The following is a 57,671-nucleotide window of genomic DNA, read 5'->3' as shown; positions in this document are numbered from 1 at the left end:
TTTGGCGGTATTAATTTTTCCACGGGCAAAAAAAGCTCAAACTTTCTTCAAAGCATCGTTATATCTTCCAACGGTAGCTTCCGGGGTAACCATCGCATTAGTATGGTTCTGGATTTATGATCCAACCACTGCTGGACTTTTTAATATGTTCCTAGGACTTTTTGGTATCGATAACATCATGTGGCTCGGGCAGAGTAGTACAGCATTATTTTCTATCATGCTAATGTCTTATCTGACAGGACATGGCGCCGGTATTATTCTTTACCTCGCAGCACTTGGAGGGATTCCGAAATCTCTTTATGAGGCGGCAGATATCGACCATGCGTCTGAGTGGTCGAAATTCAGAAACATCACTTGGCCATTACTGAAGCCGACGACTTTATATCTTTTAGTAACAGGCATCATTATGAGTTTCCAGGTGTTCATGAGTATTTACCTTATGACTCAAGGTGGTCCAAACTTCGCGACTACCACCATTGCCTATTTAATTTACACACACGCATTTGAATATTATAAATTCGGTTTGGCTGCGGCAGAATCATTTGTGCTTGGTGCCGTGATTATTGTGGCTTCTGTCATTCAATTCAAAGTGATGTCATCTGATGTGGAATTTTAGGAAAGGAGGAAACACCTTTTGGAAACGACAACGGTAAGTAATCAAAACTATGCAGAAATTGCCTTGAAAAAAGAAAAAAGCAAGAAATCGTAAAAAGAAGATTTATAGTGTGATCAGTTACAGCATTTTGATTCTATGGGTAATTATCACCATCATTCCTTTATACTGGATGTTAATATCCTCCTTCCGGGATACCACCGTCAGTGTCTCATTTAAACCTGAATGGTTCCCTTCAAAAGTAACACTTGCGACGTATGTGCGATTTTTGACAGAAACCGATGCACTGCGTTGGTTATTTAATAGTATTTTCGTATCATCTGTTTTAACGTTATCAAATGTTGTTTTCTCTTCTCTAGCAGGATATGCATTTGCCAAACTGCGATTTCCGGGAAGAAACACTATTTTCTGGTTACTGCTTGGTACGATGATGATACCAGCACAGGTAACATTGATTCCGGTTTACATCATGATCGTAAATGTATTCGGGCTAGTAGATACATATTTAGCCATTATGCTCCCGATGTTTACAGTAGTGGGCAACATCTTTTTGATGAAACAATATATGTCTACACTTCCTACCACTCTTATTCAAGCCGCCCGTATCGACGGATGCAGTGAGATTGGTATTTTCAGAAAGATTATATTGCCAATATCTAAGCCGGGTGTGGCTGTATTAGCAATCTTCACGTTTGTGTCTACTTGGAATGAATTCTTTTGGCCGTTCCTTGTTACGCAATCCAGTTCCATGAGAACGATACAAGTTGGATTGGCTAGTTTTAAATTCCAAGATGCAACAGATTATGGGGCAATGATGGCAGGCTCCATGCTTGCTGCACTGCCAATGTTCATATTGTTCTTTGCATTACAGCGTTACTTCTTACAAGGAATTACAATAGGTGCAGTGAAAGGATAGGTGGAAGAAATGGCAAGTATCATTATGGAAAACATCACAAAAACCTTCGTGGACGAAAAGCGTGGCGGAACTTTCACTGCTGTAAATGATGCCAGCTTTGAGATAAAAGATAAAGAGTTCCTTGTTTTTGTAGGACCATCCGGATGTGGAAAAACGACTTCCCTCCGCATGATTGCAGGACTTGAAAGACAAACTTCAGGAAACATCTACATTGGAGATAAAGTAGTAAACAATATGCACCCAAAAGATAGAGATATCGCCATGGTGTTCCAGGACTATGCGCTTTATCCGCATATGACCATTGAACAGAACTTGGAATTTGGATTAAAAAATATGAAAACATCTAAAGAAGAAATAAAAAAGAAGGTTCAATATGCTTCCAGAATACTTGGGCTTGATGAGATGTTGGATAGAAAACCAAAAGAATTGAGCGGAGGGCAACGACAACGTGTGGCTGTAGGTAGAGCGATTGTCCGTGACCCGAAAGTGTTCCTTTTTGATGAACCTTTATCCAACTTGGATGCCAAATTGCGTGTACAAATGCGAATTGAGTTGGCAGAGTTGCATCAGAGATTAGGGGCGACCATCGTTTACGTTACCCATGATCAGGTGGAAGCAATGACACTTGGGGAACGAATTGTTGTCATGAATAAAGGGGAAGTCCAACAGATCGCTTCACCGAGAGAACTGTACCGCAACCCAGCAAACATGTTTGTGGCTGGATTCATCGGCTCACCGCCAATGAACTTTTTCGATGCAGTACTTGAAACGGCATCTACCTTACGAATTGGCGATATTATCTTCACTATTCCAGAAGGACTTGTAAAACAATATTCAGATTATGTTGGCAAAAAGGTTATCTTAGGTTTACGACCGGAAGATATTTACGATGAAGAGTTTGCGTTCACCGTTCCAACCAACAATAAAGCGGCCATAAAAGTAAAGGCGATGGAACATCTAGGTGGGGAAAACCTTGTCTACTTCTCGATTGGTGATCGCTTGATTACCGCGAAAGTACATGGTGAGAGTTTTGTCCGTCCTGGGGAAGCGAAAAACTATGTATTCAACCTAGATAAAATGCATCTGTTCGATCCTGAAACAGAGAAAAGAATATTTTAATAGACTTTAACAATAGCAATAAAGAACAGATATTAAAGGAGAGAGTGTAATGGATGGATTAACACAAATTATAAGAGTCACAGGGAGAGAATATTACAAACATATAGTTTCTATGGTCATGATCAGCCTTATAATGGTGACAGTACTTAGTCCATCCTTCTTTCTTATTAAACTGCCTTTTTCTATTGTATACGTCATGATTGTAATGGGACCTTTATTTGTGGGGGCTGCCTGGGCGGTTCAACAGTTACTGCTTGATAGAAGCACATCTGTCGTTAAGAGTTTCTTTCAAGGAGTAAAGAAATACTTTCTTCCAAGCATCGGGTATAGCTTATTTTTATCCTTTTTCGTCATCATCATAGCTGCTTCTTGGTGGCATTTTAATCAAGTGGGTGGAACGTTCGCCTTTGCATTAGCGTGCTTTCAGACTTATTTCTGCGGCATGGTTTTCTTAAGTCAAATCTATACGGTTCCTTTATTGGTGAAGTTTGAGTATTCATTGAAGGATAGTATCTTCACCAGTGTAAAACTATTGGTGAAAAATCCTTTATATACCATTCTATCATTCTTCCAAATCTTATCGGTTTTTGCTTTATTAATATTAACTGTCGTGGGCCTTTTCATTATTTTTCCTGCCCTTGCGACACTTTTCAATAATATCGTGACAAGTACGGTTATTGCTACCGAAGAGAATATCGATAGCTTGGAGACGGCAAATATTTAGGAGGAAAACATGGCCAAAGTCTTATATGGAATTGATTGTTTTGTAGAAGAAAATTCAGGTGTGTGGAGCGGGAAAAGAATTGCGCTTGTGACGAATCAAACAGGGATCACTTCTGATTTCCGCTCTACTATAGATGTGTTGAATGAGATAGAAGGAATAACCCTTCATAAACTATTTGCATGTGAACATGGTGTAAGAGGGGATGTTCAGGCGGGTGTGCATGTAGAAGATTTTATTGATGAAAAGACAGCGTTGCCTGTTTTTAGCTTATATGGTCCATCCAAAAAGGTATCTACAGAGTTGTTAGAAGATGTAGATGCCATTTTTTTTGATATTCAAGATGTTGGAGTAAGATTTTATACATATTTAGCGACAGTTAAGTACATTATGGAGGCTTGTCAGCAGACTGGAACGAAATTTGTGGTAATGGACCGTCCCAATCCCATCGCACCGCTTACGTCAGGGAATATTCTGGAGTCTGAGTATATTTCTTTTGTCGGTCCCTATTCCCTGCCAATATGCCTTGGTTTGACAATTGGGGAATATGCAAGGCTGATTCAAAAGGAATTATACCCAGAGGTTGAGCTGCATGTGTATGAAGTGAAGAATTGGAATCGGTGCATGTGGGGCGACCAATGGCAGCAGAATTGGATCCCGCCATCCCCAAACATCCCGCACTTTTCTACCACTTTGTATTATCCCGTTACATGTTTTATCGAAGGAACGAACCTTTCAGAAGGAAGAGGCACGACCAAACCGTTCGAGTGGATTGGTGCGCCATGGTTTAAGCCGGAAGAAATGATTAAGCATTTTTCAGATAAGAATGTATATGGTGTGGAACTTATTCCCGCTTATTTTACACCAAACATGAGCAAGCATGCTGGTGAACTATGTAAGGGAGTTCAACTGTTGATCACGGATCGCGGTGCTTTAGAGATTTCCAAAGTAGCATACGAACTCTTGCACTCTATCTTTTCCGTTCATGAAGAAGCAGAGTGGTTAGAACCATTTAAAGAAGGGATGCATCCTTTTGCCGACCTATTATGGGGAACGAAAAAAATCCGGATGGCAATTGACTCCCGTTTGCCGTATGCAGTGGTAGCAGAAAGCTGGGCCAAAGGATTAGAAGACTGGAAGAAACGAATAGATTCCATATTACTTTATAAATGATAGAGGAGGACTTGGAATGAAAACAATTCATGAGATGACATTGCATGAAAAAGTTGGTCAATTGTTTGTTGCGGGTTTTCACGGTACTGCCCCTTCTGAAGAGATAGTGAAATTAATAAAAGACTATCAAATTAGCGGAGTTATTTATTTTGCACGAAATGTGGAAGATCCTAAACAGGTTCATGCGCTTTCAAAAGAATTGCAAAAAGCTGCCAAGGATGCGGGAGCAGCTCCATTGTTCATTTCGATTGATCAGGAGGGAGGAATGGTTGCCCGTATAACAGATGGGGTGACGTTAAGCCCAGGGAACATGGCACTTGGCGCAGGTAGAAGTGAGGAGCTGGTGTACGAGTTAGGTGAAGTGGTAGGGAAGGAACTTCGATTACTTGGAATCAATATGAATTATGCCCCGTGCATCGATGTGAACAACAATCCTTTGAATCCTGTCATCGGCGTTCGTTCGTATGGCGAGAGCGAAGAGTTTGTTGCGAAGATGGGGGTACAAGCGGTGAAGGGATTGCAGGATGCCAATGTCTCTGCAGTTGTGAAACATTTTCCGGGTCACGGGGATACGAGTGTGGACTCTCATTTAGACCTTCCTGTGGTTCCTCATGATATAAAGAGATTAAAAGAGTTGGAACTGGTTCCTTTTTATGAAGCGTTTAAGCATGGAGTGGATGCTGTCATGGTCGCCCATGTCGCCTTTCCTTCCATAGATCCAGAGAAAGTTCCTTCGACTTTATCTCGTAAGGTTGTAACGGAATTACTCCGTGGTGAAATGGGCTATGAGGGTGTGGTTGTGACCGATTGCATGGAAATGAATGCAATTATTGATTATTTTGGAATAGAAGAAGCTGCTATCCTGGCCATCGAAGCAGGAATCGATCAAGTCCTGATCAGCCATACGTTTGAGCGTCAGACACGAGCAATTGAAGCGGTTATAAAAGCAGTGGAATTGGGCCGCATCTCATTGGAGCACATTGACGCCGCGGTCGAGAGGGTTCTTACATTGAAGGAAGCACGTAATCTTCAAGAAGGTCTTCTTGATTGGGATGATTGTGAAAGTGAAATTGGCACTGCAAGCAATGTTGAACTTGCGCAAAAAGCCAGTGAAGCGAGCATAACACTTGTAAGGGAAAGTGTTGGACTACTTCCACTTGCATCTAAAGACAAAATTCTGCTGATATCTGTAGATCCTTATGTCACCTCAGGAGCAGATGATACTTTATATCCAGAGGTCACCATTGGTAGCTTCTTAGAGGGGAAATTGCCAAAACTAACAGAAGTCATCAGTTCTGTCACTCCAGAGGAAGAAGATATAGAAAAGCTACTTCTTTTAGCTTCAGTTGTGGATAAAATAATGGTTGCGACATATCAAGCGGTTCAGCACGATTCACAAGCGGATCTTGTTAGAAGACTTGTTAAGAAATATGGGGATAAGGTAGGCGTTATCGCGTTAAGAAGTCCGTATGATGTGGATAAGTTCCCAGAGGTATCCACTTATATCCTTACTTATGAGAGCAGGAAGCTGGCCCTTAAGTCTGTTAGTAAATTCCTTTTGGGAGAAATAGAAGCAAAAGGGAAGCTGCCTATCACACTTGGAACAGCTCAGGTAAATTAACCATGATTCAGAAACTATTAAACGTTACAAGTAAACCGGAGCGGATTGGACTTGGCATTATGTCTGGAACGTCTGTAGATGGCGTGGATGTGGCGATTATTTCTGTAAAAGGCAGCGGGGAAGAGCTGAGTTATCAACAACTTGCCTTTGATACGGTGGATATTCCTCAAGCGTTGAGACGGGAGATTTTTAAACAGTTCAGCCCTACCGAGAGCTCTGTGGATAAACTGTGCAGTCTTAATTTTGAGCTTGGACAGTTATTTGCTTTAGCCGCTCGCTCCGTTGTGGAAAAAGCAGGGTTGAGCATGGCGGATATTGACTTCGTTGGGTCCCATGGGCAAACGATCTATCATATACCTGTGGATCAGCATGATGGGGGCTTAGTAAAATCGACCATGCAGATTGGAGAAGCATCTGTGCTTGCAGAGATGTTTCAATGCCCTGTTGTTTCTGATTTCAGAGTTCGCGATATGGCGGCCGGTGGGGAAGGTGCACCATTGGTTCCTTATGTGGATTATTTACTTTTTCGGTCTGATACGGAGAGTATTGCCTTGCAGAACATTGGGGGAATCGGTAATGTAACATACTTACCTAAAGATGGGTCTGCTTCTGATGTGATTGCCTTTGATACGGGGCCGGGGAATATGATTATGGATGAGGCTATGAATATTCTAACGGATGGTCAATTTCTTTATGATAAAAATGGAGAGCTGGCTGCTAAAGGAACAGTTAATGATGCTATCTTGAAAGAGCTGATGGCTCATTCGTATTTTGCGTTGCCTGTACCTAAAAGTACGGGCAGGGAGTTGTTTGGGGCTACTTTTACGAGAAAACTAGTTGATAGAATGCTTGGGAAGGGACTTTCTTCTGAAGACATTTTGGCAACGGTGACAATGTTTACAGCAATGACAATTGTAGATCAATTAGGCCGATTTCTCCCTGGTGGAGGTGGAGTTGACACGCTTGTGGTTAGTGGCGGAGGAGCTTATAATGCTACCCTTCTTGGTTACTTAAGGGAGTTAGGTGGTTTTGCGGTAAAAACGCAGGAGGATCTTGGGTTTTCAAGCGAGTCTAAAGAGGCGGTGGCTTTTGCATTATTGGCAAATGAGACGTTGTTCGGTGTGCCAAATAATGTACCTAGTGCTACTGGTGCGGCTAAGCAGGTGGTGCTTGGGAAGTTGACGATTTGAAAAAGTGTGGTGGTCTCTTTTCGTCATGAAGACCTCCCTAGCGTGAAAATTGGAAGGGAGATGTCTTCATACTTTCCGATGACAGAAATCCTTTGTTCAATGAAGTTTTGTCATCGTTGAAGCTTTCCGATGACAGAACTCCCTCGTTGCTTGAAGTTTTGTCATCGTTGAAGCTCTCCGATGACAGAAATCTTTTGTTCAATGAAGTTTTGTCATCGTTGAAGCTTTCCGATGACAGAAATCCTTTGTTCAATGAAGTTTTGTCATCGTTGAAGCTTTCCGATGACAGAAATCCTTGGTTCATTGGAGTTTTGTCATCGTTGAAGCTTTCCGATGACAAAAATCCTTGGTTCATTGGAGTTTTGTCATCGTTGCCCCTCTCCAATGACAGAACTTCCTCATTCACTATAGTTTTGTCATCCGGTGACAGTTCCCAAACCTATTCGCTACCTTCTAATTGACCCTCCAACCCCTCTAACAAAAAGTCAGCAATATGAACGGCCCTCAGCACCCCGCTCAACCCTTCTCGCTCAATCCCAAGCTTCATCTGCAACAAGCATCCTGGATTCGCAGTCACAATAGTCGTCGCCATACTTTCGGCTACCTTCTCCATTTTATGATCAAGAATTTGCATCGACATTTCAGACTCGACGATGTTGTAGATTCCCGCCGATCCACAGCAACGGTCAGCATCTTTCATCTCATAAAAGTCTGCACCAACCACCGACTGCAATAACATCCTTGGCTGAAGAAAGGTGCCTTGTACATTGCGCAGGTGGCAGGAGTCCTGGTAGGTAACTCGTTGCGGTCGCACCGACAAATTTTTCTCATGAAACTTCAATTCCACCAAAATGGCGGACATATCCTTGATTTTCTCTTTAAAAGAAACCGCCCTCTTAAACCACTCGTGATCATCTTTCAGCAGATGGTCGTAGTCAACAAGAAAGGCTCCACACCCACCTGCATTGGTGATGATATAGTCAACTTCCAAGTCTTCAAACGCAGTAATATTCCTTTTTGCAAGCTCCTTGCCCCTATCCTTTTCCCCGCTATGGCCGTGAAGCGCTCCACAACAATTTTGCTCCTTTGGTATGACAATTTCACAGCCAGCATGCTGAAGTAGTTTCATTGTGGCATCGTTTGTCTTAAGGAACATGGTATCCATCAGACAACCGGAAAAGAAAGCTACTCGTTTTTTCTGTGTTTGAAGTGCTGGTAGATGTGTAGGACGATTTTTCATTTCCTTCATAGTAGGAACCCTTGGCAGTACACGTTCCATGCTTGCCATACTGTCAGGTAACAACCGCAGCAAACCGGTATGATGAACAGCGTTTTGAATTCCTGACCGTTGGTAGATTCCGAGAAAGTTTGTCAAAACACGCATGCGACTTTGATGAGGGAACAGCCCGTCAAACGCAGTCTTCCTCAATACCCTTACCGGAAGCGAATGCTTCTTATTCTGATTGATGATGTCCCGCGCCTCCTCGAGCAGGTGGCCATACTTTACGCCTGAAGGACAAACAGGTTCACATGCCCTGCACCCTAAACACAGATCAAGGGTGCGTTCCACATCTTCATCTGGTTCGATGACGCCGTCTACTACGGCTTTCATCAGAGCGATTCGGCCGCGTGGAGAATGGGATTCTTTGAAACCAGACTCTACATAGGTCGGACAGGAAGGAAGGCAGAATCCGCAGCGCATACAGTTCAGCAATTCATCCTCATCCATGCGGGTTTTAAATTCGTCTTGAATGGCTTGTTTTTCTTTTACGGAAGTCATCTGGCAACCACCACCCGTTTTCTAGATTCCTTCGCAAAAACCTTGCCGGGATTCATAATGTTGTTTGGATCAAATGCCAGTTTAATAGCCTTCATGGCTGCAATTCCTTCTGCCCCAAGCTTCCACTCGAGGTAAGGTGCCTTCATCATTCCAACACCATGCTCGCCGGTGATGGTTCCGCCAAGCTCAATTGCCTTTGCAAAAATGTCTTCAAATGCCGCCTCCACCCGTTCCATTTCTTCGTGGTCCCGGGCGTCTGTCGCTACTGTAGGGTGAAGATTCCCGTCCCCTGCATGACCGAATGTACAGATCTTCACTTGGTGCTTAAGGGCAATTTCATTAATAGCTTTTACCATCGCGGCGACTTCCGAGCGTGGGACCGTTGCATCCTCGAGTATGGTCGTCGGCTTTAGTCTTGCGAGTGCAGATAAAGCGGAGCGGCGGGCGGTGCGTAATGCTTCTGCTTCCAGTTCAGATTGTGCCACCTGCACGGAAACAGCCTTTTCTGCCAGACAAATCTCCTGTATCTTTTGCATATCCCTTGCCACCACTTCAAGCGGACCGTCCTGTTCGATGAGAAGAACTGCCTGAACGTCTGTAGGGAGACCGATTTTAGCGAAATCTTCCACAACCTCAAGGGTCGGCTGATCCAAAAATTCAAGTGTAGCAGGGATGATCTTATTGGATATGATGGTGGAAACAGTTTTGGCTGCCGCCTCGATATCTTGATAGTGGGCAAGCATCGTTTGTTTCGTTTCCGGCATGGGCACTAGTTTCATTGTTGCTTCTGTGATGATGCAAAGCGTTCCTTCTGAACCGACAAACAGTCTTGTAAGGTCATAACCTGCAACATCCTTCGCAAGCTTGCCGCCCGTCCGGATGATATCCCCATTCGGCATAACGGCTTCTAATGCAAGCACATAGTTTCGCGTTACACCGTACTTCAATCCGCGCAATCCACCTGAATTCTCGTTAATGTTGCCGCCGATGGTGGAAATTTTCATGGAGCTAGGATCTGGCGGATAAAATAACCCTTTCGCTTCAACAGCTTGAATCATATCAAGGGTAACAAGACCAGGCTGAACGGTGACAGTCAAGTTCTCTTCATCCAACTCAAGTAGTTTGTTCATGTGGGTAAAAAGGAGAACGATACCGCCTTCTGTTGGGCAGGTTCCTGCGCAAAGATTGGTGCCAGATCCCCTAGGGACGAGCGGGATTTTGTGTTCGTTGCATAGTTTTACGATTTGAGAGACTTCTTCTGTGTTGCGGGGAACGATGATAGCATCCGGCATAGATTGATAGTTTGGAGTGGCATCATAAGAATAGACAAGCTTTTCGGCATTGCTGTCCAGATAATTTTCGGATCCTACAATATGGATGAATTGCTTTTTTAAACGGTCACTTATCATAAAAAAAACCCTCCCAGTCTATATAACATCTTATCTTTATTTTAATAGAAGGGAGGGGGGAACTCTATGTATATTTATCTAAAGTAATAGCTGGTTATCTAGTGCTTTTTTGTAGAATCATCCAAAAGCATGCAGGCTAGGTAAAGAGTAGTCAAATCATGCGGTTTTTTCAGTTCTAAACCAGTTAACATCTCCACTTTACGTAAGCGGTAATACAAAGTATTGATATGGATATGCATGGCTTTGGCAGTCTCTTTCAAGGATAAGTGGTAGGTAAAATAGACCTGGGTTGTCTCAAGTAAATCCTTCTCGGATATGACGGGAGATAGGAGACGCTGAGCAAACTCTTTCTTCACCTCGATAGGGATTGCTTGCAAAATCATTTCAAGGCGAAGATCTTCTTCAAATATAATTGGCACATCCATCGAACAGGCATTCAGCGCTCTTTCAGCCTCCAAATAGGAATCTTTTAACGAAGAATAGTTGCATGCTTTCCCAATCCCCATAAAAATAGGTGCACCGACATAGCTTTGAAGTTGAGATTGGATATTTTTCAGCAACTTAAGGAGGAGTTCTCTGCTCAAGGTATTATTGCTTGCCAGAAGTAATATCAGTCTGTTCTGTCCCCATTGCACCAACATGTCTTCCTTCTTCAGCTCCACATCCATTTCGGAAAAATACCATCTCTTTGTTTTCATGAACGTTTCACTTGTCTGAAACTCTATTAAAATAACTTGTCGATTCACTTCCATGTTTATTCCTAGCACTTCCGCACGTTTTTTAATGGAAGTGGATGGCCCATCTTCCAATAACCAATCAAACACAAATGTTTCAAGCGATCTTGCTTCCCATTCAAATTGGTCCTGATAATGGCTTTCTTGAATTAATAGCTCTGTCATTTTTTTGATCAATTCCCCGTATGGAAGCACTTTTTCTGGTGTTCCTGTAATACCGATCACGCCAACAACTTTTTGTTGATGGAAGAGGGGAAGGGTGATGCCGGCTTTTACACCGGATAGAGTCGTTTCATCCTGTTTAGAGATTATGCGAATTTGTTTTTCCGAAGCTGCAAGATAAGCCCCTTCATGAAAATTCCCAAGTCTATCAGGGTCTGTACTTGCAACGATGATACCGGATGTATCAACGATAATTAAATCTTCTTCTATAAAATTTTTCACTTCTCTTATGATCTTTTTGGCAAGGGATGTTCGCAGCAAAGGGAGACCTCCTATAAAAAAAGCGGCCTATGAAGAAGGGCCGCTTTCTAGTCGTTATAGTTAACTTACCATAAGTATAGGTAGGCTTCTACTGCTGTTTCAACAATTCTGCTTCACTGCCTGCCTTCTCATGATACCGAATAACAGAAGGCGTCAGTTTTAGAAGCAAATACTCTGGGTCGTCTGGACTTTTAATCCATTCAGATAATTTCTCATCCCAGAATTTCTTTTTTAGATCTGCACTGTCTTCAAAGCTTGCTTGTGCCTCAATTTCAGCGTAAGGCTCCTTCCAACTTGTGCCCTCCATGCCTAGAAGGATATGTACATGTGGGTTCGCTTTTATGTCTTCAATTTTATGAGTGTGCTCGTTTGTTGCACAGTACAATACCAAATCTTCATTGAAGAAAAGCATGAAACGGGAGTATGGGCGGTCCCCTCTTATTGTTGCGAGCGTTCCGATCTTATGGTTACTGAACATCGAAGTGATCTTGCTTTTTAAGTCGGTAGTCATTTTTATCTTCTACACCTTTCATTAAAAAAGTACTCCCAGTTAATGTGGCATGTTTGACGAATTTTTAAACACTTTTGTCGGCAGGTTTCTACGATAAAAAGAATTGGTCAGGGATATGATAATGGTAAAAGTAGAAAGAGGGTGTCCGCGTGTATAAATTTTTCCTTATCATGATTGCTATTGGTTTTCCTTTGTCTGTCCTCGGGTCGCTTCTTCATTGGCCGGTTGTAATGATGTTCATCATATACAGTTTGACGATCGTTGCGCTTGCAAGCTATATGGGGAGGGCGACAGAGAGTATTGCGGTACATACGGGTCCTAGGGTGGGCGGCTTGATCAATGCGACATTCGGAAATGCCGTGGAGTTGATCATTGCATTTTTTGCACTAAAAGCAGGGCTTATAACAGTGGTGCTTGCTTCGTTAACGGGATCCGTTCTTGGAAATCTGTTATTGGTTATGGGGCTTTCGTTTTTTGTAGGAGGATTAAAATTCAAACGCCAAAAGTTTAATGTGTTTGATGCTAGGCATAATTCGGGTTTGTTAGTTTTTGCTGTTCTTGTTGCGTTTGTTATTCCGGAAATTTTTGCACAGGAGATGGGCCCAAGTGATACGTTTGCCCTTAGTGTGGGAATTTCGTTAATCCTGATTTTACTCTATTTGGCGGCACTATTCTTCAAATTAGTGACTCATCGTGGGGTGTATCAATCGTCTGAAACGGAGGGAGCGGCAGAAGAACACGAAACAGCGGAGTGGGGGAAGAAAAAAGCTATCCTGATTCTTTTGTTGGCAACACTTGCGGTAGCGTATGTTTCAGAAAGCCTCGTTCATACATTTGAAGAAGTGGGTGAGGCATTTGGTTGGTCGGAATTGTTTATCGGGGTTATCATCGTGGCAATTGTAGGGAACGCAGCAGAACATGCTTCGGCCATTATTATGGCATACAAAAATAAGATGGACATTGCAGTAGAAATTGCAGTAGGGTCAACGTTGCAAATTGCGATGTTTGTGGCGCCGATACTAGTGCTGATTTCCATCTTTTTTGAAAAGCAAATGGCACTGGTGTTCACGGTACCAGAGCTGATTTCAATGGTAACTGCGGTGCTGCTTGCGATTGTTATTTCCAACGACGGGGAAACGAACTGGTTTGAAGGGGCGACAATCCTTGCAGCCTATTTAATTATGGGGATCGGATTCTTTCTTTTATAGAGTGATTGAGGTTTTGGCATGAACTCGGGGTGTTTTGGCACGAACTCGGCTCATTTCGGCACGAACTTTTGAAATTACACAAAAAAGACTCTGTGCGGTAGGCTGCACAGAGTCCCAAAGCATGTAGGGCTAACTCATCACTTCTAAGTACCAAGGGGTTAAAGCTTTGAACTAAGGAATAAAAAGCTTTATATGTGCACTGTGTAGGTGTAAATCACTCCTTCACTCTAGGGTGTTTATCCGCTTTTTTCCCCTCCTTCGTTTTAGGTATTTATAGTATATAAACACAATCTTATAAATATTCTGATTTATTTAATCTTTTTTTCTTTTTCATATTTTGATGATTCACGCTTACAATGGTAAAGTAGGACAAGTGACAGTAAAATGTAGAGGAGTTATCAGATTGTTTATTAGGTCTTTATTTTATTTAATAGGACTTTTTGTCTTATCCTTCGGGATCAGTTTAACGATAAAATCAAATATGGGGGCCGGAGCGTGGGATGCACTTAACGTGGGACTTTCCACTACATTTGGATTGACCGTAGGGAGCTGGGTGTTCATTGTCGGGATCATCTTGATTGTGATTAATGCTTGGTTACATAAAAGTAAACCCGATTATCTGGCGGTCATTACGATTTTCCTTGTCGGGGTGTTTATCGACTTCTGGTTGATACAGGTGTTAGGCGCATGGATTCCAGTGGGGATGTTTTTCCGTTTTGTTGTCCTTTTAGCCGGAATGGTTATTATGGCGATTGGAATTTCCGCATACCTGCAAGCTAAGTTTCCGGTTATTCCAATTGACAACTTGATGCTTGGGATTCAAAATCGTTTCAAGGTGAAGATGATGACGGCTAAAACAATCGGGGAAGTATTTGCCCTTATTTTTGCTCTTATCTTCAAGGGTCCGATCGGCGTTGGTACGTTTATTATTACGTTTGGGATCGGTCCATTAATTCAGATTTTCTACCCGCGTTTGGAAAACTTATATAAGAAACTGCGACACGAGAGCTGAGGTTAGTTTTCGTGTTTTTTCTTTTGGTAAAAAGTTTCACCTTTCATGGATAATCTGAAATCGCTTCGAAAAAGATAACAGTACATAGATTTCAAGACGATTGAAAGGAGTAATACACATCATGCGCATACTTCAAATTATGTTGGCAGTCTTTATTGCATTTGGTTTTACCATGAGTAGTGTCCAAGCTGAAGAAACAAAAGTAAAAGCTGATAATAAAAAACTGGAGGTACCTAATTCCGTTCTAGACATCTCCAAGGATAACACGTATCCAAACCCGTCACAGGATGTGCCATACCTGCAGCCAAGTGAGCTGTCTCAAGAACTGATTGACTCTTCCAATGTAAAAATTGAAAACCCTAAACTGATCAAGATTTTAAATGAGTCTAACATTTCGCCTTCACCAGTGGCTATCGGCTATCGTGCCACCATCTACCTTGGACAGTGGCCACTGTCATACGAATCCACAGAAACAAGCGTAAACTGGGAATACCAAAAAATCAACACCAATTACACAGATAACCGCGGTGGTAAAGTGCCGCAACAGCTTCACTATCGTCAAGAAGCACAAAAAAGTGTCAAAGGCGGTTTGACTTCCAAAGTGGAGGCGGCTGATGATGTAAAAGAAATGATGATGTTAAAAGCGATGGATAAAACGAAGCTTCCTTTATCCTTCCAGACCATTGTGGGAGCGGGAACGAAAAAGGATCAGGTATATAACATTCCTGTGAAAAAACTAGGCTACCTGTATGCATACTCCCCTGCTGTTAGTGAAAAAGGGAAAATCACTTATGGAGAAGTGTACCTAGTGTTAAAAGGAAAAGAGATGAAAATTGTTGTAAAGAACGTCACCTCACAAGGAATCGGGGCGTGGATTCCGGTTCAGGACCATGTTAGCTTCATTTTTGCAGCGTCCGATCGCCCGAGATAGTATTTTTGCGTTACGCCAGCCTAATTCGATGGGCTGGTTTTTTCCTGTTAAAAGTTGTGATTATTTTACCAGTTTCGATTCTTTTATAAGCTGGGTAATAGAAGGTTACAGAACTTCCACTACCTTGTCGAACGAAAAGCAGCCGCAGACCGAAACTTTTTCCGCCTTCAAGCGTCTTAAAAAGTGAGAATAAAGAGGAGGTCATCAACACGATGATGCACCTGGTATTATTGGTCTTAGGTTTATTTGTTTTGTTAGTTATTGTTCGTACAATGGTCACAGTTGAATTGAGGCAAAAGCCATCTTATATAGAAAACGAAGATAAACACCATGCTATTTTGCTGCTTTGGGGTGTAGGAATCATTTTTTTACTTTTGTTCATTCCATATCAAGCATGGCAATTAACAGGAAGCTCGCGTGAATGGGACGGTGCGTTAGTCTTAGGCTCAAGCTTGATGGGAATTGTATTGATAAGTTTAGGGTTCTATTGCGCACTGAAGGGCAAAAGACTTAAAGCGAGAGTGCCAACCACTTGAATTTCGACCTAAAAGAAAGCCTGGGAGTTGGTGCCCCAGGCTTTTGCTTATTTGGTCAATTTTGTTTCGCGCACGGTAAAATCCGTGGTTGGATAGTACGCATTTTTCACTAATATGTTAGGTCCAAGACAGGCAACCGCTGGACAGTGACAGTCAAGTTCTTTTGCAATGGAGGTATCTTTCCATTTTTCATAGGCCGTTGGCAGGTCTGTGGTTTGAATGTTTCCAAGAGGAGGCGTATCGCCAAAGTCTGTAACGATGATGTCGCCGTTGAAAATATTCACATTCAAGCGAGAGCGGCCGTCCGGGTCATTTCGAACTGTCACATTTTTTGCCTCATAGACTCGTTTCAGTAATTCACGATCTTCCGGATTATCACTGCAAGGATAGAACGGAAGCGTGCCAAATAACATCCATGTATCTTCATCACGCATATCAAGTAGACGATGTATCGCCTCACGCATTTCATTAAGCGTTAGAACTTCCATACCGCTAGCGAAATCGCTTGGGTACATAGGGTGCACCTCATGCCTTTGGCAGTTCATCTCCTCCACAATTTGCTTATGGATATGCTCGATATGCGGAAGTGTCCGTTTATTCAGCATCGTTTCTGCTGACACAATAACACCTGCGGCAGTCAGCGCCTTTGAATTTTCAATCATACGCTCAAAATACTTTGCACGCTGATCATACGTCGGTTTACGGTCCATCATCGCAAATCCGCCTTCCACAAAGTCATCCATCGTACCCCAGTTATGAGAAATATGTAACACATCTAGGTAAGGAATGATTTTCTCGTATCTGGCTAAATCTAACGTTAAGTTCGAATTAATTTGCGTACGCACACCGCGTTCATGCGCATATTTTAACAGTGGCACGACATACTCGTTCACCGACTTCATGCTCATCATCGGCTCGCCGCCCGTGATGCTGATCGAACGAAGTCGTGGAATTTCTTCCAGGCGTTGAATAAGCAATTCTATCGGCAAAGCCTTAGGGTCTTTTGGCTGCAAAGTATAACCGACCGCACAGTGTTCACAGCGCATATTACAAAGCGTTGTCGTTGTAAACTCAACGTTTGTCAGTTCCATTTGGCCGTATTCTTTTACATCTAAATAAGCTTCCCATGGATCATAGGAAGGGGTAATTGGTGGTAGTATGGTTGTCTTCATCGTAAACTCCTTTATCTAAAAAACCTTACCCATCATTGTATCATGATTCAAGGGATTGCAGACCGGGAAATTTCATGTGAAGGTTGCCTGGAGTGCTACAGTGCGGTAGTATAAAGAAAAACTTACAGGAATAACAGAAAGGTGCGATTATCATGGGTAAAGCAACAGAAAACAAAGATTCCCAAGTCGATTACTTGAAAAATAGATTGAATATGTTTTTGGAGGTTGTGGATTCCTTGGATCCAGAATCAACGGATGTTGAAGACATTGACCGCCTGATTCAGATGCTCGATGATTTAGAAGGGAAGTATAATCAGTTTAAGAAAGATTGGGAATAAGGATAAGGCAAGGCTAAAGACTTGATAGCCATACTAAATGGATGTCCCCACCTCTTTAAAGAAGGTTTAAAGACCTTCTAAAATAGAATAAGTATTGCGAGAAGTCTTTATAAAGGGTATAAAGACTTCTTTGCGTTTAAAAAGGGTTAGGAGAGGTCTTGATGACGTGTATGAAGACCGTTTGGAGCATCATAACGGTTTGAAAGTGTCTTCATAAAGGTTATGAAGACTCTTTGGACTGGAAAAAGTCTGTGAAAGTGTCTTCACAGCGGGTATGAAGACATTTTCAAGTAGAAAAAACGCCCGAAGAGGTCTTCAATCTTTTCAAGTAACGCGACCATCCCGAGAGGATTCTCCTATTTCTTAACCATCCTATAAACCTCTAACAACTCCTCTACAGACACCCCATCAATTTTCATGCCGGAAATGTCACATTCGTTAATCTCCACGTCATTCATCTTACAATTCTTAAACCGCGTCCCCATCAACTCACAGCGCTCAAAGCTTACCGGTGCACCTTCAACAGAGGTATCGCTAAATGCCATACCACTCATTTCCACATGCTTCACCCTGCTTCCGGAAAGATTCAAATCAGCAATCAACGTATCTTGAAAATTGATGTTCTGGAATTTTGAACGGCTTAAATTTATGTTGTTGAAATGAGCTCCAGCTAATGTGCTATTATTGAATGCACTGTTTGCTAAATTCGCCTGATAAAAGGTCGCACCTTCCAAGTTGCAGGATTCAAATTCATTTTCCACAGCGGTCGTATAAGTCTTAATCCGCTTGATGTAACACACCTCATCCTCTGTTTCAAATGTACGCTCAAAGCCCATCTTTTCATAAAAATGAAGATTGCCTTTTTGTCTAGAGGAAGTTTCTAAATCCCAAGTTGTCACAGAGGGATGTGCCTTTTCCACTAACCTAATTACTTCAGAACCGAATCCTTTACCTTGATGAGCAGGGTCAATAAAGATTCGATCAATCCGACCGTAACGGCTTACTGTTAGCGTTAAAATAATCCCACCGATAAGTTGCTCTCCCACTAGAACTTTGTAGTAAGTAAGCTCTTCTATCATGTAACGAGTAGTTTGCACGGAATCGTAGCCAGGCGGTTGTATATTATAGTCCACAATATGTGAGTCCAACGAGCCAAGCCAGTGAAGAGCTTCCTCATCAAAAGTTCTTTTCATCAAAGCAGTCAATTGATCTGCATCTTCTAGTCTTACTGGTAAAAGTGTAATTTGTGCCATATTAGTTTCTCCCATCTCTCTGGTCTCTATTTTTCACTTTACCACAAAAATCCAACTGGCATTAGGGTTTTGGTGGAATCGGTTACAAAGTGCTTTATCCTTCTAATTAGAACAAGTATAATGAGGGATGTATAAAAGAAACGTAGATAACTTTTCAACTGGGGATAGGAGAGGGAGTTAAAGATGAATAAATTATATGAGAGCATGTATGACTTGATCGTAGAAACCTCTACAAAGCTGCCTAAAGATGTGCGTCGTGCGATTGCGAAAGCAAAGCTTGGCGAAAGTGCCGGTACACGTGCAGCGATGTCACTTGCGACAATCACGAATAACATTACAATGGCAGATGAAAATGTGTCTCCAATTTGCCAAGACACAGGACTGCCTACATTTAAAATAAAAACACCTGTTGGCGTAAACCAACTCGAAATAAAAAAGGTAATTAAAGAAGCGATTGTTCAGGCAACAAAGGATGGGAAGTTGCGCCCGAATTCTGTGGACTCTTTAACTGGTGCAAACAGCGGGGACAACCTAGGCGATGGAGTTCCTGTCATTAAATTTGAACAATGGGAAAAAGATTATATTGATGCTCGTCTTATTTTAAAAGGAGGCGGCTGTGAGAACAAGAATATCCAGTACAGCTTGCCATGTGAGCTTGAAGGACTTGGTCGTGCGGGCCGTGACCTTGATGGTATCCGTAAATGTGTGATGCATTCTGTGTACCAGGCACAAGGACAAGGCTGTAGCGCCGGCGTTATAGGGGTTGGAATTGGTGGCGACCGTACTTCCGGTTATGAACTTGCGAAAGAACAACTTTTCCGTAGCCTTGATGATGAAAACACAGTACCTGAGTTGAAAGAACTTGAAGAGTATGTGATGGAAAATGCCAATAAACTCGGTATCGGAACAATGGGCTTTGGCGGCGAAACGACATTGCTTGGCTGTAAGGTTGGGGTTGCGCACCGTATCCCAGCAAGTTTCTTCGTATCAGTTGCTTACAATTGCTGGGCGTATCGTCGTCTAGGAGTGAAAATCAGTCCGGAAACTGGTGAAATCAATGAGTGGTTGTATCAAGAAGGGGAAATGATTGACTTCTCCAAAGAGTTGGCAGAGCAAGAAGAAGTGGCAGCAACTTCTGAAGCTAGTGAAATCGTTCTGGAAGCGCCGATTACGGAAGAGAAAATTCGTTCTTTAAAAGTGGGAGACGTGGTGCGCATCAATGGAAGAATGTACACTGGCCGTGACGCGATCCATAAACACTTAAGCGACAATGATGCACCAGTTGATCTAGACGGTCAAATCATTTATCACTGTGGTCCAGTTATGCTTAAAGATGACGAAGGAAACTGGCATGTAAAAGCAGCTGGCCCAACGACAAGTATTCGCGAGGAGCCTTACCAAGGAGATATCATGAAGCGCTTTGGTATCCGCGCTGTCATGGGTAAAGGCGGAATGGGTGCGAAAACGTTAAAGGCGTTAGAAGAGCATGGTGGCGTTTACTTAAATGCAATCGGCGGAGCGGCACAATATTATGCGGACTGTATCAAAGGTGTGGACGGTGTAGACCTGATGCAGTTTGGTATTCCAGAAGCAATGTGGCACTTGAATGTGGAGGGCTTTACAGCCGTAGTAACAATGGATTCCCATGGAAACAGCTTGCATGCGGATGTGGAGAAGTCTTCTTTAGAGAAGCTTACGCAGTTTAAGGATAGAGTGTTTAACTGATTTTTGTAGGATTGGCGGTTCGGTGACCATACTGGTTGCCGAGCCTTTTTTTGATTCTAGAGCGGGAATGGATGGAAGGTTGTGTCATTATTTCCCGGTAAATGTCGATTGGCATGTATTGCGGCAGTTTCGGACAGTATTTGGCTTCCTTTCGCTTGTATTTAGAGGATTTCCGCTTGTATTGGCCTGCACTTGGACAGTATTTCCTAATTTTTCGACAGTAAGTTAAATGCAGCCCCCAAATTGGAAAACAATACACCGTATCAAACCCTAATACCAAACGAAACATAATAGTAGCTAGTAATCATGGAAGGGAGGAAACATCATCATCATGCGAAAATTACTTCATATCCTAACCATAACTGTTGTTGCGCTTTTTGTTATTCCGCATTTAAGCCATGCGAACAACTATTCCACAACAACCCTGCACTGGGGATTCAAAAAGAGCCAAAACCACGAGCCTCCTGATGCAGGACATAAATACAATGAACTTTTAAGAAAACATAATGCTTTTTACGTTGGAGATACAAACAAAAAAGAAATATATCTTACCTTTGATAATGGCTATGAAAATGGATATACCGAAAAAGTATTGGACGTACTTAAAGAGAAAAAAGTACCTGCCGCTTTTTTCGTAACAGGGTATTACCTGAAAGATCAGCCTGAACTAGTCAAACGTATGGTCAATGAAGGACATATTGTTGGCAATCACAGCTGGCATCATCCTGATATGACGCAAGTAAACGATGTTCGCTTTAAAAAAGAACTCGACATGATCAAAGAAGAGTACAAGAACATTACAGGGCTAGATAACATGACATACCTGAGACCGCCTAGAGGAACGTTCAGTGACCGGACCTTGGCGCTTGCCAATCAGATGGGCTATCAGCATGTGTTTTGGTCCTTGGCATATGTTGATTGGTACACGGACCAGCAAAAAGGCTGGAGATATTCCTATGACAACATCATGGCGCAAATACATCCTGGAGCGATACTTTTACTGCACACGGTCTCCAAGGACAATGCAGAAGCAATGGAAAAGGTCATTGACGACCTTCGTAAACAAGGCTATGAATTCAAAAGTCTGGATGAAATTGCTGCAAAACATACTATTCCCAATCCCATATTGCTTATTCAAGAAAACTGACTCCTTTGCACTTTTGCAATGGAGTTTTTTCGTGTACTCTACTCCGCATATCAATTTTCAACTTCCCTTGTTTGGCAACACACCAGAAAGCCGTTATAATTGGGAAAGTATATTAAAGGACGGTGGGGAAATTGGTTAAAATAAAGATAAATGGACCATACAATTTTGACAGAGTGTTGCAACGGCTTTCCATTGATCCGCTAATGGCCATCCATTCAACAGAGCGTTTTGTAAAAGTCCCGATGTACCAAGAAGAATCACCGATTGTTGTAAAGGTACAGGCGACTGGTACGAAGCAGAACCCGAGCTTTGAATTATCCAGTAGTGCGATGGTAACCGAAAAGGAAATCCAGCACCTCAAGGCTATTTTCCAATGGGACAAACCGCTTCAAGAAATCAGTAACCATTTTGCCAAAACAGATCTCGCCACTATTTTCCAAGAGCACGAAGGGACGCCGCTCGTACTCGATTTTGATTTGTATCACTGCTTAATGAAATGCATTATCCATCAGCAGGTCAATATGAAATTTGCGCACACTTTGACACAACGGTTTGTTCATACATTCGGTTTTGAAAAAGAGGGAGTTTGGTTCTACCCGAAGCCTGAAGATGTTGCAACGCTTGACTACGAGCAAATCACAGAACTAAAAATGAGCCGCAGAAAAGCGGAATATATTATAGACACCTCCAAACTGATTGCAAGTGGAGAATTGCCACTATACAGCTTGGACAACATGTCAGATGAAGAGATTTTGAAAAAACTTATTAAAGTAAGAGGAATTGGCCCTTGGACTGTTCAAAACCTGCTTCTATTTGGACTCGGCAGGCCGAATCTATTTCCTATCGCAGATATTGGCATCCAAAATGCCTTGAAAAAACTAAAAGGACTCGACCAAAAGCCTACTGTTTTGCAGATGCAGGAGTGGGCGAAGGACTGGGAACCATATTTAAGCTATGCATCCCTTTATCTTTGGAGAAGCATCGAACCGCAAGTTGAGGAGTTAGTGAAATGAAAACGAAGAAACCATATAATAAGCAACAACAATCCAATGTCGATATGAAAGTGGGACAGACTTTTCCGCTTACGATTAAGCGTCTGGGAATTAATGGAGAAGGTGTGGGTTATTTTAAAAAGCAAGTTGTATTTGTCCCGGGTGCACTGCCAGAAGAAGTGGTTGTAGCGGAAGTGACAGATGTGAAAAACAAGTTTGCGGAAGCTAAAATTAAAAAGATCCGCAGCAAATCCCCACATCGAACCACACCGCCATGTCCGATTTATGAGCAATGCGGAGGCTGTCAGCTGCAACATCTGAAATACGATCAACAGCTGACCTTAAAGCGAGACATTGTCATTCAGTCATTGGAGCGTCACACGAAATTGAATGTTAGCAAACTAGACATCAAACCGACCATCGGCATGGAAGACCCGTGGTATTACCGAAATAAGAGTCAATTCCAGGTTGGCAAGCAAAAGGAGAAAGTGATCGCAGGCCTTTATGGTGCCAACTCGCACAAGTTGATTGATATCGATAATTGTATCGTCCAGCACAGTGCCACAACGGAAGTGACGAACACTGTCAAAAAGATTCTGCAGGACTTTAATATTCCTGTTCAAAATGAGAAAAAAGGGCAACCCTCTGTTCGCACCATCATGACAAGAGTAGGGTTTTCCACAGGGGAAATTCAGGTTGTTCTGATTACGACAGATGAAAAACTGCCTCGCAAACAGTTAGTAGTAGAAGAAATCCAAAAAAGTCTTCCAAAAGTGAAGAGCATCATGCAAAACGTAAACGGTAAAAAAACTTCCCTTATTTTCGGGGAAGAAACGATTCATTTGAGCGGAGAAAAAGTGATTCAAGAAACACTTGGAGATGTATCTTTTGAGCTGAGCGCACGCGCATTCTTCCAGCTCAACCCTGTCCAGACTGTAAAATTGTATGATTTGGTGAAAGAAGCGGCACAATTGACAGGAAAAGAAAAAGTCGTTGATGCATATTGTGGAGTCGGAACCATCGGACTTTGGCTCGCAGAAGGCGCCGGAGAGGTTCGCGGTATGGACACCATTGCAGAATCCATTGATGATGCGAAGGAAAACGCCAAACGCCATGGTTATACCAACATGAAATATGTTGCAGGTAAAGCGGAGAAATGGCTGCCAAGATGGGTAAAAGAAGGCTGGAGACCAGATACAATAGTTGTGGATCCACCACGTACAGGCCTGGACGAAACATTCATGAAGACCGTTCTTGACGTAGAGCCGAAGAATTTCGTCTACGTATCCTGTAATCCATCCACACTTGCCAAAGATATTCAGTTCCTTAGCAAAAAGTATAAAGTGGACTGGATCCAACCTGTGGATATGTTCCCTCAAACCGCTCATGTGGAGTGCTGTGCACTACTAACTTATGAGGGAAAATAAATAAAAGATGTAATAGTGAGTTAAGGGCCTTTCTAAGCAATTGAAAGGCTCTTTTGTTATAAAAAATTTAGACCAGAAGATTATATCTGTAAAGACATTTATCAAATTCTATAAGTGAAAAATGGGAGATTTTAGTGAACATGAGGTGAAAACTCATGCAAACTTTAAATAAATCGTGTACTATTAATCTATAAAAATAACTGTGGCGAGGTATTGACATGATAATGAAAAAGGAAATTACAGTAGGCGATGTTGATCTGAAATGGGATCTGGAAACTGGACAAGTCCTCTTTGATGGTGGAGACGTGGTATTCTTTTGGGTCTCCGCTATGAAAACATTTTTTGATACCATCAGGGAGATTTCGGGTATAGAAGCAACGAATCTGGTACTAGAAACCACAGGTTACCGTCAAGGAATAATCGTTGGCGAAGGATTTCGTGATTTAAAGAATATTAACATGAGCAACGTGGTTCAATGGATAAGAAACACGTATGCACCTGCCGGATGGGGAAAAGTTGAAATCATAAAAATGAATGAAGAGGAAAATACCTTTACCTTACATATACAAGATGACTGGGAATATAAGATGAACAGTCTGGATCATCACAAATTTACTGGCATCTTTGTGCCTTGTCACTATGCCGGAGTGTTTGCAGGGCTATTTGGGAGAAATTACTGGTATAAAATCATTCAGCACCAGAATGACCAAAATGTAAATACCATTGTGGAATACTATCCTTCCGATGTAAATGTAGAACACAATATACATGAGCTTTCTAGGAGGAAGGAAGCGGAGCAGATTTCCCAGCTTGAGAGAATGGTGGAAGAGAAAACAAAAATGCTGCAGGCACTCGTCAAGGAACTTTCTTCCCCGATGATTCCGGTACTCGATGGAATCGTGGTAGTACCATTAATTGGCACATTCGATGAAGACCGTGCAGAGGATCTGATTGAAAATACACTCACTAGATTGGGCGAATTCCAAACACAGTATCTGCTGCTGGATCTTACCGCCTTTAACAACGATATATCTGAATATACGGCAGATCTCATTGATAAATTGGGTTCCGCCGCAAAGCTCCTCGGCACAGAAGTTATCCTGGTGGGCATTTCTGCAAAACTTGCTATGGTCATCTCTAAAACCATGACCAATCTTAGGAAATATGAATGCCTGCAAACACTCCAGCATGGCATCTACTACGCCCTTGGCAAAAGCGGGCGTCGGGTCGTATAAACTACGCATTATTGAAGCTTATCAGGGACGATAGGCTTTTTTATTTTTGATACTGCTCTACAAGGGAATAAACACTGGCAATGTGAATACAGGGAAGTCTATAAAAAACAATTTAGGAGTATGGATAATTTCAAAATTGGTATAGTGCTATTCGTAGCAGAAGAGTCCTTTTCAGGGGGGATATATCGTCTGTTAATAAAATTTTAAAAGCGCACAATCTCTCCATTGAAATAATAGGGGTTCGTGATATCGAAGAGGCAATTAAGTGGATAAAAAAGGTTAATGGTGATGGATGGAGAAAAAATAATTCCACTAGGCAAGTGGAGAGCCTGCTACGCTCCTTACCCCATTTTCCATTGGAAAAAGACCACCGGCGAGCCGCTCTCATGGTATGCACACTACCGCTTCACATTCACATCCACCGGAGGCGCGCTCACAATTTCATAGGTGGCAGAGGCGAGCTCGACTTTTCCGTTACTCTGTTCGATTTCCTCCAGAATCCCGGTGAAAAGCGCATCTTTCATGATTCGGCGCTTTTTGTATTCCACCACATAACGGAGGGTGAACTGGACCCAGTTATCATTTACGGCTAACGTAACCATGGGTTTTGTTGTGGCATCCTCAATGACGAACTTCCGGTTCATCCTCTCCCAGTATTCCCCGGCATCTAGACTGTACTCTTCTGTTTTTTCCATGGCCATGTTGTAGATTAATTTCCTGGCATACGTATAATCACTCCCAAATCTAACGGGAATCGTAAGCTCATCCCATAAAAATGGGAAATCCGTGGAATAATTATACACGGGCTGGGTGTAAACGAAGCTGTTGGCAATTTTCACGATCCGGCCATTGTATAAGTCGCCATTTACCCATTGGCCGGCCTCCATCACCGTCGTTCGAAGGACCCCGATATCAATGACATCCCCGGTGACCCCACCGAGTTGCACCCGATCCCCTGTCTTGAACATACCGCCAACCAGGATGGTCAGCCATCCGGCAATACTTGCAATCACTTCTCGCAGAGAAAAGGCGATTCCTGCACTGGCCACCCCGAGAACCACCGTGATGCCACCAAGCATATCGCTGTAAAGAATTCCAAGGAAAATGACAGCGAGGATATACCCGAATATATTCATTGTCTTTCTCGTTTTATACCAGTTGCTGTGGTCCTTCACATAGCGCTGAACACTTTTTCTCAGCCCGGTAATGATAAAGGTGATTATGAGAATTCCCAGTAATGCAATCAGGAACTTGGTTATGGTCGTATTCGACAAGGTGTTATCCAGAAGTTCATTCATATGTCGTCTCCTCTAAAAGTCTTTATGTAAAACTAGTACCCGAGAGAAGAGGACGCAAACCAATTTGATGGGCCAGAAACTGAAGTAGCAAAAAAGGGGCGGATCGGGGACAGGAGAAAAAATAGCGCAACCTTGGGCAACATAAATAGGCAGCGAATTTCCTGAATGAAATTCACTGCCTTACCTGTCCCTTGCCTAGACCGCTTTTTCCTTTAATCGTACCTTTTGGGACATGGCATTATTGTAGATAATCCGTCTTAATCGCTGCAGGTCGCCCTTAAAAAGAAACTTTTTTGGCAGAATCACCGCTTTATTTTTGGATACATAGAAAAGGAACATTTCATCATATTCCTTGATGGTAATTATATCATCCCATTCAAAATAGGTTTCCGATCTCCTGACTTTCTGATGAATGCCGTCCTCGTTGATGGTAATGGAGATTTCACTTTTTATCAGAGTGTCACTTTTATATTCCTTGGCTGCACGCTTTTTAATCGCTAATGGTAAGATTGCAGTCAGGATACCCCACATTATAGGAATAAAAACGATGGAAAAAAGGATGTGGGAGTCCATAAATATGTATGTGAAACAGGCATAGGCTATAGAAACAATAATGGAGAGGATCCGCAACTGTTTTTTTGTATGATAAACATTGTAGGTTTGGTACATCTCCTGGCTGATTAATCCGCTGACTGACACTTCTTCTTTATTTTCCAAATTACCACTCCTTTTCCTTTATGGTAACATGAAAGGGCAAGGCGTGGTCAGCAAAATGATGAAAAAGATAAGTGCTTTTTTACTGGTATAAATGGTTGCGGTTTAAAGCCCGGGAGCAGAGATAGCCTCTGCTCATTCTCCTACAAGGATAGGGGTTTCAGGGCGCTCGTTTCATCCACATGAATGAACGCATCATACCGATCCGACATCCGGGAGGGTACGTAATTTCCGTACTGTTCCGCCTCCGGGTGATAGACGACGCCGATCGCACGGTGGCCGATGGTTTCCTGGAAAAGGTCCCGGTTTTCTTCGGTGAACATAAGGTATTTATTATTGGCTCCAGAATGGTGAAGAATCGCTTCCCAGCTGTCTGATCTTGCAGCAGGAACCTTCATCTTCTGATAAGTTTCTCCCCATCTATCCGCTGCAATGACGGAGCCCTGATACGTTCCGAAACCAACTGCATAGACATTCCCGCTTCCATACTTCTCCCGTGCCAGCTGTCCGACATTGACCATTCCTTCTCTTGCCATGCTGGTGGCCCGTGCATCCCCGATATGGGTGTTGTGCTCCCAGATGATTCCTTTGGCTTCCTTGCCATAATAGCTCTTGATATAATCAAGCGACTCGACCATATGCCTGTCCCTGATATTCCAGGATTCACTGTCATTGGTGACCATTGTATGGTAGTAAGACTCGGCATTCCTTGCAACAAGGGAGTTCACCTGCATATTTAACGAGGACTCCGGATCATTTCCGTAGGTTTTCCTGTTCTTTTGGATGGTGTGAAAAATATCGGATATCTGTTGCAGGCAATCCTCTTCATAAAAGGCGGAGGATATCGCATACTTTTCCGCTTGCCGGTGATAAGGTTCGAAGCAGTCAAATGCATTCTTTGCCTTTTCCACATCCGGTGAATCGATCTTTTCCAAATAAGAAATGATCGCCTCCATCGACTCCCAAAGGCTGTAGACATCCATGCCGTAAAATCCCACCTTCTTCTCCTGTGCTGCCTGTTTTTCATTAAAGGAGAACAGCCAGTCGATGAGGGGAAGGATCTCCTCGTTGGCCCACATCCAGGTCGGCCAGCGGTTGAAAGCTTTTACAGCATCCCTGCTGCTTGTAATCTCCGGGGCATTTCCCTTAATATAGCGGTTCACTTCAAAGCAGGATGGCCAGTCCCCTTCCACAGCCACAAAGGAAAAACCATGGTCCTCTATCAGCCTTTTCGTGATCTCCGCCCGAATCGAATAGAACTCAGAAGTCCCATGGCTCGCTTCCCCGAGCAGGACATACTGGGCATCAGCTGCCCTTTTAATCAAAGGCTCCAAATCATCCGTATTGGTAAAAGGTGCAGCATGCTGGCGGATTGACTCCGTCAGGTTTGTATGAACTTTTAGCATCAACATCACCCCCTCCTGCTCTTACTATTCCCGCAAATAGGAAACTAAAAATAAAAGGTTGGACAGTGTATCAAACACCCATCCAACTTTAGCGCTGCCGCTTACTCGCCTTTCAAAGGCAGCTCCCTGCCCGTCGCTCCCACGGAATCCACCGTAACATCCTTATCCATGTGTCTAGTGTTCTCCCGATGATTATTCTCATCCCCGCCAAGATAATGGGACTTATGCTTCTGCTGTATCTTATTGAACTTATCGAAATTTTCATTAACCAATAGCTGTTCCTCCTTCATATACGGATAACAATCCCTAGTATGAATAGGGGAGGGGATTATTATGCGTGTTGGAGGAAGAGCAGGGGCGCGAATGTTGTCAAAATATACGTGTTAAGCAAAAGGCCCGGCAACACGTCAGGCGATGCTGGAAAATCAGGGCATGGAGAGGAACGGAAGAAGTATTATTACGGTAACCGAAATGTCACAATAACAGGTAAATTAGTTACAATGAAGAGCTGAAAGTTACAATAACCTCCAAAAAAGTTATAATATCCATCAAAAAGTTGCAATCATAACATATGTTCAGGGAAATGGGAGTAAAGATTCTCCAATTATTTTGATGAGGGAAAGGAATAAAAGAGAAGTCCCCTTCGAATTGAAAAAAGGGACTCCTAAAAGTTAATTTTAAGATTGAGCGACGAACGATTGTGGAACATTATTAATTGGACATTTCTTGTATTAAACAATAAACTCACAGCACCAAATGTGTTCCACATATACTTAGGACATGTGGAAAGTGTCGCTGTCATGCATATTAAATCATAGTTATATTTGTAGGATAGAGGAGCGGGAGTTAACCTGTCCCTCTTTTTTGTTATACCAAGGGCAGTGAAAGGTATTGCATATCTGATGTTAGTAAATTCTATTCTGCTTTATATAAATATCCTCCATCCGTTGCAATATGCTATTAAGCTAAGTAAACTGTATATATGAAAATGATTTCATGTACTTGAACAGTGGAGTGATCGTTAAGTGGCTACCATATCAGATGTTGCAAAATTATCAGGATTATCGAAGGCAACGGTTTCCCGTGTAATAAATAATCATCCTTATGTTTCTGAAAAGAAGAGAGCGCTAGTACAAAAAGCAATGAAAGAGCTTGGATACACACCCAACCCTTCCGCAAGAAGGCTGAGAGGTCAGTTAACAACGACATTAGGCGTGATTGTCCCCCGAATTGTGAATCCATTCTTTGCACATTTAATAAACGCTATTGAGCAAGCAGCCTATAAAAAGGGTTATCAAGTTTTGATTTGTCAGAGTTATGAAGATAAACAAAAAGAATTAGCATTCTTAGATTTATTAAAAACAAAGCAAGTAGACGGAATTGTTATGACTTCAATTGAAAATGATTGGGCGGTTGTATCGTCATATAATGAATATGGGCCTATTATGTTATGTAATGATTACGTAAATCAAAAAGAAGTTCCAATGATTCGCCTTGATCAATTAAAAGGAGCTTATACAGGTGCGAACCATTTAATTGAACGGGGGCATCAAAAAAATAGCATACTGTACAGGTGGATTATTTGATGAAGAGGGAAAAGGGAAAGATCGTAATCAGGGGTTTCAAAAAGCACTAAGTGAGGCGGGAATTAAGATTAATCCAAAATGGATTTTTATTGATCAACATACGATTGAAGACGGAAAACACGTACTAAGGCAGATTTTAGAGATGGAAGATCGCCCAACTGCTATTTTTACCGGGAGTGATCAAGTGGCAGGTGGAATTATCTTGGAAGCAAAAGATCATGGTTTAACGATTCCTGATGACTTAGCTGTTATTGGGTTCGATGATCAACCAATTGCCGAAATAGTAAATCCTAAATTAACCACCATTCGCCAACCTGTTGATCTTATGGGAGAACAATCAATAAATATTATGATTCAAATGCTAGAGAATCCAGAAATGGAGATAAGAAATTACGAGCTTCCAATAGAATTAGTTGTACGACAATCGACATAATGTGTAAGTGCTCCGTAATTTAACAAAACAAAGTGAAACCTATGGATTGTTTCACTTTGTTTTGATAGACGGATTCCGGGCGATTGTGGTATTTAGGAGTATTTTTGAGTGTTCTGTATAATTTTGGAATGTAGCAATGTCCAAGAAAGCGTTGACAGATTTTGAAAATGAAAAGTATAATAAAAGACAGAAAACGGTTCCATAACCAAAATGGATTTTTAAAGTATAGGTTAATAGTCGATGCAAGACATTTTTTTTCTTGTTAAATGAAACCGATATCATATACACGCCAGTGTTGAGGTTGTCCTGTTGGTTTGAATGTAACAAAGTAACGTTGCATAATTACTAGCTTTATATAACTGCATATTTTTTTGAAGGGTTATGAAACCGATATCATAACTAGAATTTATTTTATGGAGGAAACAACATGGAAAAGAAATGGTGGCAAAAGGAAGTAATCTATCAAATTTATCCGAAGAGTTTCTATGATTCAAATAATGATGGAATAGGAGATATTAAAGGCATTACGCAAAAACTAGATTATTTACAGTCATTAGGAATTACGATGGTATGGATTTGTCCTATTTACAAATCACCTATGGCTGATAATGGATATGATATTTCAGATTACTATCAATTAAATCCAGAGTTTGGAGAAATGAAAGACCTGGATGAGTTAATTGATAAGGCTAGTGAAAAAGGGATGAAGGTTGTCCTTGATCTTGTTATCAATCATACTTCGGATGAACATCCATGGTTTCAAGATCTACTTCAGCATCCAAAGACAAGTAAGTATAGAGATTATTATATTTTGAAATCAGGAGAAAATGGTCAACCTCCTACTAACTGGCGCTCTGTTTTTGGTGGAAGTGTATGGGAGCCTTTGCCTAATACAGATGAGTATTATTTCCATTCATTTGATGTGAAGCAACCCGATTTAAATTGGGAAAACAAAGAAGTCAGAGAAGCGTTATATAAAATGGTGAATTACTGGCTGGACAAAGGGATTGCTGGTTTTAGGGTAGATGCAATAACATTTATTAAGAAAGATCAAAACTATGGCAATCTTCCTGCTGATGGAGTCGATAGGCTTGTCAAATGTACTAAGAAGGCCCGTAATCAGCCAGGAATTGAAGAATTTTTACATGAATTAAATGACGAAACATTTTCTAAATATAATTGTGTAACAATTGGCGAAGCTCCAGGGGTTCCTTATGAACAATACGGGGATTACATCGGCGACAATGGATACTTCTCAATGATTTTTGATTTTAGATATGCAGACCTTGATGTTGCTTCTGGAAGTGAGTGGTTTAGAAGAGTTGATTGGAATGTACTAGATTTCAAGAATTTACTCTTTACGAGTCAAAAGGAAATCCAAAAAGCTGGTTGGGGAGCGAACTTTTTAGAGAATCATGATCAGAACAGATCGATCAGCAAGTATATAAAAGAAGAGGAGAACCGAAACTTTCATTCAGCGACCATGCTGGGAGCAATGTTTTTCTTTCTTCGGGGAACACCTTTTATCTACCAAGGTCAGGAAATTGGCATGACAAACTTTGAACGTAAAAATATTGAAGAGTTTGATGACATCTCGAGCATTGATCAATATTACCGTTCTATGAAAGAAGGCTTTAGTGAAGAAGAAGCACTTTACTTTATTAATTTACGAAGCCGTGATAATTCTAGAACACCATTTCACTGGAGTAACAAGGAATATGGTGGGTTCTCAGAAGTTAAGCCTTGGTTAGGGATGAACGAGAATTACACAAAGATCAATGTGGAACAACAAGAGCAAGATCCTAATTCAATTTTGCAGTTTTATAAAGAAATGATTAAAGTTAGACAGTCGAGCGATGCAAATCAATGCTTAATATATGGAGGAATTGAACCTATCTTAGAAAATCATCCGACAATTGTTGCCTATAAACGAAAGCTCGGGAATGAAGAAGTTGTTTGCTATTTCAACTTTTCGTCTAAGGATCAAAAAGTTGAATTTGAACATGGTAATTATGATGTTCTCTTAAACAATCACAAAGAAGAACAAGAGTCCCTATTCGAACCATTATCTTCATTAAAACCTTACCAAGCACTAATACTCCAAAAGAAAGAAGCGGGTTACAATGAGTGAAAATAAATACGAACGTATAGGAAAAGAACTGATTCAAGTCATCGGCGAAGATAATATAGAATCGTATGTTCATTGTGCAACAAGACTACGATTTTCTGTTAAAGATCGGAAAAACATTGATGATGAGGCCATTGAAAAAATAGATGAGGTGAAAGGCGTATTTTATAATGCTGGTCAATATCAGGTTATTTTAGGTACTGGAACTGTCAATAAAGTCTATTTGGCTTTAAGAGGAGGTCGGCAGGATGAAGAGGTGGAGCAAGAGTCCTCGTCTTCTAATAATGAAAAGGGAATTAGGAGGGCTGTTCGAACGTTAGCTGATATCTTTATTCCAATTATCCCGATTATTGCTGCAACGGGTTTATTCCTTGGTCTAAAAGGTGTTTTGACAAGTGATGCGTTCTTAGGGTTAATTGGAAAGAGTATCAATGACATTCCTGAATATCTTTTAACACTAATATCTGTTCTAACAGATACAGCATTTGCTTTTTTGCCAGCTTTAATCTGTTGGTCTGCTTTTAGAAAATTTGGTGGTATGCCTATTATAGGTTTTGTACTTGGATTAATGCTAGTTTCTCCTGCACTGCCAAATGCATATGCAGTAGCAGACATTAACAGTGGGGTAGAACCTATAAATGCTTTTGGTTTCATCCCGATTGTTGGGTATCAAGGTAGTGTGTTAACAGCTTTAGTTGTGGGGTTCCTTGGAGCGAAACTTGAGAGAAAGTTACGCGCTGTCATGCCAAATGCATTAGACTTAATCTTTACTCCGTTCTTTGTTTTGCTTTCTATGATGATTGCTGGTTTACTAATTTTAGGACCGTTGTTACATTTACTAGAAGCGGGATTAGTAACAGTTGTAACCCAGCTTATAGATATTCCTCTTGGTATTGGAGGATTATTGATTGGCTTTATTTACCCATTAGCGGTTATGACGGGGATGCACCATTTGTTTATTATGATTGAAACTACTATGCTTGCTAACACGGGCTTTAACCCTTTAATTACTCTATGTGCGATGTACGGCTTTGCCAATGCTGGTACATGTTTAGGGATTACAGTGAAAGCGAAAAAAAGTACAGTAAAGGTTACAGGATTGAGTGCAACAGCTACACAATTACTCGGTGTTAGTGAGCCAGCTTTATTTGGTGTCGTTATGAGGTATAGCATGAAACCGCTTTATGTTATGCTTGCCTGTTCAGCTGTAGGAGGTGCTATTCTCTCACTATTAAATGTTCAAGCAAATTCATACGGATTAGCTGTTGTTCTTTCCCCCCTCATGTACATTTATGATTGGAGTCAGCTCCTTGCATATCTTGTTGTTTCTATAATCATTTTTGTGGCTGCATTTATCCTTACTTATTTATTTGCTGTACCAAAAGAGGTAATGGTTGAAGAGGACGAGGTTAATGTTAGGAAAGCAGTTTAATTCCGAAGATATGTTAGATAAAGACGAGTTGCAGTTGCAATTCGTTTTTTTCATGTTCACCTAGTATGCTCAATCAAATATCTACCATTGTCTACTATAAGTGTGTGTATACAGCTTGCTTCTAAATTGTAAACAATAACCCTTATCTGAACAAATATGAGAAAGGGGTAAATCAAATTGCTAAAAAAAAGCACTGATTGTCTTTACTATTATAGGACTGCTTACTGCTTGGCAATAAAGATGAGGCAGGTAAAGAAACTAAAAATGCTGCTAGTAAGGAACAAGCGCAAGCGAAGGAAATGACTAATAGAGTAGATTTCACTACAGCTGAAGAATTAGAAGAAATGGATATGGACTCCAAGGACTTCAATTGGGAAGACATTTATTTGTCAGAGCAAACGTTTAATGACCTTTTATACAGTTTTACCAAACAAAACGATCAAGGGGATGTACTGCTGCATAGGGCACAGTTAGTAGAATGGGACACGGTGGAGCTGGTTATTAATAATTCTGAAGGCGATTCACTTGAAAATTCCCTCCAGGCTGTATTTCTTGATTCATCTTTATTTTTTGATGAAAAGTTAGGTTTTTCTGAAAATGTTAAAACTATCTGATGGAATAATTCGTCGTATAACTGGGTAAGTACCATTATTATGAAGATAGGTTATTCTTTTTAGAAAAAGGCCTTTCGTTTCGGAGAGTGAAATATGTATGAGAGTTAAAGAGAAATTGCCATATTTATTACTGTTGTTGTTGCTGCCTTTACTAGGTATAATCTATACAGTTTTAAACGAAGCGAAAAGAAAAGCAACAAAGATCGATTTGCCTATTGATAACGAAATACCTTTTATAGAAGTGTTTGTCGTCCCGTATATCATCTGGTATCTATTTGTTTTTGGCTATTTAGTGTATTTTTGCTTTAAAGATACGGGAGTGTATGTGAAAACTCTAATTACCATTGTCATTGGAGAATTCATATGCTTTCTTATCTACTTTTTCTTCCAGACGACTGTTCCTAGACCGACCATTGAAGGGAATGGATGGTCTGTTTGGTTAGTAAAATACATTTACGCTCACGATCAACCAGTAAACTGTTTTCCTAGTATTCATGTATTGACAACATACGCTATTATGCTAGCTAGTTTTCATATAAAATCTAAATCTAAGCTGAATACCGGGTTTATTCATGTTATGGGAAGTCTTATTATTTTATCCACATTGTTCATTAAGCAACATGTCATCCTTGATATGGTTGCATCCATGTTCCTGGTTGCCTTTATATATGGTACTGTTTTTGAGGTGTATAAAGTACATGTCGCCGCCAAGAGAAAAGGCAATGTGCAAGGGATATAAAGATTGAACTTTCATAATATATAAGCTTCAGTATTTCATATTGTGCAAAAGTTCTTCCTCATGTTAAAGTGTCAAAATAAACTTCATACGAATTCCTTATATATCTATGGTGATATGGACCATAAGTCTCTACCTGGCAACCTTAAATTGCCGGACTATAAGGAAAGTCATTCTATGCATGAAAAGTGTATGGGGCTTTCTTTATATTGGGAGAAGGTCACATACGCTTTTTTATTTTTCTCTGGAGGAAGTCTGACATCATACGACGATATAGGAATTTAAGCAATCGTTGAAGAGAACACATCACTGGGAGGTATCTTGCATTGAGTTTTATTTATGGCGTTTTTTCTTTGATGGGGGTCCTGTTTTTGGCCTGGCTATGTAGCAGCAATCGTTCTGCGATTAATTGGCGCACGGTCATTGTAGGGATAATCATTGAATTTTTGCTTGTTTTGTTCGTTTTGAAGGTTCCTTTTGGACAAACCATCCTGAAGAAGGCGGCGCTCGGTGTTCAGAAGGTCATTGATTATAGCACAGAAGGCATCATGTTCGTCTTCGGGGGTTTTTTTTGGGGAAGGAACCAACATCACCTTCGTTTTTGCGATTAATGTTCTAGGCGCGATCATTTTTATTTCTGCACTCATTTCTGCGCTCTACTATTTGCGCATCATTCCCTTCTTTGTAAAATATATCGGGATTGGGCTTGGCAAGGTTTTAGGTACAACAAAGGTGGAATCGTTCAATGCGATTGGCAACTCCTTTTTGGGCTTGGCGGAAGCTCCGTTATTAATCAAGCCTTATCTAATCAAACTGACCCGGTCAGAGGTTTTTGCTGTCATGGTTGGAGGAACCGCGTCGGCAAGCGGGGCGATACTGATAGGATATTCCTTGATGGGAATTGATATGAAGTTCCTGCTTCTTTCCGTTTTCAGTGTGCCGATCGTTTCCCTCGTGATTGCCAAAGTGATGGAGCCTGAAACAGAGGAATCGCAAACAAATGGCGATATCTCGCTAGGAAAGACCACGCATACCAATGTATTTGAAGCAATCGCAGATGGTGCATTAAACGGTACAAGGCTGGCCATCAATATTGGGGGACTCCTGATTGCTTTTATTGGAATCCTTGCACTGGTCAACGGCCTGCTTGGTCTGCTCCACACAGAGCTTTCCACCGTTTTCGGCTATGTTTTCTATCCCTTAGCATTGCTGATCGGCATTCCGATGGATGAAGCATTCAGGGCAGCTTCCATTATAGGTACCAAACTCTCTGTCAACGAGTTTGTCGCGTTCAATGAGCTTTCGGCAATCATGGATGACCTTTCACCAAAAACAGTGGCCATTTTATCCGTTGCGCTTTGCAACTTCGCCAATCTGTCATCCATCGGACAATTGATTGTTGGACTAGGTTCCCTCGAGCCCACCCAACAAAAGACCGTATCCAAATTAAGCTTCAAGGCAATCGTGGCAGGAACCCTGGCAAGCTTTATTACAGCCATTATTATTAGCATCTTTTTATAAGAATCATATTTGATAGCGCTTGGTTTTAAGCTGAACAGGTGGTATATTGTTGGGAGAGACATGAGGACAAGCACCTTAAACAAACTAACTAACAGGTTATTCACATAGAAAGAAGAAGGAGTTAATTACATGACTAACAACGATATACTAATTAGACTAAGATACGCTTTAGATATTAAAGACAACGACATGGTTGAGATCTTTAAGCTTGGTGACATTGACGTGACGAAAGAAGAAGTCCAAATGATACTTACCAAAGAGGTGGATAGCTATGACTATGACACCGAGGAAGAGTACGAGCAGGCCCTGGAGGATGAAGAAATCCTCCCTATCAACAACAACAAGCTTGAGTCTTTCCTAAACGGTTTGATTATTTTCAAAAGAGGCAGACAGGAACCAAAGCCCGGCCAACCAGCCAAAGCCCCATTTTCCAATGAACCGGCAAACAATATTCTTCTGAAAAAAGTAAAGATTGCCCTTGCGTTAACAACAGATGATATTATCGACATTATTGGAGAAGCTGGTGTGACAATAACGAAGGGTGAATTGGGAGCTTTTTTACGTAAAAAAGGGCACAAGAATTATAAGACATGCATGGACAAATATGCGAGAAACTTCTTAAAAGGTTTGGCACTTAAATACCGCGATTAATACACCTAATAAAACAGCACTTTCCTGAAGAAAAGAGGAGAGTGCTGTTTTTTGTCGAAATGATGAGAAAGGCCAATTACATAAAAGGGGATTTTAACATGAAGAAATTGAGAGTAGGTATTATTGGTACAGGATTTGGCGCAAAAGTTCATGCACCTGTGATGCAAAGTCATCCAGGGTTTGAGGTAGTGTCGATTGCAAGTGTATCCCGCGGCAGGCTGGATGAAATTCAAGAGGAAACAGGCATCAAAAAAGTTTATGGAAACTGGGAAGAAATGCTGGAGACAGAAGAATTGGATTTGGTTTCCGTTGCTTCGGCGCCATTGTTACACCATGATATGGTGGTAAAAGCATTTGCGAGCGGCAATCACGTACTATGTGAGAAACCTATGGCTTTTGATTCGATTGAGGCAGAGAAGATGATACAGGCAAGAGATGCGGCTGGGAAATTGGGCTGGATCAATTTTGAGTATCGTTTTTTACCTGCAAGGCAAAAGGTTAAAGAAATCATTTCAAGTGGGAAAATTGGCAAAGTGCTACATGTGAATTTCTCTCTGAACATTGCAGGATATGAAAGGTATGCAACGAGTAAACGCGGTTGGTTAAGCCAAAAGGATCAAGCCGGCGGAATGCTCGGAGCAGTTGGTTCTCATTTAATTGATTCTCTATTGTGGTGGACAGATGGGAAAGTGGAATCTGTTTCAGGTCAGCTGACAACTCATGTACCGGAATTCGTAGATGAAAATGGTGAGAAGGAAATCCGAACTGCGGATGATGCTTTTCAGGCGATGGGAACATTCGTAGGCGGGGGCACTTTTAACATTGGTTCGAACATTGCTGTTCGCCATGCAGAAGGATGGGAGCTAGAAGTTTACGGAACAGAGGGCACAATTAAAATGTTGCAGGACAACAAGGTTCTAGTTGGGATCGGGAATGGTCCTTTGGAAGAAGTGGATATAGAGGAAGCTTTGTCGGTACCTGAGGGGATGAATCCGGTTGCTGCTGGGTATTTCAACGCTTTTTATCGCTCGTTGGATGAGGTGTACAAAGCTCTGTCAGGAGACGAGATGAACCCTCATTTGCCAGTTTTGGAGGATGGGTATGGGGTTCAGGTCGTGATGGATGCAATTCGCCGGTCTGATGAGGAGGGGAGAACGGTTTTATTAGAATACTAATATAGTAGTGGTGGTGCAGTTGCTGTTTGGCGGCTGCACTTTTACATTTTATGGGTTCTATAAGACGCTTGGGGTTGATTAAGGATTGCTTCGGTCGTATAGAAGCGTTCTATATGACGTTTCTAGCTGAATAGGGGTTGCTTCGGTCGTATAGAAGCGTTCTATACGACGTTTCGAGGTAAATAGGGGTTGCTTCGGTCGTATAGAAGCGTTCTATACGACGTTTCGAGGTAAATAGGGGTTGCTTCGGTCGTATAGAAGCGTTCTATATGACGTTTCGAGGTAAATAGGGGTTGCTTCGGTCGTATAGAAGCGTTCTATACGACGTTTCGAGATGAAAAGGGGTTGCTTCGGTCGTATAGAAGCGTTCTATACGGCGTTTCGAGCTGAATAAGGATTGCTTCGGTCAAATAGAAGCAGCCTATAAAACATTTTTCTAGTAAGCTCTATTTAAATTATAGAAATGATCTTTGTTATAATGCAAAAAGGAGGGATACTATGAACATACACAACTTCCAAAACCATATAAATAAAAAAATACTCCAAAGAGGTTATGACTATTTCCTAGACGGATATATCCTAGAAACCTATCTTATTGAAGAGAATAAATATGTCTTCCAAGTGGATGGGACAGAAATATATGAAGTAAAAGTCCTATTAAATGACAATGATGACATCACCCATTCCGAATGTGTCTGTCCGTTTGACTATGAGGCCATTTGTAAGCACCAGGTTGCAGCTTATTATAAAATAGTTGAATTGAAAAGAAACGGAGAATACCCCTCTGACCAGAACAGTCAAACCAACTTACATTCAGTATTAAATGATCTATCTAAGAAAGAATTAATTAAAATTATTGAGGAACTGACAGAAAAAGATTTAGCTTGGAGAGATACTTTGCTGGTGAGATATGCTACCGGAGATGAAAAACATGACTTGGAAAGATGCAGAAAACTAATTGCTTCGATTGTGAGAAAATATACAGAAAAAGGCTTTATTAATTTTAGGCGCGTATCTTCTTTTACAAGAGAATTGGAAGAAGTTTTACAACAGATATACCGTACTAAGGATATTCTATTGGCATTGGATTTAGCTTTTTTATTACTACGAGAAGCTATGAAAGCTTTCCAATATGCAGATGATTCTGATGGAGATATAGGTAATTTAGTTACGGAAACAATGGAAGCTATTGAGGATACAATTCTCAGAGAGTCATTGACTACTGAACAGCGAACAAAAGCATTCCATAAGCTTATAGATCTTAGTGAGAGTAATATTTTCGAGGGATGGGAAGATTTCCAAACCGACTTATTATCCATTGTTTCAGACTTAGCTACAACAAATGAACTTAGAGAAAAACTTACCGCTTATATTTATGAAATAATAGAAACGAATGAAGAAGACAGCTATAAAAAATATTATAGTGAAAGACTTCTCAACATCCTATTTTCACTGATAGAAGAACATGGTGATGAGAGCGAAGTAGAAAGCTTTATGCAAGAGAATCTGAAGTACTCCTCTTTTAGAGAGAAACTCATTGAGAAACACTTTGAAAACATGGAGTATGAAAAAATCATAAACCTAACATTGGAAGCAGAAGCAAAGGATAAAACCCTTGCAGGACTAGTGATACAATGGAAGAAAATTAGGTATGAAGCTTATAAAAACTTATCGTTAAAAAATGAACAGTTACTCTTAGCAAAAGAACTTCTCTTACATGGTGAGTTTGAATATTATGAGGAATTGAAAGGCCTTAATGATAGTGAGCATACATCATTTTATCAAGATATAAAATCAGAATTGAAAGAGGCCCAGAGTTGGTCAGCACAAGGTGTTTTTCTCAAACTAATCGAAACAGAAAACGATAATGCCGAGATTTTGGAGTATGTAAAAAGGAATCCGCAAAGGATTGAAAATTATACGAAAAGACTAGTGGATGAATTTCCGGATGAAGTAAATGAGCTATATGTACAATATATCCTTGGACAAGCCAAAAGCTCTTCCAACCGTAAGCAATATCAACAAGTCTGTAAAGTTCTCCGTCAATACAAAAAAATTAGCGGAAGAGAGAAACAGGAAAGCATCATACAAGACCTCCAGCAATTGTATTCTAATAGACCGGCGTTTATGGATGAATTAAATAAAATCTAAATTAAGAAAAAACATGAAACCCCACCAAGGGATTTCATGTTTTTTTCTTAATCACTCCTGGAATTAGAAGAGAAATGATCCCACCTATAAATATTCCCAATAATTAAAAAAGTACAGGCGATACCAAAAGAGTGCTAGTGATAGCGCTTACAATAAAATCATTCCCCACCATATAATTAAGAGGTAATCAAATTAATGAAACAAGCCATTACAAAGGGGGAGCTACAAATGAAGAAGACTTGGAAAGCTATGTCATTATTACTGGTTTTAATGCTTTTTACAGCTATGCTTGCAGCGTGCAACAGCAGTACAGGGGGAAGCGGCAGTGTAAGTGTGGGAATTGTTTTGCCAACAAAGGATGAGCCTAGATGGGTTCAGGACGAGCAACGTTTTAAAGACGCGTTAAAGGATTCTGACTATACAACTGAGATTCTCTTTAGCCAAGGATCTTCCGCAAAGGAAAAAGAGAATGTTGAAACATTGATCAACAAAGGAATTGAAGTGCTGATTATCACTCCTCAAGATGGAGATGCAGCAGCTGCAGCAGTGGAAGCGGCGAAAAAAGAAGGAATCACGGTTATCTCTTATGACCGTTTAATTACAAACACAGATGCAGTCGATTATTATGTAACATTTGATAGCGTGGCAGTTGGTGCTGCACAAGGGCAATATCTGATTGATAACGTTCAAGGTTCTGGTGTACCACTTTACTTATATGCAGGTGCAGCTTCTGATAACAATGCATTCTTGTTCTTTGAGGGAGCTTGGAAAACATTACAACCGAAAATTGCAGATGGTACATTCAAGATTGCAAACTCCAGTGAAGCGGAAGCGTTAAAAGATACAGCGGAACTTACTCGTGACCAAATGAGTAAAATCCTAGGTCAGGTTACGACAAACTGGGATCCAAACGAAGCGAAAAACAAAGCACAAACGCATCTGACAGCTGTTGGTGCAGATATGAAAGGTGACGTGGCAGTACTTGCACCAAATGACGGTACAGCCCGTTCTATCGCAGATGTATTCGGAACAGACGGTGAAGTTTCAAGCTTCTTGGTAACAGGTCAGGATGCGGAAAAAGCGTCCATCCAATACATCATTGATGGAAAACAATCGATGACGGTATTCAAAGACGTGCGTACATTAGTGACGGATGCTATGGGAATCGCGGTAGAAATCCTAGACGGAAAAACACCTGAAACAACAGGTTCTTACGATAACGGAGAAGTAGAAGTAAAAGCGAAACAAACAGATGTCATCGTAGTGGACGAGGAGAATGTAAAACAAGAACTAATCGACTCTGAATACTACGAAGCAAGCGAATTTACAGGATTATAAGTCAAAGTTATTATCGTTTAAAGCATATTTCTCTGTAGATTGCAGTGAAAGGTGTGAGACTCCTGCGGGAGGAAGGGACATGGGAGACCCCACAGGCGAAGCCGAGGAGGCTCCCGGACCGCCCGCGGAAAGCGAACACCTGGAACGGAAATCTACAGAAGTTGACTTAAATACTTCGCGAAATAGTGATGGCAACTTTATCACTATTTCGCCATTGTCATTGCTTTTGTTAAGGGGGGAAAAGGATGGGCAACTATATACTCGAGATGAATGATATCTCTAAAGAATTTACAGGAGTCAAAGCGCTGAGTAATGTGAATTTCAAAGTTGAAGAAGGTGAAATTCACTGCTTAATCGGGGAGAATGGAGCAGGTAAATCCACGCTGATGAAGGTGCTGAGCGGAGTGTATCCTTTTGGAACATACGATGGAGATATCGTATTTGAAGGAAATGTTCAGCAATTTAACAAAATCAGTGACAGTGTAAATACCGGCATAGCCATCATCTATCAAGAACTTGCATTGTTTCCGGATCTAACAGTCTATGAAAATATTTTTGCTGGAAATGAAATGAAGCTTGGTGGAGTGATTGATTGGAACAGAACGATTGTGGAAGCAAAAAGATTATTGCGGAAAGTAAAGCTCGACGTTAACCCTGACACACTTGTCAAAGATTTAAGTGTGGGGAAACGCCAACTAGTGGAAATAGCCAAAGCGTTAAGTAAAGAAGTTAAACTTCTTATCTTGGATGAGCCTACTGCAGCACTAAATGAAGACGATAGTGAAAACTTGTTGGAACTACTAAAAGAACTAAAAACGCAAGGAATTACTTGTATCATGATTTCACATAAGCTGAAAGAGGTAATTAGCATCGCAGACAAAGCAACAGTCATCCGTGATGGTAAGACAATCTGTACGCTCGATGCTTCCAAATCTGAAATCACTGAAAGTGTCATCATCAAGAACATGGTAGGAAGAGAAATTGAAGACATCTATCCAAAAAGGGAAAAGAAAGTAGCCGGAGAGAATGTACTTGAACTTAACAACTGGTCCGCCTATGATCCGCAACTCGGAAGACAGGTAGTAAAGAACGTCAACCTTCATGTGAAAAAAGGAGAAATCGTCGGCATCGCAGGTCTGATGGGATCGGGAAGAACGGAGCTTGCTCTCAGCATATTTGGGAACGCCAAATCCTACAAAATTCAAGGCGATATGATGTGGAATGACACTCCTACTACACTTAAGCATACTAGTGATGCAATAAAGGCCGGAATCGCCTATGTCACAGAGGACCGCAAAGATGATGGGCTTTTCCTTTTGCAGGATATTAAGAGCAATATTTCTGCAGCAAATTTAAATGGGATAGCCTCGCAAGGTGTTATAAACGACAATGAGGAAATTAAGGTCGCAGAACAATATAAACAATCTCTTCATATTAAAGCTTCTTCTTTGGAGCAACTTGTAGGAAATCTAAGTGGCGGTAACCAGCAGAAGGTGTCTATTGGAAAGTGGCTGTTTGTCGGTCCAAAGCTGCTAATTTTAGACGAACCGACACGCGGCATCGATGTTGGGGCAAAATTTGAAATCTATACTGTGATGAACAAGCTTATAGATGAGGGACTTAGTATCGTGATGATCTCCTCTGAGCTTGGAGAGGTACTTGGCATGAGCGATAGAGTCTATGTCATGGCACAAGGAGAAATTAAAGGGGAATTGGAAATAGAAGATGCGGACCAAGAAAAAATTATGGAGCTTGCGACGCAATAGGGGGTCTTACAATGAATGTTATTCAAGAAGCAAGAACGCTAATTCATGAAAACATCCGTGACTACGGAATGTATATAGCATTATTTGTCATTATATTAACTTTTACGTTTATGACAGACGGCTTATTTATGTCGTCCCGTAATATTAGTAATCTACTGGACTCGGCAGGGTATATAGCCGTACTGGCAGTTGGGATGACGCTCGTTATCGTAATCCGCCATATCGATCTTTCCGTTGGATATGCTGCTGGGTTCCTTGGGGCAATTGCAGCTATCTTGCTTACACAAGCAGGAGTATCTGTATGGGTAACCATTCCAGTGATTTTACTATTAGGAGTTGCAGTTGGATTATTTAACGGAGTGCTTATCGCTTCAATTGGGATTCCATCCTTTGTAGCCACTCTTGCTGGAATGCTTATATTCCGTGGGGCTTTGCTGCAGGTGACAGAGAAAACGGGTACCATCATCATTCAGGATGATACTTTTAATGCTATTGGTAACGGCTATATCCCTTCCCTCGTGGAAGTAAACGGTTTGCATTTGTTATCTCTGTTAGTCGGGTTAGTCGGTATTTTGCTTTACATCTACAGTGAAATCACAACACGCAGAAATAAAATAAAATATGATTTTGAAGTCGTCTCCAAGCCGATTTTTGCCCTGAAACTATTCTTTGTCTCTGCCATAATAGGTTATATAACTTGGATTCTTGCAGGCTATAATGGTTTCTCCTGGACCGTTATCATCATTTTATTAGTAGTGGTAGTTTATCATTTTCTAACAACGAAAACAGTGCTTGGCCGCCATATTTATGCAGTCGGAAGTAACCCGGAAGCGGCACATTTAAGTGGGATCAATGTGAAGAAGATTACTTATATTGTCTTTGGATCCATGGGAATGCTTGCAGCACTTTCTGGTATTCTTTTTACTGCCCGTTTACAATCTGCGACAACCACTGCGGGTACCCTTTTTGAACTAGATGCCATCGCTGCCGCTTATGTAGGCGGAGTATCTTCTGCTGGTGGTGTGGGAAAAGTGACAGGTGCCATAATCGGTGCGGTTGTAATGGCATCCCTATCCAACGGGATGAATTTGCTTGGCGTAGGTATTTCCTATCAATATATGATTCGTGGAGGAGTTCTTGCCGGAGCAGTAATCTTTGATGTGATGACTCGTAAAAAAAGATAATGAACAAATATAAAAACTTGCTATCCCTGTTGATTCCCTTAATCAACAGGGATTGTACTATTTCCATTAGGTGCTATGATGAAAATAGTACACCTCATTTTGGGGAGGGGGATATTACTCTTGCGGAGAACAGGAATTCTAGCAATTTGCCTTATTATTATTCTATTATGTCATCTTACTTTTTTATCCGCACAAAAGGTCTTCCAATCCGATTGGCAATTGCCTCAAGCGCTAAGTTCGAGTAGAGAGGAACATCGTCTAGTTCTTATTACGCAGGATATGGAAACACCGTTCTGGGACAAGGTGAGTGAAGGTTCCAGAAAACAAGCAGAACAAAGTGATGTGAGCCTTGAAGTATGGGGAAGTTACGGTAAGAATCAAGAGGACTTCCTGAAAAATATAGAAATTGCCATTCAGTCCAAAATGGATGGGATTATCATTCAGGGGCTGGATACAGAGGAATTCAAGGAACTGACGAAGGTGAAAGCCGCCTTTCATGGTATTCCTATAATAACGGTGGCAAATGATGTACCGATGGAGGAAAGCATTCGGCGTACGTATGTTGGTTCTGACCAGTATGAAGCAGGTAAAATGATTGCAAGACAACTATTGATGGATATGGGAAGAGTGGGGAATGTCGTACTCATGTATGATAAGAACCAGGAATATTATCAAAAGCGACGGATGGAAGGAATTCAGGATATCTTGAAATTTTACGATGATATCCATATGATCCATGCCACTACAGATGACACAAGAGAGCAGGTCATAACAACCACTCAAGCTGTGATGAACCAAGAGCCAAACATTGATGCGTTCATTGCCATCAATGCCAATGTGGCCGGTGCGTTGATCGGGGAGATAAGTAAGCGCTCCCAGGTCGAGCCCTACCATATCTATTCTTTTGACGATGGACCTGAGACCTTGACATTGTTAGAGCAAGGAAAACTAGATGGTGTCATTGAACAGTCTCCGGAAGAAATGGGGAGAAAAAGTGTCCAGCTCATGAAGGAATGGCTGAGCGGGGAAAGTGTCCCACTTGATAAGGACGGCTATCTGACTGATATCAGAATTAGGAAAGCAGCGGATGTCCAATGACAAGTATCCAAAAAAAGATTCTAACCCTTACAACGGTAGTATTGGTGATTATGTCAGCAATTTGGATAGCGCTTACATACTACAATCATAAAACTCACAAACAATATAACGATATCCTGCAACGGTATCTGAGCATGAATGAAGTGACAAAGGCGAGTCAACAGTTGGTCACAGATCTGAATAACTATACCATTGATCCGACTCAAGACAGCCTAGACCAACTGACGGCAAGCAAGGAAAAGGTCCAGCAGGCAAAATACGGTGTGCATCATTTAAGAAACACAGAAAACGATTTTACATTAACCAATTATATGAATTTAATCGATAGTTTGGTAGAAGCAGCCGACAGGTCCATTATGTTTCAATCAGAAAATGATACAGAAGCCTCTGCTCAGGAATTTGCAGAAGCCACACGGATTACCACCTATATTTCTGAAACGACCTTAACTCTAATAGATACAGAGTTAAATACATTTGACCCATTTTACAGGGGTATCATGGAACAATCCGGTGAAGTTATTAAGCTCGGAATATGGAGCCTGTTGCTAATAACTTGTTTGTTGCTCCTAGTCACCTATTGGTTCTCCCTTACGATTACACGGCCTGTATTTCAACTGACAAAAGCGGCCAATGAACTGTCCAAAGGGAATTTTGATCAGCAGGTAAAGATAGAAACCAAAGATGAAATTGCCTTTTTGGCAAGGACGTTCGATCGAATGAGAATCAATATAAACAACTTGATATCTGAGATTAAGCAGAAGGCAGCGCTTGAACGAGAGCTTCAAGAAAGTAAGCTTCTTTTGCAAGAAAGTCAGTTTAGAAGCCTGCAGAGTCAGATCAACCCGCATTTTCTATTCAACACCCTTAATACCCTTTCCAAAAAAGCTTATCTGGAAGGGTCCGAAGAGACTAGCGATCTCCTGGTGAGCGTTGCGGGAATTCTGCGTTACAACTTAAAGCAGCAAGACCGATCTGTAACACTTCATGATGAAATACAAGTATTAAATCAATATATGGACATACAGAAGGCACGTTTTACCGACCGTCTACAATTGCACTGGGATATTGATGAATCTTGTTTAGAGTTGAAAATTCCAGCCTTGACTCTCCAGCCAATCATTGAGAATGCCGTCATTCATGCGGTTGAACCGAAGGAGAATGGAGGGAAAATCTGGTTTCGAGTCAAAGTGGAAGGCAGCCGGGTAGTGATAGAAATTGAGGATGACGGCATGGGGATGCCTGAACAAAAAATCCAACAGATTCTAAACGAAGAATCCCCTCCACCTACAGAAGGCCACTCAACAGGTATCGGCTTCAGCAATGTCGTCAAACGTCTGCGCCTCTTCTACGGATATGATGATGTTATTGATATAAAAGGAATACAGGGCCAAGGAACAAAAGTTACATTGAAAATAAAGTGCTGAATACAGAATTTACCTGTAGATTGTCGTGCAAGGTGTGAGACTCCAGCCGGGGAGTAACGGTAGCTTGAGACCCCACAGGCTATGCCGAGAAGGCTCAAGCACCGTCCCGCGGAAAGCGAACACCTGGAACGGAAATCTACAGGAGTTATATAGGTAACTATAATACTGAAAGGAGTCGAACTGGATGATTAAACTCCTCATTGTAGATGATGAACAAATCGAGCGCGAAGGCATGCAAACCATTCTAGAAAGAAACTTTCCAGGCCTCCTAATCAAGCAGGCCAAGAATGGGAAAATGGCAGTAGAAATGGCAGACGACTACACTCCTGACCTTATTCTGATGGACATCAAGATGCCCGGATTAAATGGGTTAGAAGCTGTTGAACAAATCAGTGCAAAGCATCCCAATACAAAATTCATCATGGTCACCGCCTACGATACATTCGGCTATGTCAAAGCTGCCATCCAACTTGGTGTCAAAGATTACATTCTAAAGCCTAGCAAAATCAGCGAAATTAAAACAACAGTAGGGAAAGTACTTGAGCAAATAGAGCAGGAGAAGGCTCAGCAAATTAAAACAAAGCTCCAGGAAGCGGCACTTGAAAAAACACTGACTCTTGTTGAGACAGATGTTGTCACACAACTCCTCTTCGATCACGTGCATGAAGTTCATATAGACATGCTGATGGAGCTGCTTGATATCCCTTCCACGAATGAAATGTTTGCCATGATCGTACTTTTACCCCGAGGATCTGAATCCAATTATTCCATGATCAAGGATAAGGTAAGGCAGACTAAAAGCGGATGGGTAGGAGCACTTTATGGAAATCAACTGCCAATTATCGTGTTCCGGCAGCCAGATAAGACTTTTAGATCCCAAGCTAGTACACTTGCACGAGATATTCTGTCAATCTCTAAAAAAGGACAAGCTACCGATTGGTTTATTGGGATAGGAGAGGTTTGCAGCTCTCTTGACCAAGTTCGCCAATCCTATCAGGACGCCCTCATGGCTACAATGGACACTAAAGCGTTAACCAACTATCGTTTTTACACAGACATCCACACAAGTGTAGATGCTCACAACAGTAGCTTGGATAAAAATCAGCAAAAAGAAATGGCTGATCTAATCCGACTTGGCCAGTGGGGTGATGTTTATATCTATGTGATGAATATTCTTCAATGCTATGAAAAAGAAGGAGCCGATTTACTGCGTACACAACAACGAATGCTGGAAATTCTGTGGATTACTTCTCGCATATTGAATGAAATAGGAGTGGAAGCTACAACGCCGCTCTATTCTGTGCAAACAACAAATTATCGTCAGCTTCGTTCAGAAACAAAGCAGCTCCTTGAGGGGATGAAACAATCCTATGACTCGCACTGTAATCACTTGGAGGCAGACACCATTCAACAAATAAAACAATACATCATTGACCATTCACATCAAGATATATCGCTCGATACACTCGCCAGAAAAGTAGGCTTGAGCCCAATTTATATTAGTAAAATGTTTAAGGAAAAGCAGGGCATCAACTATATTGATTTCCTTACAGAATGCAGGATGGAGAAAGCGAAAAGACTGATGAGTAATTCGGAAAAGAGTATAAAGGAAATTACCTTTGAAGTCGGTTATCATGACCCCAATTATTTCAGCAAGGTATTTAAAAAAATGACCAACGTTTCACCAAAAGAGTATCGTAAAACACTGCTTCGAAATAAAGCTAACTAGCCAGAAAGGGTGGAGGAAATGGAGCTTAGAATACGTCGATTATTAACCATGTTTGTTATGCTGGCTCTGTTTTTTGTAGCCTTGGGCTGTGAAAAGATTGATCCCTCCCTTCAGGCAGAAGGAAAACCGGTTCAGAATACTTCCCTCCTGCAGGATGAAGAAGCAATGTCTAAGGAGGAAAAAATAAAAATTGGTTTTTCTATGGATACCTTAGAAGAGGAAAGGTGGCTGAGAGACCGAGCTTTATTTAAGGCAGCAGTAGAAAGCCTTGGAGCGGAAGTGGAAATACTGGCAGCAAACGGAGATGACGCCTTGCAGGTTCTACAGGCGGAAACTCTAATTAGCCAAGGTGTCGATCTCCTCGTAGTAGTCCCGCATAATGCAGAAGCAGCAGCCACAATCGTGAAGAAAGCTCATCTTGCCGGAATCAAGGTACTTTCTTATGACAGGCTTATTAAAAATGCAGAGATTGACCTTTATGTTTCTTTTGACAATGAACGGGTAGGAGAGCTGCAGGCAGAGGCAATCACAAAAATTGTCCCAAAAGGAAAATATGTTTATATTGGCGGAGCGGATACGGACAATAATGCCCACCTGTTCAAAAAAGGTGTCTTTAATGTCCTTCAGCCACTCATAGATAAAGGAGATATCACAGTAGTTTATGATCAGTGGACCAAAAACTGGCTCCCAAGCAATGCTTATGCCAACATGCAGGAGGCGCTAATTGCCAATGAGGGGAAAATAGACGCTGTAATTGCGGCAAACGATGCGACAGCAGGGATGTCCATTGAAGCACTCATGGAAATGGGACTTGCCGGAAGTGTTCCTGTAGCAGGACAGGATGCAGAACTTGCAGCCGCTCAGCGGATAGTTGAAGGTACTCAGACGATGACGGTGTACAAACCAATACCCACTCTTGCTGAAGAAGCGGCAAGGCTAGCAGTAGCAATGGCCAGGGGAGAATTTATAGACACAGACCGCAAAGTGAATAATGGGAAAGTGGAAGTGCCTTCTGTCTTGCTGCCGCCGATTGCTGTGAACAGGTCCAATATGGATGAAACGGTCATTGCCGATGGATTTCATTCAAAGGTGGATGTGTATAAAGGGGAGACACGATAACGGGCGTGTGATGAAATCTCAGAGGTACTCTGTTTAGAGCAACTCTGAGATTTTCTTGTCATTCTACATAATAGACTCTCTTTTCTAAAGCCTCCAAACAATACAATCGTCCTCCGTAAGCACAACCGCCATCAATTCCGATGATATTGTTCTCACCAAAGTAAACCTCAGGCTTTTTATGAAGGTGTTTTGTTGGGGTATGTCCAAAAACTACAGTTTTTTCTCCTTGGTACCCATTATGAAATTCATCTCTGATCCACACTAAGAGGTGAGGTTCCGTAAGTTCCAATGTTGTCTCAGGGTGTACTCCTGCGTGGACGAAAATATGGGTATCTGTTTCATAATAGTAAGGAAGGGTTTTTAGAAAGTCTAAATGTGGTCGAATTGCCTCATTTATGACAAGTGCTTCCGGTATCTCCTCTGTCGTATACCAATATTTCGCGTCGTCTTTTTCGATTTCGTACCCGTAATTCTGCAGGGTTTTAATGCCGCCGTTATAGTACCACCTTTTCAGATGAAGGGGATCTTCAGGCTGATAAAATGCGTCAACCATCATTTTATCGTGATTTCCCATCAGAGCAATCGCGCCTTTATCGGTCAATTCGATTACCTTGTCCAAAACCTGACGTGACTGTGGGCCGCGATCCACATAATCACCAAGTAGCAAGAGTTGGTCCTGCTTGCTGTCAAAGTTAATTATTGCAAGAAGCCTTTCAAATTTCTCTAAATCGCCATGAATATCACTTATTGCAAGGATACGCCTCAATGTCATCCATTCCTTTACTTATAATTATTTAAATTTTATCACAATTTTCGAAAAGCGAAATATAATATGCGATTTTCCATTATAATGATGAAAACGATAAATCGGTGGGAGGATGTTTTCCTTGAAAGCAATTCTAATCGGCGTAATAGCTTCTATGTTTTTTGCTGTCACCTTTATACTAAACCGTTCCATGGAACTCTCAGGTGGTAGCTGGCTATGGAGTTCGTCCTTGCGTTTCTTTTTTATGGTACCGTTTTTGCTTTTAATCGTGTGGTTGAGGGGAAATCTTGGACCACTATTTCGTGAAATGCGAACGGCCCCATTCGCTTGGTTTCTTTGGAGTGTTACTGGATTTGTCCTTTTCTACGGTCCCATTACATTTGCTGCCGCATATGGGCCGGGCTGGCTTGTCGCCGGAACATGGCAACTGACCATTATCGCTGGTGTTCTTTTAGGGCCTTTCTTCTATAAAATAGTGCAAGGAGTAAAGGTACGCGAACGTATCCCGTTGCGAGGGCTATTCATCTCCATCGTCATTTTTGCAGGTGTCCTATTAATTCAGACACAACAAGGAAGCGGTCTAACTGGATCTATGATTATTTATGGCATTCTTCCCGTAGCAGTCGCATCGTTTGCCTATCCGCTTGGAAACCGGAAGATGATGGAGGTGTGTGGTGGTAGGCTCGATACGTTTCAACGGGTGCTTGGTATGACTTTGTCCACTATTCCAATCTGGCTGATTGTTGCTGCAAGGGGTTATATGACAGTGGGTGCTCCAACGCAGGAACAGATTCTCCAAACCTTTATAGTGGCAATCTCTTCAGGCGTCATTGCAACCACCTTGTTCTTTATTGCAACAGACATGGTGAGAGGCAGTCAGGAAAAACTCGCTGCAGTGGAAGCGACTCAATCGACCCAAGTTTTGTTTGTATTGATTGGAGAGGTACTTCTTTTATCAACACCATTGCCGAATGGAATTGGAATGCTTGGGTTATTCATCATTATCATCGGAATGCTTTTGCATAGCTTCTTTACTCAAAAAAGAATAAAGCCAAAGCAACTGGCTGCATGAAGAGTGAAATTCCACCTGGAATCACTCTTTTTTACTGTTTTTGAAATTATAAAATAATCGAATTGTGGAATAGTCTTCATGCTAAGTCTTCATTGTCGTGATGAAGACCTGAGTGAGGAGAAAAAAGGAGGAGGGAAGTCCTCATATCCGTTATGAAGACATGAGTGAGGAGGAAAAAGGAGAAGAGAAGTCTTCATAGCTGTTATGAAGACATGAGAGAGGAGAAAAAAGGAGGAGAGAAGTCCTCATAGCTGTTATGAAGACATGAGTGACAAGGAAATAACAAAACAAGTGACTTCATCGCCGGTTTAAAGTGATTTTTTATTTTAAAGAATATTTTTTTTGCGATTTTCCAAAATAAAAACATCACGTCCCCCAACGGTTTTCAAGAGGTCTGACAATCCTTTACAAAAACTATATGACATTTGTCATACTCTACATATGACACCTGCTACTAACTAATTTTTTTAAATTGGTTATAATAAATTTTATCAAGTCAACAACGAAGGGATTTAATAAAATGTCAATTCAAAATGAAATGAAAAGCCTTAAAAAACAAGTTGCTCCTTTCGAAAAATCGCAAACTAAAAAGAGTATCTGGCAGTTGATCAATACGCTAACGCCATTTTTCCTGTTATGGTATCTCACTTATATAAGCCTGTCCGTATCCTACTGGTTGGCGTTGGTACCAGCAATCTTTGCAGCAGGATTTATGACACGTATCTTCATTATTTTCCATGATTGTACGCATCACTCCTTTTTCAAAAACCGAAAATGGAACCGTGCAGTAGGTACTCTGACGGGAGTTCTAACAATGTTCCCGTTCGACCAATGGGGACATGACCACTCCGTTCACCATGCTACAAGCGGAAATTTAGACAAGCGCGGTGTTGGTGATATCTGGACACTGACTGTTGAAGAGTACAAAGCAGCATCATTAAAGACTCGTATCTCCTATCGTCTATATCGAAATCCTTTGGTTATGTTCGGATTGGGACCAATCTATACTTTCCTAATCAGAAACCGTTTCAACCGTAAAGAAGCAAGACAAAAAGAACGCAACAATTTATATCTGACAAACGTGTTAATCGTTGCTGTAGCTGTCCTGTTAAGCTTAGCTATCGGTTGGCAGGCATTCCTGATTGTACACGGCACCATTTTCATGATCGCTGGAAGTGTGGGGATTTGGTTGTTCTATGTACAACATACGTTTGAAGATTCCTACTTTGAAATGGATAAAGATTGGGAATATGTATTAGCTGCAGTAGAAGGAAGTTCCTATTACAAGTTACCAAAAGTACTTCAATTTCTGACTGGAAACATCGGTTACCATCATATCCATCATTTAAGCCCAAGAGTGCCGAACTATGAACTGGAAAAGTGCCATCACAGCACTCCACCGCTTCAACACGTACCAACCATTACATTGGCTACAAGCTTAAAGTCATTGAGATTCCGTCTATGGGACGAAAAGAGCAAAAACTTTGTGACGTTCAGAGAAGCGAAGAAAATGGTTCAAAACTCAGTTTCTTCAGCGGAAATGAAGCCAGAAGTATAACATATTCGAAACCAGCCCTGTTAAATTGAAGGGCTGGTTTTTTTTTGATGTGGCACTTGAAAAAATGATTATTAAACCGATATAAAGGTTGAGGTAACTAGGAAAAAACAAAATATTACAAATAAATATAGATTTAACCATCTGTTACTTGTATAATTATGGTGATATATAGGAGAAAAGCACGAAAATACATAATGTAACTTCAGGAGAGAAATTCGCACAATTACACCGAGATAAGTAAAAAAAATAATGTGTAGGGGGATTTAACAGTGAGAAAATTTGGTATGCTTGCTTTCTTTACAATTTTATTTTTAGGGGTTTCATTAGGGTTATCTTCTAATGCACAAGCTGCAAGTGACGCAGACATTGAAAAGGCATTAGAAATCATTGATGCAGCAAACACGGAAATGGATCTAATTATTGAAACGGGTGTACAAGATGCAGACGCGTTATGGGCTGTGTACCTAGAAGAATTAGAGGTAATGAAAAATGAATTGGAAACTTTGGATCAAGAGATTGCTAGAGTAGAAACAGACTTAACAAACGCAACAGAAGCTTCTCAGCAAGAGGGGTTAAACGTAGCACTATCTGCGCTTCTACAAGAGAAAGCCTTGTTAGAAGAGCGTATGGAACAAAGAACTGCTCAATTTGATCAAGAAGTTGACGCAATCATCACGTACGTTTTTGATATTACTTTACTAATGACACAAGAGACAATTGACGAAGTTGCAGAATACGGCGTCGTAGCTGAGTGCTTCTGGAAATACGTAAGATTTGCTGATCGTTGGGCTTGGATTGATCCGGTAAGAGTGGTAGAAGTTTAATAGTGTTAAAACCGTAGAGCGAGTCAGAATCTAGACTCGCTCTTATAAGATAAAGGTGAGTGATTAAAGTGGCTTTTACAATTGGCAAGAAAGGTACTAACTTAGAACAAGTTACTTTCGATAACTATGACATGAGCCTTCTTGCTAAGGGGAATGGTACAGAGGTAATATTGCAAACTATTGAGAGGGGCAATATTTTCTATGTCTATCCTAGCGAAAATGAAGGTGTAATGGAATTCTTTTATATTCTTGAAGGGCAAATTACGTGTGAAGTAGATGGAGAAAAAATTAGTTTAGGCCCAAAAGATTACTTTACTGCTACAGATATTGAAGTACCTATACATTTTACAGCTCTAACAGAAGTATCTTATATTTGGGTTATCACAGAACCCACATTCCATGAATTGAGTACTAGCGTTAAAGCATTGAAAGAAGTAGTCCATAAAGTAGAAAGTAGAGATGTATATACTTTTGACCACAGTAAAAGAGTTGCAAAGTATTCAGTGAAGATAGCCAAAAAGCTCAAACTATCTACAGATAGACTTGAGAATCTCTTCATTGCTTCAATTCTTCATGATATTGGAAAAATAAATATTCCCTCTGAAGTTTTAAATAAACCTGCAAAACTAACGAATGAAGAATTTGATTTAATAAAAAAACACCCAGCTGATGGTGCTGAAATGGTAAAAGACTTGTATTATGGTGACACCATTGCCACCATCATTGAACAACACCACGAACGACTGAATGGGGTTGGTTATCCTCAAAAATTAAAGGGTGACGATATCCTCCTAGAAGCCCGCATCATAGCAGTCAGCGACACTTTCGACGCCATGACAGAAGATCGTGCGTATCGAAATGCTTTTACTCCTGAGTATGCAATTGATGAACTGCAAAGGCTCGCTCCTTCTCAATATGATCCTGATGTTGTCAACGCACTTATTGAAGTTCTTCATGAAGAAGGTAAATTAAAAGTAACAAGCTCTGAAGCGTAATTCCATGCTTTAGGGCTTTTTTTATTTGTCCATTTTCGACTCACCAAGGTCTTCATTAAACAACACAACACATACAAACTTTTAAAAATGAACAAAATGGGTAATGTATTTAAAGGGGGAGAAAGAATCAATAAATTTATTTATACATAATGCAAAATTAACTAATTTGTATTATAGATAATTCGGTACTTCAATGAAAACTTCAATGAAAACTGTAAAAAATACAAACACATTTTAGGAGGAAATCAATTATGACTAAACATATATTAATGGTAGTAACTACTGCAGATAAAATGAAAGATGGACACGAAACAGGACTATGGCTTTCAGAATTTGGTGAAGCGTATGTTGAATTTGATAAAAAGGGCTATGACATTACGGTAGCAAGTCCACTAGGCGGGAAATCACCTGTTGATGCTAGAAGCTTAGAGGGTGGAGAAACTCCTCAAGAAATATTGGATACAGCAAAATACCTTGAAAATACGAATAAATTAGATGAGATTACAGACGTATCTAAATTTGACGCGATCTTCTTGCCAGGTGGTCATGGTACCATGTTTGACCTACCAGATAACGAGAAATTACACCAAGTGATTCGCGATCTGTATGAAGCGGACAAGCTGGTAGCAGCAGTGTGCCATGGTCCAGCAGGGCTTGTAGGAGTGAAGCTTTCCGATGGAACGCCACTTGTAGCTGGCAAAACAGTAACGGCATTTACTGATGATGAAGAAAGAGAGACAACATTAGATAAATACATGCCATTCTTATTAGAAACACGCTTACGCGAATTGGGAGCGGAAGTTATTGTAACAGATAACTGGACAGACCATATGCAAGCGGACGGAAAATTAATCACAGGTCAAAACCCGCAATCTACCATCAGTGTGGCAAAAGAAGTAGTAAAACAACTAGGCTAAACACTTTCATCCTGTAAGCAATAAAAATCTTGCTTACAGGAATTTTTTTGAAAATCATCGGAGAAGGAGGGGGATATTGATGAAACCTATTACAATTAATGCGATTATGACTGCAAAACCTGGTATGGAAGATGACCTGTTTCAGGAAATGCAGAAAATGGTGGCACCGTCACGTGCTGAAAAAGGCTGCGAAGAATATACGCTTCATCAGTCCGTTGAGCAGGAAGGTGTTTTTGTGTTCTATGAAACCTGGCAGGATGAACAGGCTTTAAAGGAACATGTAGCAACAAAACATTATCTAAACTACCGCCGAAAAATTGAAAGTTTAGTGGAAAAACGGGAAGTGTATAGACTAACCAAGGTCTAATTTTATGTATGGAATTGCACCGTCCTTCTTAGAGAAGAACGGTGCTTTCTTATAGAAAAGGAATTTAATAAGCGACCGGAAATACAGCCGTCACATGTGATTTCTGATTTAAGAGCCGTGTTGGAAGCAATTGAGAACAACATGGGGATTAATGCGCTGCCTACCTATCTTATAAGGGATTCAATTGAGGCTGGAAAAACAAAGATATTGTTCCCACAACTTGCGGTAGAAAACACTATTTACCTGGCTTATAAAATGGAAAACCAAGATCATCCGCATGTTCTGGAGATTTTGAGGCGGTTGAAGCGGTAGGGGTTGAGGGGGACGTAAAATAGGAATGGCTTCTCAAGGCCTGAAGCGTGGTGGAGAGTGGAAGACGGTAACAGAGGAAGCGCCTCAAGGCCTGAAGCGTGGTGGGAGATT

General features: G+C 41.1%; 54 protein-coding genes and 1 riboswitch (1 of these 55 running past the window's edge). Of the genes, 42 read left to right on the top strand and 12 right to left on the bottom strand.

All coding sequences use genetic code 11. From position 1 onward, the window contains the following. From M313_RS0101075 to anmK, 7 genes are all read left to right on the top strand, one after another. A protein-coding gene (locus M313_RS0101075) for a carbohydrate ABC transporter permease (RefSeq protein WP_010191638.1) crosses the window boundary here: on the top strand, positions 1-616 show its 3' portion. Its footprint begins 305 nt before the window's first position; only the last 616 of its 921 coding nucleotides appear in the window; its start codon lies off the left edge, out of view; the stop codon is at positions 614-616. A gap of 109 nt (positions 617-725) precedes the next feature. After that, complete coding sequence (locus tag M313_RS0101070) at positions 726-1,529, top strand: carbohydrate ABC transporter permease (protein ID WP_010191637.1); 804 nt, start codon at positions 726-728, stop codon at positions 1,527-1,529. A 9-nt stretch (positions 1,530-1,538) separates the two neighbouring features. Continuing rightward, entirely contained in the window at positions 1,539-2,648 is a 1,110-nt protein-coding gene (locus M313_RS0101065; RefSeq protein WP_010191636.1) for an ABC transporter ATP-binding protein, read from the top strand. Positions 2,649-2,697: 49 nt separating this feature from the next. Then, positions 2,698-3,372, top strand: a complete 675-nt coding sequence (locus M313_RS0101060; RefSeq protein WP_010191635.1) for a hypothetical protein — start codon at positions 2,698-2,700, stop codon at positions 3,370-3,372. 9 nt (positions 3,373-3,381) lie between these two features. Continuing rightward, positions 3,382-4,542, top strand: a complete 1,161-nt coding sequence (locus M313_RS0101055) for an exo-beta-N-acetylmuramidase NamZ family protein (protein WP_010191634.1) — start codon at positions 3,382-3,384, stop codon at positions 4,540-4,542. Between the two features lie 16 nt (positions 4,543-4,558). Then, complete coding sequence (locus M313_RS0101050) at positions 4,559-6,163, top strand: glycoside hydrolase family 3 protein (protein WP_010191632.1); 1,605 nt, start codon at positions 4,559-4,561, stop codon at positions 6,161-6,163. A 2-nt stretch (positions 6,164-6,165) separates the two neighbouring features. Next, on the top strand, positions 6,166-7,353 hold the full coding sequence (gene anmK, locus M313_RS0101045) for an anhydro-N-acetylmuramic acid kinase AnmK (protein ID WP_010191631.1): 1,188 nt from the start codon (positions 6,166-6,168) through the stop codon (positions 7,351-7,353). Positions 7,354-7,390: 37 nt separating this feature from the next. Here anmK and M313_RS0101040 read toward each other — a convergent pair whose 3' ends face one another. The 5 genes from M313_RS0101040 to M313_RS0101020 all read right to left on the bottom strand — a co-directional run bounded on the left by M313_RS0101040 (position 7,391) and on the right by M313_RS0101020 (position 12,270). Continuing rightward, a complete protein-coding gene (locus tag M313_RS0101040) occupies positions 7,391-7,738 on the bottom strand; it encodes a hypothetical protein (RefSeq protein ID WP_010191630.1) in 348 nt (115 codons plus the stop codon). A gap of 54 nt (positions 7,739-7,792) precedes the next feature. After that, positions 7,793-9,133 (bottom strand): (Fe-S)-binding protein, encoded by a 1,341-nt coding sequence (locus M313_RS0101035; RefSeq protein WP_010191629.1) that lies wholly within the window; start codon positions 9,131-9,133, stop codon positions 7,793-7,795. Next, positions 9,130-10,542 carry a glycolate oxidase subunit GlcD gene (gene glcD, locus M313_RS0101030; protein ID WP_010191628.1) on the bottom strand — a complete coding sequence of 471 codons (1,413 nt, stop codon included), beginning with the start codon at positions 10,540-10,542 and terminating at the stop codon, positions 9,130-9,132. Before glcD ends, M313_RS0101035 begins: the two co-directional genes overlap by 4 nt. A 98-nt stretch (positions 10,543-10,640) precedes the next feature. Continuing rightward, positions 10,641-11,759: a CdaR family transcriptional regulator gene (locus tag M313_RS0101025; RefSeq protein WP_010191627.1), complete on the bottom strand. Its 1,119-nt coding sequence runs from the start codon at positions 11,757-11,759 to the stop codon at positions 10,641-10,643. A gap of 88 nt (positions 11,760-11,847) precedes the next feature. Continuing rightward, entirely contained in the window at positions 11,848-12,270 is a 423-nt protein-coding gene (locus tag M313_RS0101020) for a pyridoxamine 5'-phosphate oxidase family protein (protein ID WP_029326272.1), read from the bottom strand. Between the two features lie 170 nt (positions 12,271-12,440). Between M313_RS0101020 and cax the strand changes: the two genes are divergently transcribed. The 4 genes from cax to M313_RS0101000 all read left to right on the top strand — a co-directional run bounded on the left by cax (position 12,441) and on the right by M313_RS0101000 (position 15,957). Continuing rightward, on the top strand, positions 12,441-13,478 hold the full coding sequence (cax, locus tag M313_RS0101015; RefSeq protein WP_034774011.1) for a calcium/proton exchanger: 1,038 nt from the start codon (positions 12,441-12,443) through the stop codon (positions 13,476-13,478). Between the two features lie 403 nt (positions 13,479-13,881). Continuing rightward, on the top strand, positions 13,882-14,490 hold the full coding sequence (locus M313_RS0101010; RefSeq protein ID WP_010191624.1) for a YczE/YyaS/YitT family protein: 609 nt from the start codon (positions 13,882-13,884) through the stop codon (positions 14,488-14,490). A 172-nt stretch (positions 14,491-14,662) separates the two neighbouring features. Then, positions 14,663-15,421, top strand: a complete 759-nt coding sequence (locus M313_RS0101005) for a YfkD famly protein (protein ID WP_234946526.1) — start codon at positions 14,663-14,665, stop codon at positions 15,419-15,421. 212 nt (positions 15,422-15,633) lie between these two features. Next, complete coding sequence (locus M313_RS0101000) at positions 15,634-15,957, top strand: hypothetical protein (protein ID WP_010191621.1); 324 nt, start codon at positions 15,634-15,636, stop codon at positions 15,955-15,957. Between the two features lie 47 nt (positions 15,958-16,004). Here M313_RS0101000 and yfkAB read toward each other — a convergent pair whose 3' ends face one another. After that, on the bottom strand, positions 16,005-17,129 hold the full coding sequence (gene yfkAB, locus M313_RS0100995) for a radical SAM/CxCxxxxC motif protein YfkAB (RefSeq protein ID WP_010191619.1): 1,125 nt from the start codon (positions 17,127-17,129) through the stop codon (positions 16,005-16,007). 152 nt (positions 17,130-17,281) lie between these two features. Here yfkAB and M313_RS0100990 point away from each other — a divergent pair, with 152 nt between their 5' ends. Continuing rightward, entirely contained in the window at positions 17,282-17,467 is a 186-nt protein-coding gene (locus tag M313_RS0100990; RefSeq protein ID WP_010191618.1) for an SE1561 family protein, read from the top strand. 356 nt (positions 17,468-17,823) lie between these two features. Here M313_RS0100990 and M313_RS0100985 read toward each other — a convergent pair whose 3' ends face one another. Further along, positions 17,824-18,720 (bottom strand): GNAT family N-acetyltransferase, encoded by an 897-nt coding sequence (locus tag M313_RS0100985; RefSeq protein WP_010191616.1) that lies wholly within the window; start codon positions 18,718-18,720, stop codon positions 17,824-17,826. Between the two features lie 183 nt (positions 18,721-18,903). Here M313_RS0100985 and M313_RS0100980 point away from each other — a divergent pair, with 183 nt between their 5' ends. The 5 genes from M313_RS0100980 (at position 18,904) to M313_RS26040 (ending at position 25,246) form a co-directional block, all read left to right on the top strand. Then, positions 18,904-20,445, top strand: coding sequence for a fumarate hydratase (locus tag M313_RS0100980; RefSeq protein WP_010191614.1), 1,542 nt, complete (start codon positions 18,904-18,906; stop codon positions 20,443-20,445). A 331-nt stretch (positions 20,446-20,776) separates the two neighbouring features. Further along, on the top strand, positions 20,777-21,592 hold the full coding sequence (pdaA, locus tag M313_RS0100975; protein ID WP_010191612.1) for a delta-lactam-biosynthetic de-N-acetylase: 816 nt from the start codon (positions 20,777-20,779) through the stop codon (positions 21,590-21,592). 131 nt (positions 21,593-21,723) lie between these two features. Continuing rightward, complete coding sequence (locus M313_RS0100970) at positions 21,724-22,605, top strand: DNA-3-methyladenine glycosylase family protein (protein WP_010191611.1); 882 nt, start codon at positions 21,724-21,726, stop codon at positions 22,603-22,605. Next, entirely contained in the window at positions 22,602-24,011 is a 1,410-nt protein-coding gene (gene rlmD, locus M313_RS0100965; RefSeq protein ID WP_010191610.1) for a 23S rRNA (uracil(1939)-C(5))-methyltransferase RlmD, read from the top strand. Before M313_RS0100970 ends, rlmD begins: the two co-directional genes overlap by 4 nt. Positions 24,012-24,229: 218 nt before the next feature. Next, the gene (locus tag M313_RS26040) at positions 24,230-25,246 is read left to right on the top strand and encodes an STAS domain-containing protein (RefSeq protein WP_010191609.1); all 1,017 of its coding nucleotides are present in this window, start codon (positions 24,230-24,232) and stop codon (positions 25,244-25,246) included. Between the two features lie 398 nt (positions 25,247-25,644). Here the strand turns inward: M313_RS26040 and M313_RS0100955 are convergent, their stop codons facing one another. The 4 genes from M313_RS0100955 to M313_RS25650 form a co-directional block, all read right to left on the bottom strand. Continuing rightward, a complete protein-coding gene (locus M313_RS0100955; RefSeq protein ID WP_234946521.1) occupies positions 25,645-26,520 on the bottom strand; it encodes a mechanosensitive ion channel family protein in 876 nt (291 codons plus the stop codon). A gap of 219 nt (positions 26,521-26,739) precedes the next feature. Further along, positions 26,740-27,261 carry a YcxB family protein gene (locus M313_RS0100950; RefSeq protein WP_010191606.1) on the bottom strand — a complete coding sequence of 174 codons (522 nt, stop codon included), beginning with the start codon at positions 27,259-27,261 and terminating at the stop codon, positions 26,740-26,742. Positions 27,262-27,401: 140 nt separating this feature from the next. Further along, the gene (locus M313_RS0100945; protein ID WP_010191605.1) at positions 27,402-28,664 is read right to left on the bottom strand and encodes an erythromycin esterase family protein; all 1,263 of its coding nucleotides are present in this window, start codon (positions 28,662-28,664) and stop codon (positions 27,402-27,404) included. Positions 28,665-28,765: 101 nt separating this feature from the next. Further along, positions 28,766-28,936 carry a hypothetical protein gene (locus M313_RS25650; protein ID WP_010191603.1) on the bottom strand — a complete coding sequence of 57 codons (171 nt, stop codon included), beginning with the start codon at positions 28,934-28,936 and terminating at the stop codon, positions 28,766-28,768. Positions 28,937-29,689: 753 nt separating this feature from the next. On the opposite strand from M313_RS25650, the gene M313_RS26725 reads away from it, so the two are divergent. From M313_RS26725 to xylF, 18 genes are all read left to right on the top strand, one after another. Then, a complete protein-coding gene (locus tag M313_RS26725; RefSeq protein ID WP_326929572.1) occupies positions 29,690-30,250 on the top strand; it encodes a LacI family DNA-binding transcriptional regulator in 561 nt (186 codons plus the stop codon). Next, complete coding sequence (locus M313_RS26720) at positions 30,201-30,683, top strand: LacI family DNA-binding transcriptional regulator (protein WP_326929571.1); 483 nt, start codon at positions 30,201-30,203, stop codon at positions 30,681-30,683. The genes M313_RS26725 and M313_RS26720 overlap by 50 nt, the downstream gene beginning before the upstream one ends. Positions 30,684-31,110: 427 nt before the next feature. Then, positions 31,111-32,814, top strand: a complete 1,704-nt coding sequence (locus tag M313_RS0100930) for a glycoside hydrolase family 13 protein (protein WP_010191601.1) — start codon at positions 31,111-31,113, stop codon at positions 32,812-32,814. Next, positions 32,807-34,243 (top strand): PTS transporter subunit EIIC, encoded by a 1,437-nt coding sequence (locus M313_RS0100925; protein WP_010191600.1) that lies wholly within the window; start codon positions 32,807-32,809, stop codon positions 34,241-34,243. Before M313_RS0100930 ends, M313_RS0100925 begins: the two co-directional genes overlap by 8 nt. Before the next feature lie 299 nt (positions 34,244-34,542). After that, positions 34,543-34,857, top strand: coding sequence for a hypothetical protein (locus tag M313_RS0100915; RefSeq protein WP_010191599.1), 315 nt, complete (start codon positions 34,543-34,545; stop codon positions 34,855-34,857). Positions 34,858-34,954: 97 nt separating this feature from the next. Further along, positions 34,955-35,596, top strand: coding sequence for a phosphatase PAP2 family protein (locus M313_RS22310; RefSeq protein WP_010191598.1), 642 nt, complete (start codon positions 34,955-34,957; stop codon positions 35,594-35,596). Positions 35,597-35,672: 76 nt separating this feature from the next. Next, positions 35,673-35,774: riboswitch (purine riboswitch) on the top strand. Positions 35,775-35,949: 175 nt separating this feature from the next. Next, complete coding sequence (locus M313_RS26210) at positions 35,950-36,204, top strand: Na+ dependent nucleoside transporter N-terminal domain-containing protein (protein WP_234946525.1); 255 nt, start codon at positions 35,950-35,952, stop codon at positions 36,202-36,204. After that, complete coding sequence (locus tag M313_RS22305; RefSeq protein WP_010191597.1) at positions 36,104-37,114, top strand: NupC/NupG family nucleoside CNT transporter; 1,011 nt, start codon at positions 36,104-36,106, stop codon at positions 37,112-37,114. Before M313_RS26210 ends, M313_RS22305 begins: the two co-directional genes overlap by 101 nt. Positions 37,115-37,243: 129 nt before the next feature. Further along, positions 37,244-37,765 carry a YehS family protein gene (locus tag M313_RS0100900; RefSeq protein WP_010191595.1) on the top strand — a complete coding sequence of 174 codons (522 nt, stop codon included), beginning with the start codon at positions 37,244-37,246 and terminating at the stop codon, positions 37,763-37,765. Positions 37,766-37,863: 98 nt separating this feature from the next. Beyond that, the gene (locus tag M313_RS24430; RefSeq protein ID WP_050780612.1) at positions 37,864-38,940 is read left to right on the top strand and encodes a Gfo/Idh/MocA family protein; all 1,077 of its coding nucleotides are present in this window, start codon (positions 37,864-37,866) and stop codon (positions 38,938-38,940) included. A 498-nt stretch (positions 38,941-39,438) separates the two neighbouring features. Further along, the gene (locus M313_RS0100890; protein WP_010191591.1) at positions 39,439-41,091 is read left to right on the top strand and encodes an SWIM zinc finger family protein; all 1,653 of its coding nucleotides are present in this window, start codon (positions 39,439-39,441) and stop codon (positions 41,089-41,091) included. Between the two features lie 228 nt (positions 41,092-41,319). Next, positions 41,320-42,429, top strand: a complete 1,110-nt coding sequence (locus M313_RS0100885; protein ID WP_029326270.1) for a sugar ABC transporter substrate-binding protein — start codon at positions 41,320-41,322, stop codon at positions 42,427-42,429. 245 nt (positions 42,430-42,674) lie between these two features. After that, the gene (locus M313_RS0100875; RefSeq protein ID WP_010191588.1) at positions 42,675-44,195 is read left to right on the top strand and encodes an ATP-binding cassette domain-containing protein; all 1,521 of its coding nucleotides are present in this window, start codon (positions 42,675-42,677) and stop codon (positions 44,193-44,195) included. 11 nt (positions 44,196-44,206) lie between these two features. After that, positions 44,207-45,379: a sugar ABC transporter permease gene (locus M313_RS0100870; protein ID WP_010191587.1), complete on the top strand. Its 1,173-nt coding sequence runs from the start codon at positions 44,207-44,209 to the stop codon at positions 45,377-45,379. A gap of 120 nt (positions 45,380-45,499) precedes the next feature. Continuing rightward, the gene (locus tag M313_RS0100865) at positions 45,500-46,477 is read left to right on the top strand and encodes a sugar ABC transporter substrate-binding protein (RefSeq protein WP_010191586.1); all 978 of its coding nucleotides are present in this window, start codon (positions 45,500-45,502) and stop codon (positions 46,475-46,477) included. Beyond that, positions 46,474-47,901, top strand: a complete 1,428-nt coding sequence (locus tag M313_RS0100860) for a sensor histidine kinase (protein WP_010191585.1) — start codon at positions 46,474-46,476, stop codon at positions 47,899-47,901. Before M313_RS0100865 ends, M313_RS0100860 begins: the two co-directional genes overlap by 4 nt. Positions 47,902-48,085: 184 nt before the next feature. After that, complete coding sequence (locus M313_RS0100855) at positions 48,086-49,630, top strand: response regulator (protein ID WP_010191584.1); 1,545 nt, start codon at positions 48,086-48,088, stop codon at positions 49,628-49,630. An 18-nt stretch (positions 49,631-49,648) separates the two neighbouring features. Beyond that, positions 49,649-50,749, top strand: coding sequence for a D-xylose ABC transporter substrate-binding protein (gene xylF / locus M313_RS0100850; protein WP_010191582.1), 1,101 nt, complete (start codon positions 49,649-49,651; stop codon positions 50,747-50,749). A 58-nt stretch (positions 50,750-50,807) separates the two neighbouring features. Here the strand turns inward: xylF and M313_RS0100845 are convergent, their stop codons facing one another. Then, positions 50,808-51,515 carry a metallophosphoesterase family protein gene (locus M313_RS0100845; protein ID WP_010191580.1) on the bottom strand — a complete coding sequence of 236 codons (708 nt, stop codon included), beginning with the start codon at positions 51,513-51,515 and terminating at the stop codon, positions 50,808-50,810. Between the two features lie 121 nt (positions 51,516-51,636). Between M313_RS0100845 and M313_RS0100840 the strand changes: the two genes are divergently transcribed. From M313_RS0100840 to M313_RS26885, 7 genes are all read left to right on the top strand, one after another. Beyond that, positions 51,637-52,587: a DMT family transporter gene (locus M313_RS0100840; protein WP_010191579.1), complete on the top strand. Its 951-nt coding sequence runs from the start codon at positions 51,637-51,639 to the stop codon at positions 52,585-52,587. 520 nt (positions 52,588-53,107) lie between these two features. Further along, positions 53,108-54,145 (top strand): Delta(5) desaturase DesA, encoded by a 1,038-nt coding sequence (desA, locus tag M313_RS0100835; RefSeq protein ID WP_010191578.1) that lies wholly within the window; start codon positions 53,108-53,110, stop codon positions 54,143-54,145. A 269-nt stretch (positions 54,146-54,414) separates the two neighbouring features. Further along, entirely contained in the window at positions 54,415-54,969 is a 555-nt protein-coding gene (locus M313_RS0100830; protein ID WP_010191577.1) for a hypothetical protein, read from the top strand. A 68-nt stretch (positions 54,970-55,037) separates the two neighbouring features. Next, positions 55,038-55,964, top strand: coding sequence for an HD domain-containing phosphohydrolase (locus M313_RS0100825; protein ID WP_010191576.1), 927 nt, complete (start codon positions 55,038-55,040; stop codon positions 55,962-55,964). A gap of 251 nt (positions 55,965-56,215) precedes the next feature. Beyond that, positions 56,216-56,881: a type 1 glutamine amidotransferase domain-containing protein gene (locus tag M313_RS0100820; protein ID WP_010191575.1), complete on the top strand. Its 666-nt coding sequence runs from the start codon at positions 56,216-56,218 to the stop codon at positions 56,879-56,881. A gap of 79 nt (positions 56,882-56,960) precedes the next feature. After that, on the top strand, positions 56,961-57,248 hold the full coding sequence (locus tag M313_RS0100815; protein WP_010191574.1) for a putative quinol monooxygenase: 288 nt from the start codon (positions 56,961-56,963) through the stop codon (positions 57,246-57,248). Positions 57,249-57,299: 51 nt separating this feature from the next. Beyond that, complete coding sequence (locus tag M313_RS26885) at positions 57,300-57,560, top strand: LysR substrate-binding domain-containing protein (RefSeq protein WP_083800841.1); 261 nt, start codon at positions 57,300-57,302, stop codon at positions 57,558-57,560. Positions 57,561-57,671 lie beyond the last annotated feature (111 nt).

Source organism: Bacillus sp. m3-13 (assembly GCF_000175075.1).
Lineage (GTDB): Bacteria > Bacillota > Bacilli > Bacillales > Bacillaceae_I > Sutcliffiella_A > Sutcliffiella_A horikoshii_C.
This window is presented reverse-complemented; position numbering and strand designations above follow the sequence as displayed.

Bases quoted from the DNA above. Each gene is read 5' to 3' on its own strand.
- M313_RS0101065 (WP_010191636.1), top strand. From the start codon at position 1,539: ATGGCAAGTATCATTATGGAAAACATCACAAAAACCTTCGTGGACGAA.
- M313_RS0101060 (WP_010191635.1), top strand. From the start codon at position 2,698: ATGGATGGATTAACACAAATTATAAGAGTCACAGGGAGAGAATATTAC.
- M313_RS0101055 (WP_010191634.1), top strand. From the start codon at position 3,382: ATGGCCAAAGTCTTATATGGAATTGATTGTTTTGTAGAAGAAAATTCA.
- M313_RS0101050 (WP_010191632.1), top strand. From the start codon at position 4,559: ATGAAAACAATTCATGAGATGACATTGCATGAAAAAGTTGGTCAATTG.
- anmK (WP_010191631.1), top strand. From the start codon at position 6,166: ATGATTCAGAAACTATTAAACGTTACAAGTAAACCGGAGCGGATTGGA.
- M313_RS0101035 (WP_010191629.1), bottom strand. From the start codon at position 9,133: ATGACTTCCGTAAAAGAAAAACAAGCCATTCAAGACGAATTTAAAACC.
- glcD (WP_010191628.1), bottom strand. From the start codon at position 10,542: ATGATAAGTGACCGTTTAAAAAAGCAATTCATCCATATTGTAGGATCC.
- M313_RS0101020 (WP_029326272.1), bottom strand. From the start codon at position 12,270: ATGACTACCGACTTAAAAAGCAAGATCACTTCGATGTTCAGTAACCAT.
- cax (WP_034774011.1), top strand. From the start codon at position 12,441: ATGATTGCTATTGGTTTTCCTTTGTCTGTCCTCGGGTCGCTTCTTCAT.
- M313_RS0101005 (WP_234946526.1), top strand. From the start codon at position 14,663: ATGAGTAGTGTCCAAGCTGAAGAAACAAAAGTAAAAGCTGATAATAAA.
- M313_RS0101000 (WP_010191621.1), top strand. From the start codon at position 15,634: ATGATGCACCTGGTATTATTGGTCTTAGGTTTATTTGTTTTGTTAGTT.
- yfkAB (WP_010191619.1), bottom strand. From the start codon at position 17,129: ATGAAGACAACCATACTACCACCAATTACCCCTTCCTATGATCCATGG.
- M313_RS0100990 (WP_010191618.1), top strand. From the start codon at position 17,282: ATGGGTAAAGCAACAGAAAACAAAGATTCCCAAGTCGATTACTTGAAA.
- M313_RS0100985 (WP_010191616.1), bottom strand. From the start codon at position 18,720: ATGGCACAAATTACACTTTTACCAGTAAGACTAGAAGATGCAGATCAA.
- M313_RS0100980 (WP_010191614.1), top strand. From the start codon at position 18,904: ATGAATAAATTATATGAGAGCATGTATGACTTGATCGTAGAAACCTCT.
- pdaA (WP_010191612.1), top strand. From the start codon at position 20,777: ATGCGAAAATTACTTCATATCCTAACCATAACTGTTGTTGCGCTTTTT.
- rlmD (WP_010191610.1), top strand. From the start codon at position 22,602: ATGAAAACGAAGAAACCATATAATAAGCAACAACAATCCAATGTCGAT.
- M313_RS26040 (WP_010191609.1), top strand. From the start codon at position 24,230: ATGATAATGAAAAAGGAAATTACAGTAGGCGATGTTGATCTGAAATGG.
- M313_RS0100945 (WP_010191605.1), bottom strand. From the start codon at position 28,664: ATGCTAAAAGTTCATACAAACCTGACGGAGTCAATCCGCCAGCATGCT.
- M313_RS0100930 (WP_010191601.1), top strand. From the start codon at position 31,111: ATGGAAAAGAAATGGTGGCAAAAGGAAGTAATCTATCAAATTTATCCG.
- M313_RS0100925 (WP_010191600.1), top strand. From the start codon at position 32,807: ATGAGTGAAAATAAATACGAACGTATAGGAAAAGAACTGATTCAAGTC.
- M313_RS0100915 (WP_010191599.1), top strand. From the start codon at position 34,543: ATGACTAATAGAGTAGATTTCACTACAGCTGAAGAATTAGAAGAAATG.
- M313_RS22310 (WP_010191598.1), top strand. From the start codon at position 34,955: ATGAGAGTTAAAGAGAAATTGCCATATTTATTACTGTTGTTGTTGCTG.
- M313_RS26210 (WP_234946525.1), top strand. From the start codon at position 35,950: ATGGGGGTCCTGTTTTTGGCCTGGCTATGTAGCAGCAATCGTTCTGCG.
- M313_RS0100900 (WP_010191595.1), top strand. From the start codon at position 37,244: ATGACTAACAACGATATACTAATTAGACTAAGATACGCTTTAGATATT.
- M313_RS24430 (WP_050780612.1), top strand. From the start codon at position 37,864: ATGAAGAAATTGAGAGTAGGTATTATTGGTACAGGATTTGGCGCAAAA.
- M313_RS0100890 (WP_010191591.1), top strand. From the start codon at position 39,439: ATGAACATACACAACTTCCAAAACCATATAAATAAAAAAATACTCCAA.
- M313_RS0100885 (WP_029326270.1), top strand. From the start codon at position 41,320: ATGAAGAAGACTTGGAAAGCTATGTCATTATTACTGGTTTTAATGCTT.
- M313_RS0100875 (WP_010191588.1), top strand. From the start codon at position 42,675: ATGGGCAACTATATACTCGAGATGAATGATATCTCTAAAGAATTTACA.
- M313_RS0100870 (WP_010191587.1), top strand. From the start codon at position 44,207: ATGAATGTTATTCAAGAAGCAAGAACGCTAATTCATGAAAACATCCGT.
- M313_RS0100860 (WP_010191585.1), top strand. From the start codon at position 46,474: ATGACAAGTATCCAAAAAAAGATTCTAACCCTTACAACGGTAGTATTG.
- M313_RS0100855 (WP_010191584.1), top strand. From the start codon at position 48,086: ATGATTAAACTCCTCATTGTAGATGATGAACAAATCGAGCGCGAAGGC.
- xylF (WP_010191582.1), top strand. From the start codon at position 49,649: ATGGAGCTTAGAATACGTCGATTATTAACCATGTTTGTTATGCTGGCT.
- desA (WP_010191578.1), top strand. From the start codon at position 53,108: ATGTCAATTCAAAATGAAATGAAAAGCCTTAAAAAACAAGTTGCTCCT.
- M313_RS0100820 (WP_010191575.1), top strand. From the start codon at position 56,216: ATGACTAAACATATATTAATGGTAGTAACTACTGCAGATAAAATGAAA.
- M313_RS0100815 (WP_010191574.1), top strand. From the start codon at position 56,961: ATGAAACCTATTACAATTAATGCGATTATGACTGCAAAACCTGGTATG.